The organism is Nocardiopsis gilva YIM 90087, assembly GCF_002263495.1.
GTDB classification, from domain to species: domain Bacteria; phylum Actinomycetota; class Actinomycetes; order Streptosporangiales; family Streptosporangiaceae; genus Nocardiopsis_C; species Nocardiopsis_C gilva.
On sequence record NZ_CP022753.1, the window covers coordinates 1,070,383 to 1,127,360 of the forward strand.

The following is a 56,978-nucleotide window of genomic DNA, read 5'->3' on the forward strand; positions in this document are numbered from 1 at the left end:
AGACCCAGATCCACCACCGCTCCGTCTCGGGCAGCTTCTCACCCATCGCGACCAGCACGACGAGGGCGACGAGCCACGCCGCGACGCCCAGGGCCGTGGGCACGCGGTAGTCGCTCTCCATGACGTCGGGGTCGGGCTGACGGGGTTTACGCACGGTTTCAGGCTAGTCGATCGGGGGGTCGCAGCCGTCGGAGCGAAACCCGGGTGTTTGTATATTCCTCTGAATAAGGGAGGATTTCCGGCGTCTCGAGCTGTAGGAAGCTTCAACTACGCTGACCTCGTAACTTTGCCCAAACAGGGCGAATTTCATGCCGTAACCCGAACAGGGCAGGTTCAACCGCGTGAACGCACCGTCCAGATCCACAGCACAGCAGTCACCCTCCGCGCACGGCGGAGGGTTCAAGGCACGCCTCGACGGCTACTTCGGGGTGTCGGTCCGGGGCTCGAACTTCGCCCGGGAGATCCGCGGCGGCATGGCGACCTTCTTCGCCATGGCCTACATCGTCGTCCTCAACCCGCTGATCATCGGCACCGCGCCGGACAAGAACGGCGACACCCTGGGCATCCCCCAGGTCGCGGCGGTGACGGCGCTGGTCGCGGGGATCGTCTGCGTCCTGATGGGCGTCGTCAGCCGCTATCCGTTCGCCATCGCGGCGGGCATGGGCCTCAACGCGGTCGTCGCCTATGTCCTGGCACCGGTGATGACGTGGGCCGACGTCATGGGCCTGCTGATCATCGAGGGCGTCGTCCTGCTGATCCTCGTCCTCACCGGGTTCCGGACCGCCGTCTTCGCGATCATCCCCGGCGATCTGAAGGCCGCCATCTCTGTCGGCGTGGGCCTGTTCCTCGCCCTGATCGGCTTCGTGAACGCCGGGTTCGTCCGCCCGGGCGAGGGCACACCGCTCCAGCTCGGCACCGGTGGCCTGGACGGCTGGCCGATCTTCGTCTTCGTCGTGGGGCTGCTGCTGACCATCGGGCTGATGGTGCGCCGGGTCAAGGGCGCGATGCTCATCGGCATCATCTTCGCGACCGTCCTGGGCATCGTGCTGGAGGTCGTCGGCAACATCGGCCCGCGCGTGGGGGAGGACGGCGAGGTCGTCAACGAGCTGGGCTGGTCGCTCACGGTGCCGTCGATCCCCACCTCCCTCGGCCACCTGGTCTCCGTCCCGGACCTGAGCCTGGTGGGCAAGTTCGACCTGCTCGGCAGCTGGTCCAGCGCGGGTGCGGTCACCGTGGTCATGCTGCTGTTCACCCTGCTGCTGGCCGACTTCTTCGACACGATGGGCACCATGGTCGGCGTCGCCAACCAGGCCGGGCTGACCGACGAGGACGGCAACATGGCCCACACGCGCGAGGTCCTCGTCGTCGACGCGATGGGCACGATCCTCGGCGGCGTCGGCTCGGCGTCGGTGAACACGGTCTACGCGGAATCGGCGGCCGGTGTGGGTGAGGGCGCTCGGACGGGCATCGCCCCGATCGTCACCGGCACGCTGTTCTTCGTCGCCATGTTCTTCACCCCGCTCGTCGGGCTCGTTCCCTTCGAGGCGGCCACTCCGGTGCTGGTCGTGGTGGGCTTCATGATGATGACTCAGGTCACCCGGATCGACTTCAGCGACCTGGGCATCGGCATCCCGGCCTTCCTGGCGATCGTGATCATGCCCTACACCTACTCGATCGCCAACGGCATCGGGGCCGCGTTCATCGGCTACGCGTTCATCCGCCTGATCCAGGGCCGCCGCCGGGAGCTGAGCCCGCTGCTGTGGGTCGTGGTCGTCATCTTCCTGGTCCACTTCGCCGAGTCACCGTTCAAGGCGCTCCTTGGCGTTTAGGTATTCGCGGCGTGGTTCGCGCGCGGAACCTCAATGGCCGGAACCGGCCTATTCGAGCTCCCCTCTTGGCTGCGTTGCGATCAGGGATACACACTCTTCGGAGGCATTCGTTCACGCGTCGTCATCGCTGAGTGGGTGCTGATCGTCCAGCGGCGGAGCCGCTGGTTTCGTCCGAGAGGAGAAGAGGCGCCATGTCGAACCCCTACGCTTTCCCGCCAGGCTCCAACATGGATTACATCGTCAAGGGCGAGGACGACGCCGTACCGCAGTCAAAGCTGAAGGCAGTGCGCGACTACGCCGCGCAGCAGGAGAAGGCGATCTGGGACGCTCATCCTAACGGCATCGACGGCAATGACAGTCGGAGCCTCGGTCGTGTCTATGCCTTTGGGGCCATCAAGGAGGCGCTGGACAAGGCCCTGTAAGGGCAGGCACACCGCACGGTCGCCGTCCTGGTGCCGCGGTCGCGGTTCGACGGATTGACGAGAGAACGAGGCCCCCGCCGATGGGGGCCTCGTTTGTGCCTGGGGTGCTCAAGGCGGGAGCGGGGAACGCGACGTGCTCGCCGCCAGGGGGAAATAGCGCGTAGTGCGATATCGTTAGCAAAGGTAATGAGTGAGGCTAATGAATCGATCACTTCTCTCCCAGCAGACCAGGACCGACGCGGGACTGGCGGCGGTACTCCGCGTGGCCGTGGGCAGGCTGGCCCGGAGGCTGCGGGCGCAGCGGCCCGACGCGAGCCTGTCGCTCGGGCAGACCGCCGTGCTGTTCACCCTCGCCCGGCACGGGCAGATGACCCCCGGTGCGCTGGCCGAGCACGAGAAGGTGCAGCCGCCGTCGATGACGCGGATCATCGCGGCGCTGGAGGCGCGCTCGCTGGTACGCCGGACACCCCATCCGGACGATCGTCGACAGCAGCTGGTGGACCTCACCGACGCGGGTCGGGAAATGGTGCGGGAGGACCAGCGCAGCCGCGAGATGTGGCTGGCGCGGCGCCTGGCCGAGCTGTCCCCGGAGGAGAAGGACACGCTGCGCGCCGCCGCCCGGATCCTGGAGCAGCTGAGCCAGGCGTGACCGGTGGGGCCGAGCGAGCCGATCCGGGGCCCGAGACGATCCCGGAGACGGCCGGTACCGCCGGGTCCGATGTCGCCACGCACGATCGGGCCGAAGGCGATGGCGAGAGCGCGGGGGACGACGACCGGTTACCCGGTTCCCCGGAGACCGGTTCCGGCTCCCGCTCGGGCTCCGGGATGTTCCGCTCGCTGGCCAACCGCAACTACCGGCTGTTCATCTCCGGCCAGGTCGTCTCCAACACCGGCACCTGGATGCAGCGCATCGCGCAGGACTGGCTGGTGCTGGCGCTCAGCGACGGCAGCGGTGTGGCGCTCGGCATCACCACCGCACTGCAGTTCCTGCCCATGATGCTGCTGGGCCTGTGGGGCGGAACGCTCGTCGACCGCATGTCCAAGCGCCACCTGCTCATCGCGACGCAGGCCGCCATGGGCCTGCTGGCCCTCGGGCTCGGCACCCTCACCGTCGCGGGCCACGCGGAAGTGTGGCATGTCTACCTCTTCGCCCTCGCCCTCGGCACGGTCACCGTCCTGGACAACCCCGGACGCCAGACGTTCGTCGAGGAGATGGTCGGCCGCCGCGACCTGCCCAACGCCGTCGCTCTGAACAGCGCGAGCTTCCAGCTGGGACGGGTCGCCGGACCCGCCATCGCCGGGCTGATGATCGCCGCCGTCGGCAGCGGCGTGGTCTTCCTCGTCAACGCGGTGTCGTTCGCCGGGGTCATCCTCGGTCTGGCGCTGATGCGCCCCGCAGAGCTGCACGTCACCGAATCGGTCCCGCGCGCCAAGGGGCAGACCCGCGAGGGGCTCGCCTACATCCTCGGCCGCCCCGACCTGCTCCTGCTCCTGGTCATGACCGCGTTCGTCCAGCTCTTCGGCGCCAATGTGCAGAACCAGATCGCGCTGATCACCAAGAACGAGTTCGAGACCGGGCCCGCCCCCTACGGGATCGCGGCCGCCGCGCTCGCCGTGGGCGCCCTGTCCGGGGCGCTGCTGGCGGCCCGCAGGGAACGGCCGCGGCTGCGCGTGATCCTAGCCGGGGCGGTCCTGTTCGGCGCACTCCAGGCGGTGGCCTCCCTGATGCCCGGCTACCTGGGATTCGTCGCCGTGCTCTTCCCCATGGGGCTCGCGTTCATGACGTGGACGACCTCCCTCAACGCCCACTTCCAACTGAGCGTCCCTCCGACGATGCGCGGCCGGGTGATGGCCATCTACATGCTCTTCTTCCTCGGGATGACGCCCGTGGGGGCGCCCATCGTGGGGTTCCTCGCCGACACGTTCGGCCCGCGGACCGGGCTGGCTATCGGCGGGACGGTGAGCATGGCCGTCGTCCTCCTCGTTGCCGCGATGTTGGCGCACCGCAACCGCGCGAAGGCCCCGCCAGTGGGAACAAACAGGGAACAAGGAGGGCAGTAGCGCTCGCACGCGGGCGGCGACGAACCGACGACGGAGGTGGCGGATGCGGCTCTTCCTCGCTATCGATCCCCCGGACGACCTGCTGGAGCGTGTGGAGGAGGCGGCCAGCGCGCTCCGGGCCGACGGCGACGGCCTGCGCTGGAGCCACCCCGAGGACTGGCACCTCACCCTCGTCTTCCTCGGCGAGGTCGACGACGGCCTCCGGACACTTCTGGAGAAGCGCTTCGCCGCCGAGATCCACCACCACCCGCCTCTCTCGCTCGCGGTACGCGGGGCGGGCACCTTCCCCGGCGACGAAACGCGGGCCCGCGTGCTGTGGGCGGGGTTCGAGGGGGACATCGGCGCGCTCGGCCGACTCGCCGCCGACCTGCGCCGCGTGGCCCGGAAGTCCGGGGTGCCGATCGAACGCCGCCCCTACGTGCCGCACCTCACTCTGGCGCGCAGCCGCATCCCCGCCGACGTCAGCGGCCACCGCTCCGTCCTGCGCTCCCTGGCCACTCCGTTCTGGACGGCGGACACCGTTCGGCTGCTCCAGAGCATCCCCGGAGGGTCTCCCCGGTACCGAACCGTCGCCACCTGGCCATTAGGCTGACAACAGGCCGATAACGGCCCCACACACCCCACGCAAGACGAGTAAGGCCGGACCATGAGCATGCTCACCAACAACCGCAAGCAGCGCTGGCTCCTGCCCGTGGTGCTCGCGGCGATCATGCTCATCGTTCTGATCGGCTCGTTCTTCGGCTGACCCCCGGGCCGTCCCTCCCATCCGTTGATCTCGGAGATATTGGGGTAAAAAACGGCTCTGAGACCCCAATATCCCCGAGATCAACGGGGGAGGCGGGCGGTCACGCCGTCGCCGCGACGCGCGCGACGGCACGGGCGACGAGGTCGGCGTTGTCCGCCGCCTCCGCGCCCTCTGGCGTGCGCAGCGTGTCCTCCAGGCCGATGCGGATGTCGTGCCCGGCCTCGATCGCGGCGTCGAGTACCGGCCAGGCGGTGTCGTCCTGCCCGTGCAGCAGGCGCGGAAGCTCGATTCCGGCGCGGTCGAGGATGCCGGCGATGGCCGACGCGTTCTCCAGCGCCGCCTGGGTCGTGGCCTGTGTGGGCTCGATGAGGACCGCGCTGAACTCCTCGGACAGTCCGCTGGCGGCCAGAATGCGGGCCGCCTCGACCGTCCACACCCCGGCCTCGACCCGTACCCGGCGGTCGAGTAGCAGCCGGGCGACCTCCACCGACCCGGGCTCGTGCAGATTGACGGTGGCCGAATCCGGCAATTGGCCCCAGCGCTGGACGACGTCGTAGCGGCGCCACGGATCGGGCTCGGCGGACAGCGCGGTGGTCACGCTGATCGGTACGCCGGGGACGGCCGCGCGCAGGCGCTCCAGCAACGGGGTGAGGACCTGGGGATCCAGTGCTTCAGCCCCCCGCTTGTCCCGCGGGTGGACGTGGATCTCGTCGGCGCCGCTGTCCACGGCCGCGCGGGCATCCTCGGCTACCTGGTCCATCGAGATCGGCAGGGCGGGATGCGCACCCGGACGGCGGTCACCGTTGAGGCAGGCGACGATTCGCATGGTCTTCCTCTCGCCTCGGGTGCTCGTCGTAAGCGGAGCATGCCCACAAGGCGTGGGTTGCAAGCCATGGTGCTTGCGGTGCGATGGGAAGATAGCGGACATGAGGAAACGCGCCGTGCTGGCCCTCCCGATCATGTGCGCGGTGCTTTCCGCGACGCCCGGCGCCGCTGACGTCACCCCCGCTCCGCCCGAATCCTCCCCCCAGGAGTCGGCCGGGAAGAACGTCCCCGAGGGCTCCGAGGTCCGCTTCCGCATCGACGACCCGCGGATCCGGGAATCCAGCGGCATGGCGGCGTCCCGGCGGCACGAGGGCGTGTTCTGGACCCACAACGACAGCGGCGACTACGGGCCCGAGATCTACGCGGTCGACGAGGACGGACGCGTGCTCGCCACGGTCACCCTGACCGGGGACGGTGTGGACGCGCGCGACTGGGAGGCCATCGCGATCGGGGAGGACGACGACGGCGAGCCCGCGATCTACGTCGGCGACATCGGCGACAACTTCAACGGCGGCTGGCCGAACGTGCGTGTTTACCGGCTCCCGGAACCCGCGCGGCTCACCGACCAGACCGTCGAGGCGACGACGTTCACCTTCACCTACGAGGACGGTGGCCGCGACGCCGAAGGCATGATGATCGACCCGCGCGACAACCGGCTCTACGTCGTCAGCAAGGAGATCGGCGGGGGCGTCTACGCGGCCCCGGACACCCTCGACCCGGCGGGCGCCAACACCCTCACCCGTATCGACTCCGCTCCGCTGTACCCCACCGACGCCGCCTTCGCCCCCGACGGCTCCCAGTACGCCATCCGCACCTACTGGGGCGCCACCATCTACGACGCCGCCGACGGGGTCGACGGCCGCATCATCGACCGCATCAGCCTCCCCAAGACGGACCAGGGCGAATCCCTGACCTACCTCCCGGACGGCAGCGGCCTGCTGGCGGGCTCGGAGGGCGCGTCCAGCCCGGTCTGGTACGTCCCGCTGACCGATCTCGCCTCCGCGGCCCCCTCGCCCTCCGATACCCCGGACTCGCCCTCGGCCGAGCAATCCCCCACCGAGGCGGACTCAGGCGGCGGCGCCGCCCTCCTCATCGGCTCGGGCGTCGTGGTTGCCGCACTGCTCATCGCGGGCATCGTCATCCTGGTCCGACGGATCTGAAGCGGGCGGGCGACCGTCCTCCGCCAGTTCCCCGTCGGCGGGGCCGGTGAGCGACGCGCGTGTCCGCGCGGCGATCACCCTTCCTGCATATAGATCTCCCGTGCCAGGAAGGCGTGGCGGGAGTGGTCGCTGAAGACGCCGTCGACGCCGGCCTGGAAGAACAGCTCGTACTCGGCGGCGAAGCCGCCGTAGGCCCCTGCGTCGTCGCCGGAGCGGAGGCCGGCCGGGAGGAAGTGGTTCTCGCTGCGGAAGGTGTAGGGGTGGACGAGGAGACCGGCCTCGTGGGCGTCGTCGACGAGGGTGGTGGGCTCGGTGAGGTCGCCGTTGTCGTCGCGGCCGATGATGGAGTTCTTGTTCGGGCCGATGGCGTGGGCGAAGGTGGCGACCTCGGCCAGGCCCTCGGGCGTGAGGTAGCGCTGCCAGTGCTCCTCGGTGCCCATAAGGAAGACCAGCGGCAGCTCGGTCTCGGCCAGCTTCTTCAGGCTGTCGGCCTCGAACGACTGCAGGAAGACCGGGACCTCGGGCTCCGGGCCGGTCAGGCCGTGCTCGCGCAGGGTCGCGATCAGCGGCGGCTCCAGGTCCAGGCCGATCGAGACGTGGTACTCGGGATGCTTGGTCTCCGGGTAGATCCCGATCGGGCGGCCCAGCTCGGCGGTGAGCCGCTTGGCCAGCGCGATGATCTCCTCCAGGGTGGGGATCTCGTACTCGCCGTCGTGCGAGGTGTTGTCGGGGCGGATGTCGGGGATGCGCTCGGTGGTGCGCAGCGTCTTCAGCTCGTCGAGGGTGAAGTCCTCGGTGAACCAGCCGGTGTGCTCCTCGCCGTCGATGACGCGGGTGGTGCGGCGGTCGGCGAACTCGGGGTGGTCGGCCACGTCGGTGGTCCCGCCGATCTCGGGCTCGTGCCGCGCGACCAGGCGGCCGTCCTTGGTCGCGACCAGGTCGATCTCGATGAAGTCGCCGCCGACGCGGGCCCCCAGCTCGTAGGAGCCCAGGGTGTGCTCGGGGCGGTGGCCCGACGCACCGCGGTGCGAAATGATCTTGATGCTGGGTTCCTGCTTGTTCCTGCGCACAGCCGAATCCATCCCCTGCGGGCCCGCTGGCCCGATCTACCCCGACATGACGATGACCGGCCCAGACAACACCGGACCGGTCATCATGTCTATACGTTTCTCGGCGGTCAGGCCAACTTGCCGACGACGTGGTCGATGCACTCGGTGAGCGCCTGCACGTCGGCCGGCTCGATCGCCGGGAACATCCCGATGCGCAGCTGGTTGCGGCCCAGCTTGCGGTACGGCTCGGTGTCCACGATGCCGTTGGCGCGCAGCGTCGCCGCCACCGCGGCGGCGTCCACGTCGTCGGTGAAGTCGATCGTGCCGACGACCTGCGAGCGCTGCGCCGGGTCGACCACGAAGGGGGTGGCGAACGACGCCTTCTCCGCCCAGTTGTAGAGGATCCCCGACGACTCGGCGGTGCGGCCCACGGCCCAGTCGAGGCCGCCCTGGCCGTTCAGCCACTCGATCTGCTCGGCGAGCAGCAGCAGGGTCCCCACGGCCGGTGTGTTGTAGGTCTGGTCCTTGCGGGAGTTGTCGATCGCGGTCGGCAGGGAGAAGAACTCCGGCACGTAGCGCCCGCTGTCGGCGATCTCGGTGACCCGCGCCAGGGCCCGGGGCGACATGATCGCGATCCACAGCCCGCCGTCGGCGGCGAAGCACTTCTGCGGCGCGAAGTAGTAGACGTCGGTCTCGGCGATGTCGACCGGCAGACCCCCGGCACCGCTGGTGGCGTCGACCAGCACCAGCGCGTCGTCGGCGGCGCCCGCCGGACGGCGGATCGGCGCGGCCACGCCGGTGGAGGTCTCGTTGTGGGTGAGCGCGTAGGCGTCCACCCCGTCCTCGGCGCGCGGCTCGCCGTGCGTCCCGGGGTCGGTGGCGATGACGGAGGGCTCCGCGAGCCACGGCGCGCCCTTGGTGACCTTGGCGAACTTCGAGGAGAACTCGCCGAACGACAGGTGCTGGGACTTCTCCCGGATCAGGCCGTGCGCGGCGATGTCCCAGAAGGCGGTGGTGCCGCCGTTGCCGACGACGACCTCGTAGCCGTCGGGCAGTGCGAACAGGTCCGCGAGACCGGAGCGGACGCGTCCGACGAGGGACTTCACTGCCTTCTTCCGATGGGAGGTGCCGAAGTAGGTCGACCCGGACGAAGCGAGGGCGTTCAGTTGCTCGGGACGGACCTTCGACGGGCCGCAGCCGAAACGTCCGTCTTTGGGCAGGAGGTTCGCGGGAATCTGTATTTCGGTCACGCGGACAGGGTACTTGGCGGGGTCGTCGCGACGCAGGTGAGGGGGTGGGGCTTCAGGGGCGGAGAAGGGGAGATTCCGGGCTGAAAATCCCTTTCGGTGGAGTTTGTCGTGCGGAAGGATAATTCCATCGCGGAAATGTGTGCGGAGAAGTGACGGCATATCGCGACATCACATTCGGGTGCCGTCCCGACGAGCGAGTGACGGCGCCGAGCGGGCGAGCCCGCGCCCGGCGTCGTGGGGTCGGGCGCTGGTCGTCCGCTGGTCCCGGCGCGGTGTCCGCGGGCGCGCCTAGATGCCCTCGGCCAGTGCCTCCTCGGCGCCGGGAACGGTCGCCATGTCCCGCTCCGCCGGACCGATATAGCTGGCGCTGGGCCGGATCAGTCGGCCGGTCTGCTTCTGCTCCAGGATGTGCGCCGCCCACCCGGCGGTGCGCGCGCTGGTGAACATCGACGTGAACAGCGTCGAGGGGATCTCGGCGAAGTCCAGCACGACGGCCGCCCAGTACTCCACGTTGGTGGCCAGCACCCGGTCGGGCTTGCGGGCGTGCAGCTCCTCCAGGGCGGCGTTCTCCAGGGCCGCGGCGACCTCGAAGCGGGGCGCGTCGAGCTCCTTGGCGGTACGCCGCAGCACCCGCGCCCTCGGGTCCTCCGCGCGGTAGACGCGGTGGCCGAAGCCCATGATTCGTTCGCCCCGGTCCAGTGCCTGGCGGACATAGGTGCGCGCGTCGCCGATGCGCTCGGTCTCGTCCAGCATGTGCAACACGCGCGCCGGGGCACCGCCGTGCAGCGGGCCGGACATCGCGCCGACGGCGCCGGACAGCGCGGCGGCCACGTCGGCTCCGGTGGAGGCGATGACGCGGGCGGTGAAGGTGGAGGCGTTCATGCCGTGCTCGGCGGCGGAGGTCCAGTAGGCGTCCACCGCCTTGACATGCTGGGGGTCCGGCTCGCCGCGCAGCTCGATCATGAACCGCTCGACAACGGACGTGCCCTGCTCGATGCTGCTTCGCGGGACGCGCGGTGCCTCCCCGCGCGCGGACTGCGCGATGAGGGACAGGGCGGTGGAAGCGGCGCGGGCGAGGTTGTCGCGCGCTTCGGCGTCGTCGATGTCGAGCAGTGGTTTGAGGCCCCAGCGCGGCGCCAGGGTCGCCAGGGTGCTCTGCACGTCGACGCGGACGTCGCCGGTGCGCACGGGGTCGTCGATGGGATCGGGGAAGGGAAGTCCGGGGCTGAAACTGTCGTCGACCAGCAATCCCCACACCCGCCCGAAGGTCACCCGTCCGACGAGGTTCTCGATGTCGACGCCGCGGTACCGGAGGGCGCCGCCTTCCTTGTCGGGCTCGGCGATTTCGGTCTCGAACGCCAGGACTCCTTCGAGCCCGGGTCTGAAGTCCGACATATCGGCTTCCTCCGTCTCCTCGGTCCAGCGGATAGAAGTCCATCCATTGAACCGGTAGGGGATTTTCCGATGGCGGGTGAGGTGGCGATTACGGGTCTCCTATGGGTGGCGCCTACCCCGCGGGTCATGTGAAGATGCTTCACTGTGAACCATTTTGACCCTGCTGAGCTGCGCGAATCCTATGGCCGTTCACCACTGCGCCTCTCGGACCTTGTCCCGCACCCCATGGAGCAGTTTCACACGTGGTTCACCCAGGTGCACGGATCCGGGGTGGTCGAGCCGAACGCGATGATCCTGTCGACCGTCGAGCCGTCGGGCGCTCCCCGGGGCCGCACGGTTCTGATGAAGGGCTACGACAGCTCGGGGCTCCGCTTCTTCACCAACTACCGCTCGCGCAAGGGCCGCGCTCTGGAGTCGGACCCGCGTGTCTCCGTGGTGTTCCCCTGGCACCCGATGTCCCTCCAGGTCATGATCATGGGCAGTGTCGAACGTCTCAGTGACGCGGAGAACGACCGCTATTTCCGGTCCCGCCCCCGCGGATCGCAGATCGGGGCGTGGGCCAGCGAGCAGCAGTCGTCCCCCGTCGAGGGGCGGGCGGAACTGGACGAACGCTACGAGCGGCTGCGGCACGCGTGGCCCGACGGCGTCGAGGTGCCCCGGCCCCCGTACTGGGGCGGATACCGCGTTCACCCTGGTGAGATGGAGTTTTGGCGGGGCAGTCCGGACCGGATGCACGATCGGTTCCGCTACCTGCTGGTCGAGGGGGAGTCGGCCGACGGGAGATGGGTGGTCGAGCGTCTCTCTCCCTAGCGGCGTCCCCGGCTCCTGAGCCGTGCGTCTGGCAATTGTCGGATCGCCGTGATATCAGGGGTTTCCGGCCGCGCCTTAGCCGTGGTGCGGGGCACACCTGCTGGAAACGGCGTGTCGCCTGCCACGCTATGATGTAACCATCGGTGGCCGCTCCCGCGGCCAGGGGCGCACGGGCTGGGCATCGACTCGGGGATCGGGTCAGCCGCCCACGGAATCCGCCGCCACTGGCCCGTGTTGAGAGTTCTACCGTTGTCAACTCTCAACGGGCCCATGATGGGAGGGAGAGCCTTGACCGCACACGGCCTTATCGACACCACGGAGATGTATCTCCGGACGATCTTCGAGCTCGAAGAAGAGGGCATTGTGCCGCTTCGGGCGCGGATCGCGGAGCGTCTCGCGCAGAGTGGCCCCACGGTCAGTCAGACGGTTGCCCGGATGGAGCGCGATGGCCTGCTTCGCGTCGAGAACGACCGCCACCTCGTGATGACCCACGAAGGCCGTCGGCTCGCGACGCACGTCATGCGCAAGCACCGGCTGGCCGAGCGCCTGTTGGTCGACGTCATCGGACTGCCCTGGGAAGAGGTCCACGTCGAGGCGTGCCGCTGGGAGCACGTGATCTCCGAGGCCGTGGAGGAGCGCTTGGTGCGGCTGCTCAACGCCCCCTCGGTCTGTCCGCACGGCAACCCCATCCCGGGGCTGGACGAGCTCGGCCTGGAGGACTATTCTCCCGAGCCCTTCACCGACGACTCGATCGTGCCGATGCTGGACGTCGCGAACGGCACGGAGACCAAGGTGACGGTGCGTCGGATCAGCGAGCAGCTGCAAAGCGACACCGATGTCATGCTGGATCTGAAGCGTGCCGGGGTACAACCCGGGAAGGAAGTGACGCTTCTGCTGAGCGATGACGGCGTGCGGGTGATTGGTGGGAGCGACAGGAATGGCGAGCGCAGCGAACTGGATCGGCACATCGCCGGCCACATTTTCGTCGCCAAGCCATAACTACGTCGCGGGGTGCCCCAGGGTGTCCCGCGATGCCGGAATGTCGCGTTGTTAAGCGGAGATCTCCATGCGGGGGCTATGCTCATGCCATGGCCGGGGCCGGTCGGTATGATCTCTCGTCCGCCCGTCCCGCAGGGGCGATGTGGATCGCGCAGGGCATCGTGAAGACGGTCCATGACGGCAAGGTGGCTGCTGTATGAAGCGGTGGGGGGAAGCCTTCTACGACGATGGCGCGCTCTCCGGTGCTGAGGTCTTCGAACAGGCGCAGATCGCTGTTTTCGTGGCCGACCGCTTCAGTCACCTCATGTACTGGAACACGTTCGCGCGCGAACTGCTCGGCTTCGCGGACGACCGCGATCTCCTCGGCATCTCCCTCCTCGACATGGGCGTGCACGAGGCCGACCACGAGCGTGCCGCCCAGCTCGCCCGCCGCGTGCTGAAGGGCGAGACGTGGGAGGGCACGTTCGCCGTCCTCCGCTCCGACTCCACCTGGATCCACCTGCGATCCCACGCGGTCCCGCTGCGGCACAGCTCCGGGTCGATCGAGGGCATCGTCCTCTTCGCCCACGAGGCCATGCGCTACGGCCGGGTGGAGGAGCAGTACGGCCTGCTCGACCGGGTGGGCAGCCGCCTGGCCAGCTCGCTCGAATTCGACACGACCGTGAAAGCGGTCGCCGAGATCCTCGTGCCCCAGTTCGCCGACCACTGCTTCGTCGACCTCTTCGACCACGACCGACTCGTCCGCCGCGTCTCGGTCCACGCCGAGGGCTGGACTCCGCCCCCAGGCACCTGGTTCGACGTCGGTGAAGAGGTCCGATATCCCGATCGGCACTTTGTCTACGAGGCGATGCGCACCCTGCAGACGCAGGTCGTCACCGATCGCATGCACCCCGTCGACGTCGCCGGCGAGCGCTCGACCCAGGTCGCCGAACAGGTGGGGGTGACATCGGCCATCGCGGCGCCTCTGCGCGCCCGCGGTGAAACCCTGGGCGTGCTCACCCTCGCCCTCTCCCGCCTGTCCCCCCGCGAGAAGACGAGCTACGGCGGCTTCGACCGCGACCTGGTCGGCGCCATCGCGTCGCGGGTCGCACTCGCCATCGACAACGCCCGGCTGTTCGAGGAGGAGCGCAGCACCGCGCTGGCGTTCCAGAACAGCCTGCTGCCCAGCTCCTTCCCGCCGTTCGACGGCCTGTCGATCGCGCACCGCTACGTCCCGGCCAAGCCCTTGGAGGCGCACGGCCACGGCATCCAGACCCAGGTCGGCGGCGACTTCTACGACGTCATCCCGCTGTCGGCGGGGCGGGTCGGCATGGTCGTCGGCGACGTCGAGGGCCGCGGTCCGCACGCCGCCGCGGTCATGGGCCAGCTGCGCGCCGCCCTGCGCGCGTTCGCCCAGGCCGACCGCGAACCCGCCGACATCCTGCGGGAGCTGGACGAATGGGTGCGCCGCCTCGGTCGCCCCGACGGCGACGGCGGTACCTGGGTGCCCAGTGTCAGCTGCCTCTACATGGTCTACGACGCGTGGTCGCGGTCGCTGTCGTACGCGAACGCGGGGCACCAGGCGCCGCTGCTCATCAGCGACGGGCAGGTGTCGGAGCTCGCCCTGGAGGTCACCGACACGCTGCTGGGCGTCAAGCACAAGGGCGTCCCCTTCGACGACGCCATCTACCACCAGGCCGACCTGACCCTGCCCCCCGGCGCCACGCTGCTGCTCTACACCGACGGGCTGGTCGACCGCCGTCCGCTGGGCGGCACGGTCAACCTGCACCGGTCGCTGGCCCAGTTGGTGGAGGGCGTGCGCGCGGTCGCGGACCGGGGCGTCGAGCAGATCGCGGAGACCGCCGTCACGGCGGTGCCGGGGGAGATCGACGACGACACCGCGCTGCTCGTCGTCCGCTCCCACCCCGAGGAACTGGCGATCCAGGAAGAGTGGTTCGCCGCGGAGCCGCCCACGGTCGGCGCGGCCCGCCACATGGCCTCCAGTACGTTCCGCAGCTGGGGGATGGACCGCGATCAGGCGGAGCTGGCCTGCCTGCTGGTGTCGGAGATCGTCACCAACGTCGTCATCCACGCGACGCCGGCGCCGGTGCACCGGGAGTTCACCACCGACGGCGTCAAGGATTCCGATCTCCCCTTCACTCCCGGCGGCGCGATGGGCCTCGACGACTTCGACGAGGACTGGTCGGATCTGCTGGAAGAGGTCCAGGAAGCTGACGCGTCGGCGACGGACGAGGACGACGAGCGCCGCCGCTTCCTGCTGCGCCTGCGCCGGGGAGCGTCGTCGGTGTGGGTCGAGGTGTTCGACCACGACCTGCGCCTGCCGCGGATCCGCAGCGCGGGCGCCGACGACGAGGGCGGCAGAGGCCTGTACCTCGTCGACCAACTGGCATCCAGATGGGGATCGCGCCCCACTCCGGACGGCAAGGCCGTGTGGTTCGAGATCCCGCTGAAGGGCGAATAACGCCAGGAGCTGGTCCGCGGCCCATGTCGGCCGGTTGATGGTCCGATGATCCTGTACTGGTCTCGTGCCTCAGCGCCAGGACCCAGCCCACGACAACAGGCACAGGAACACGCTGTGTTGGCCTAGGGGGCGGCCCCCGCTCCCCGTCGGCCTCAGCGCCAGGACCACGCCCACAGCAACAGACAAAGAAACACGCTGTGTTGGCCCAGGGGGACGACCCCCTTCGACCCCCGCTCCCCGTCGGCCTCAGCGCCAGGACCACGCCCACAGCAACAGACAAAGAAACACGAAGAACACGACGATCCCCCCGGTCGTCCAGGGGATGTGAACTCGGGGGCGGAGCTTGCGCACACCGAGGACGAGGAGGATGACCAGGAGACCGAGGACGATCAAGCCGTCCCACGCGCCGCTCGCCGCCGCTGCGACTGCCATGCGATGTGACCCTTTCACCGAGACCCGTCGGGGGGTGGCTACAGGCCGAGCGAGCGCCCCACGATCTCCTTCATGATCTCGCTGGTTCCTCCGAAGATCGACTGGATTCGGGCGTCTTGCCAGGCTTTCGCCACCGGGTACTCCATCATGTACCCATACCCGCCGTGCAACTGCAGGCACCGGTCCATCACCTTGTTGGCCAGCTCGGTGGTCCACCACTTGGCCTTGGCCGCGTCCTCGATCGACAGCTCACCACGATTGTGCAGGGCGATCGCGCGGTCGACGTAGGTGCGGGCGATGTCCACCTCGGTGGAGAGTTCGGCCAGGACGAAGCGGGTGTTCTGGAACTTGCTGATGGGGCGGCCGAACGCGGTCCGCTCCTTGCAGTAGGCGATCGTGGCCTGGAGCACGAACTCGGCTCCGGCCACTGCCGCCACGGCGATCGACAGGCGCTCCTGCGGCAGGTTGTTCATCAGGTGGATGAACCCCTGGTTCTCCTCGCCGATGAGGTTGGCGGCCGGGACGCGCACGTCGCTGAAGAACAGCTCGGCGGTGTCCTGCGCCTTCAGGCCGATCTTCTCCAGGTTGCGGCCCCGCTCGAAGCCGGGCATGCCGCGCTCGACGGCGATCAGCGAGGTGCCGTGCGCGCCGCCTTCCTCGCTCGTGCGGACCACCACGATCACCAGGTCGGAGTTGATCCCGTTGGTGATGAACGTCTTCTGGCCGTTGACGATGTAGTCGTCGCCGTCGCGGACCGCGGTCGTCTGGATACCCTGCAGGTCGCTCCCCGCCCCGGGTTCGGTCATCGCGATCGCGGTGATCAGTTCGCCACTGCAGAATCCGGGCAGCCAGCGCTGCTTCTGCTCCTCGGTGGTCAGCGCCACCATGTAGGGCGCCATCACGTCGTTCTGCAGGGTGAAGCCGAGGCCGCTGGCGTGCGCGCGGCAGATCTCCTCGCCGACGACGGCGTTGAACCGGTAGTCGTTGGTGCCGGAGCCGCCGTACTCCTCGGGAACACCGAGGCCGAGGATGCCGACCTTTCCGGCCTTCTCCCACACCTCGCGGGGGACGATGCCCTCCTTCTCCCACTCACTGTGGAAGGGGGTCACCTCGCGTTCGAGGAACTCCGCCACCGATTCGCGGAAGAGGTCGTGCTCGGTGTCGAAGAGTTCCCTCTGCATGGAGTCGCTCCTTCACTCGCGCCTGTGCGGCGAAATGGGGCATGGGACCGTTGGCTCCACGGTAACCGAATCATGTTCGGTTTTACAGGGGGTGGGTCGGCGTCGAGCTGCGGCGCGGCGCCGTCGCGAACGACCGAAACCACGCCAGGGCGCCCGGCGGGCCGCCTCCGCGCGGAGTACGCGGAGGGCAAACACGAGGTGTCGCTCCCGCCGCGCGCACGCCGGTGAAGCGTAAGGTCAGGCTGCGGATTCGATGCTGAACGGGGGATCAGCATGCAGGCGCACGCCGCGGATCTTCGGGAGCGCCGAGAGGACGGTCAACGGCCCGCCGTCCTCGTCATCATGGGGGCGCTGCTCCTGACAGTGCTCCTCGCCGCGCTGGACCAGACGATCGTCTCGACGGCGCTGCCGACGATCGTTTCCGACCTGGGCGGCCTCAACCACCTCTCCTGGGTGGTCACCGCCTACCTGCTCGCGGTCACCGCGAGCACACCGCTGTGGGGGAAGCTGGGCGACCAGTTCGGCCGCAAGTGGATCTTCCTCGGTTGCATCGCGATCTTCCTGGCGGGCTCGGCGCTGGCCGGGATCTCCGCGACCATGCTCCAACTCATCCTCTTCCGCGCGCTGCAGGGCATCGGCGGCGGGGGCCTGATGGTGCTGGCCTCGGCGATCATCGGCGACGTGGTGTCGCCCCGGGAGCGCGGCCGCTACCAGGGGCTCTTCGGTGCGGCCTTCGGGTTGTCGAGCGTCGCCGGGCCGCTGATCGGCGGACTGTTCGTCGACCACTTCTCCTGGCGCTGGGTGTTCTACGTCAACATCCCGCTCGGACTCCTCGCCTTCGGGGCTGTGCTGCTCGTCCTGCCCGCCAGCGCCTCCGCGCGCGAGCGGCACCGTATCGACTACGTGGGCACCGCCCTGGTCGCCGCGGCGGCCGTCTGCGTCACGCTGCTGGCCTCCTGGGGCGGCAGCACCTACGCCTGGACCTCCCCGGTCATCATCGGGCTGGGCGGGGCGGCCGTGGCCCTGGGGGTGCTGTGGTGGCAGAGCGCGAAGCGCGCGGTCGAGCCGGTGCTGCCGCTGCGCCTGTTCTCCTCCCCGGTGATCCGCGTCGGCATGGCGATCAGCTTCTGCGTCGGCTTCGCGATGATGGGCTCGATGGCCTTCCTTCCGCTGTTCCTGCAGGTCGTCCACGGCTACTCGCCGACAGCGTCGGGGCTGTCCCTGCTGCCGATGGTCCTGGGCATGCTGGTCACGTCGATCGGCAGCGGGATCCTGGTGACCAAGACGGGGCGGTACAAGGTCTTTCCCATCCTGGGCGGGGCCGTCATCACGGTCGCGCTGGCGCTGCTCTCCCTCCTCGGCCCGGACACGAGCTTCGTCGAGATGGGGGTCTACTTCCTGCTCCTCGGCCTGGGGTTGGGGCTGGCCATGCAGGTGATCGTGACCGCCATCCAGAACGCCGCCGAGTACCGCGACCTGGGGGTGGCCACGTCCTCCGCCACCTTCGCCCGCTCGATCGGCGGGGCGTTCGGCACCTCGGTCTTCGGAGCGGTGTTCTCCAGCCGGCTCGCCGGCAACCTGCGGGAGCGCGCGGCCGAGATCACCCTGCCGCCGGGCGTCACCTTCGAGTCGATCGAGGGGGATCCCCAGGTGGTGGACCGGCTTCCGCCCTCCGTCCAGGCGGGCTTCCTCACCGCCTACGCCGACGCGATCGACGTCGTCTTCCTCGCCGCAGTGCCCGTCGCCCTCCTCGCGTTCCTGCTCGCGCTGATACTGAAGGAGATCCCGCTGCGCACCACGGTGGCCTCCCCCGACCTGGACGAGGCGGTGGCACCGGTGTGGACGTGCCGGGCGCCGCTGGACCGGGTGGAGCGGGCGGTGTACCACGTCGCCGACGACCAGGGCGCACGCAAGATCTACGCCGACCTCGCACGCGTCGCCGGGCTGGACCTCTCACCCGGCAGCTGCTGGGTGCTGACCCACCTGGCGTGTACGGGGCCGATCACCCCCGAGGAGCTGGCGCGGCTGGCGCACTGCCCGCCGGACGTCACCGAGGAGGTCCACGACGAGCTGCGGCTGGCCGGGCTGCTGCGCGAGAACGGCCCCGCCTGGCAGCTGAACGCGCGCGGCAGGGACGCCGCCCGGCGGCTGTACGACGCGCAGCGGACGGTGCTGCGCGCGATGCTGGAGGAGTACGCGGCGCAGGAATACACCGAGCTGGTCGCCTTGCTGGAAGAACTAACGCGGGACACGCTGGGTGACGAGCATGATGCCGGACTCGTCCGCGACCCGGTGCCCCACCGGCCCCTGTGAGGCGGGGCGGCGCTTCGGGTGATCCGCTGAACAGTGCCCCGCCCCCTTGCCAGGGGAATGAAACCGAATATGGTTCGGTCAAGACGTACATCCGAGGTCCCTCCAGGAGGACACCGTGGCTGAGGCATTCATCGTCGGGGCCGTCCGTACACCAGTAGGCACCAAGAAAGGGGCGCTCGCGGGCGTCCACCCGGCCGACATGGGGGCTCATGTCCTCAAGGAGCTCGTGAACCGCACCGGGGTCGACCCGGCGGCCGTCGAGGACGTGATCATGGGCTGCGTCAGCCAGGTCGGGCCGCAGGCGCTCGACCTCGCGCGCACCGCCTGGCTCTCGGCCGGGCTGCCGGAGACGACCGCGGGTGTGACCATCGACCGTCAGTGCGGCTCCTCCCAGCAGGCCGTTCACTTCGCCGCGCAGGGCGTCATGTCCGGTACCCAGGATCTGGTGGTGGCGTCCGGCGTCGAGAACATGGGCATGGTGCCGATGGGCGCCAACGTGCAGTTCGCCCTCGACAACGGGCTGCAGCTCTTCGGCGAGGGCTGGCTGAAACGCTACGGGATGCAGGAGATCTCGCAGTTCCGCGGTGCCCAGCTGATGTGTGAGAAGTGGGGCTACAAGCGCGAGGACCTGGAGCGGTTCGCGCTGGAGAGCCACCAGCGGGCCGCCGCCGCCCGCGATGCCGGGCACTTCGACGGCGAGATCGCCCCGATCGGCGGGCTGGCTCAGGACGAGGGTGTGCGCCCTGACACCACCCTGGAGAAGATGGCCGAGCTGAAGGCGCTGCGCGATGGCTGGGAGCTGACCGCGGCCGTCGCCAGCCAGATCTCGATCGGCGCGGGCGCCCTGCTGATCGCCTCGGAGCGCGCGGTGGAGCAGCACGGGCTGACTCCGATGGCCCGCATCGTCCAGCTCGCCCTTCAGGGCGACGACCCCGTCTACATGCTCACCGCGCCGATTCCGGCCACCAGGGTCGCCTTGGACAAGGCCGGGCTGGGCATCGACGACATCGACGTCACCGAGATCAACGAGGCGTTCGCCCCCGTGCCGCTGGCCTGGACGCAGGAGCTGGGTGCCGACCCGGCCCGCGTCAACCCCAACGGCGGCGCGATCGCCCTGGGGCATCCGCTGGGCGCCACCGGGTCGATCCTGATGACCAAGCTCGTCCACGAGCTGCGCCGCACCGGCGGTCGCTACGGCCTGCAGACCATGTGCGAAGGCGGCGGCCAGGCCAACGTCACCATCGTCGAGCGGGTCTGAGAAGCCCCGGCGGGCCCAGGGCGGGCCGGGGCCCGCCCACGCCCTTTCCGTTGATCTCGGGAGTATCGCCCGAATAATCGCCGACATTCGGTCGATAACCCCGAGATCAACGGGGGAGCGGGTTAGGCCGGTCCCGCTCCGTCGGCGACGCCGTTCTCCAGGCCCAGCCACGCCGCCATCCGCGCCAGCTCGGCCCCCAGCTCCTCGGCGGTCTCCGGCGGAGCGCCGTCCTCCAGCGTCGTGCGCCGCACCTGGAGCATCCCGGCCTTGCGGTCGGCCTTGAGGTCGACCCGCGCGACCAGGCGGTCACCGAGCAGGAACGGCAGCACGTAGTACCCGTGCACGCGCTTGGGCGCGGGGACGTAGATCTCCAACCGGTAGCGGAAGCCGAACAGCGCCTCGGTGCGGTCGCGCTCCCAGACCAGCGAGTCGAACGGGCTGAGCAGGGCGCGGGCGTCGACGCGACGCGGCACGCGGGCGCCGCGGTGCAGGTAGGCGGGGCGCTGCCAGCCCTCGACGCTGACCGGCACCAGCTCGCCGGCGTCGACGAGGTCGTTCAGCGCGGCCCGGGCCGGGGCGGACTTGAGCCGGAAGTAGTCGCGCAGGCACTGCTCGGTGGCGACGCCGTGCGCGCGGGCCGCGATGGCCATCAGCTCGCGCCGGGCCTCGTCCGGGTCGGGGTCGGGTGCGTTCCACACCTCGGCCGGGAGCACCCGTTCGGGCAGGTCGTAGCGGCGCTCGAACTGCTTGGTGCGGCCGTGGGCGGTGACGTCACCGCACCAGAAGAGGTACTCCAGCGCCTGCTTGACCAGCGACCAGTTCCATCCCCAGTGCTCTTTGGCGCGCGGGGCGTCGTGCTCCAGGGCCGCCTCGACCTCCCGCGAGGTCGCCGGACCGATCCGCTCCACCTCGGCGCGCACCGACTTCACCAGCTCCGGGTGGCTTTCGGCGACCCTGCGCATGGCGCCCCACGCCTCGTCGCGGGCGCGCCGCATCCGCCAGCGCAACAGCCGGTGGGTGGAGGGCGGGATGAGACTGGCCTCGTGCGCCCAGTACTCCACGAGCCGCCCGCCGCGCCGTGTGCTCGCGCGATCCAGCAGCCCGCGGTCATAGTCGCCGATCCGCGCGAACACGGGCAGGTACTGGCTCCGGGACAGCACGTTCACACTGTCGATCTGAATGACCCCGACCCGGTCGATCACCCGCTGCAGATGCCGCGCCGTCGCGGCCCCCGACGGCCGCCGATCGGCGAACCCCTGCGCCGCCAACGCGATCCGACGAGCCTGAGCGAGGGACAGGACGGAGTCACGCCGGGGGTGCGGCGCGGGGGGAGATTCGTACATGCGTGCTAACGTACCGGCGTTGATCGCCGCGTGCCACTCCCGTCCCGATACCGGTGATCACCGTGGCAGGAGCCCCGGCAGTGACAGCGGTGATCACGGCGACTGCCGGGGCAGGCCGCACGAACCGGGGACTCTCGCCGTGATCACCGGTGCGATAGGGCGGCAGAGGACCGCTCACCCCATCTTGCGGTGGACGTCCTCCTTTTCCGAGGGGCCGGGCGTGGCGGGGGCGATCAGGGGGCCGGGGACGGAGGGGTCGATGACGCCCTCCTCCATCCACGTGTACTGGTCGTCCAGGACACGGCGGGCGAGCTTGCCGTCGATGGTGTCGGTGTTGAACCACAGGTCGTTGAAGAGCCGGTCGATGCGCAGGCGCGACTGGTGGCAGAAGGTGTCGGCCAGCTCGTGGGCGCCCTGTCGGCGCTCGGGGTGTTCTTGGCCGTCGCTGTGGGCGCGCAGGACGACCGCGGACATGGCGAACAGCTCCGCGCCGATGTCGACGACGCGGGAGAGGAAGCCCTCCTTGGTCTGCATCCCGCCCTGCCAGCGCGACATGCCGTAGAAGGTGGAGCGGGCGAGCTTGCGCGCGTGGCGCTCGACGAACCGCAGGTGCCCGGCGAGCGGCCCGAACTCGGTGTAGGAGGACGGGTTCTGTCCCTGGCCGACGATCAGCGTGGGGAACCAGGTGGCGTAGAAGCCGCTGGCGCGGGCGAACGCCTTGGCCTTGGCAGCGTTGTCGGCGTCCGGGTCGATGATGTCCCCCGCCACGGCCAGGTGGGCGTCGACCGCCTCGCGGGCGATGAACAGGTGCATGATCTCCGTGGACCCTTCGAAGATCCGGTTGATCCGCAGGTCGCGGAGGATCTGCTCGGCGGGGATGCCGCGTTCGCCGCGCGCGGCCAGCGAATCGGCGGTCTCGAAGCCGCGCCCGCCCCGGACCTGCACCAGTTCGTCGGCGACCTTGTAGGCCATCTCCGAGGCCCACAGCTTGGCGATGGCGGCTTCCAGCCGGATGTCGTTGCGCTCGTCGTCGGCGAGCTGCGAGGCCAGGTCGACCATGGCCTCCATGGCATACGTCGTGGCCGCGATGAAGGAGATCTTCTTGGCGACCTCCTCGTGCTCGCCGACCGGCCGCCCCCACTGGACGCGCTCGCGCGCCCACTCGCGGGCGATCTTGGTGGACCACTTGCCCGCCGCGACGCACATCGCCGGCAGGGACAGCCGCCCGGTGTTGAGCGTGGTCAGCGCGACCTTCAGGCCCTGACCCTCCCCGCCGATCCGGTTGGCCGCGGGCACGCGCACCTGGTGGAACCGGGTCACGCCGTTCTCCAGGCCCTTCAGGCCCATGAACCGGTTGCGGTTCTCCACGGTGATGCCCTCGGAGTCGCCCTCCACGACGAACGCCGTGATACCGCCGCGGTGTCCCTCGCTCTTCGGGACGCGGGCCATGACCACGAGCAGGTCGGCGACCACGCCGTTGGTGGTCCAGAGCTTGACGCCGTCGAGGAGGTAGGCCTCGCCGCCCTCGGTGGGGGTGGCGGTGGCGCGCAGCCGGGCCGGGTCGCTTCCGACGTCGGGTTCGGTGAGCAGGAACGCGCTGATGTCGCTGGCGGCGCAGCGCGGCAGGAACCGCTGCTTCTGCTCCTCGGTGCCGAACATCTTGATCGGCTGCGGCACACCGATCGACTGGTGCGCCGACAGCAGGGCGCCGATCGCGGGGGAGACCGATCCGGCGAGGGTGAGGGCGCGGTTGTAGTACACCTGGCTCAGCCCGAGCCCGCCGTAAGCCTGGGGAATCTTCATGCCGAGCGCGCCCAGCTCCTTCAGGCCGCGCATGACCTCGTCGGGGATGCACTCCTCGCGCTCGATGCGCTGGGCGTCGATGGTCTCGCAGTACTTGCGCAGCCGGGCGAGGAACTCCTCGCCGGTGCGCTCCGCGGCGGCGTCCGGCCGCGGGTAGGGGTGGACGAGGTCGAGGCGGAGTCGGCCGAGGTACAGCTCCTTGCCGAAACTCGGGCGGCGCCACTCCTTTTCTCGCGCAGCCTCGGCGACCGCGCGGGACTGCCGTTCGTCCACACGCTCGGAGCCGACATCAGGATTCACCGCGGTCATACGGGGATCACCTCATCACGGGGGAGCCACGCGCAACGGTCCGTCAAACCGTCGGGCGGTGCTGCGGCACGGTGCGCGGTGGAGCCGGGTACGTGTGCGTCTGTCTGCGTCGTCCAACGTGCAATACACGTGGCGTATGTCACTTGATTACCCGCCAGTAGCCCGGCTGAAGCATCCTTCGCGGCGTTCTCGCATCCGAATCGGGGCGGTCTCGTGCCGCTCCCGCCCCCGCCGGGCCGCGTACCCGGGATCCCGCCCCCGGGACCGGGGCCACGGCTCACGCCGCCGTGTCGTCGTGCCGGAGCGGAAGCACCACCGTGACCGCGGTGCCCGCTCCGGGCGCCGAGGTGATGTCGACGTCCCCGTGGTGCGCGGCCGCGATGGCGTGCACGATCGACAGCCCCAGCCCGCTGCCGCCGCCCGGCTCGCGCGTGCCCCGGTAGAAGCGGTCGAAGGCGCGCCGCAGGTCTTCCTCGCTCATCCCGGGGCCCTCGTCGCTCACCCGCAGTACGGCGACGCCTTCGGCGTCCCTGCTCTCCAGCCAGACGGCGGCCTGGGTCCCCGCGGGCGTGTGCTCGCGGACGTTGCCCAGCAGATTCGCCACGACCTGGCGGATGCGCGCCTCGTCCACATCGCACCACAGCTCCTCGGGGGCCTCCAGCGAGATCGCGCGGTCGGGCTCCAGCGTGCGGCCGTCCTCGACCATGTCGCGGACCGCCGAGGCGAGGTCGGCGCGGCCCAGCTGCAGGGAACCGACCCGGTCCAGCCGGGCCAGTTCCAGCAGCTCGGCGACCAGCCGACTCATCCGCTCCGCCTCGTCCTCGATGCGGCGCATGGCATCGGGCAGCTCTCCGGTGGGGATCGCCCCCTGCCGGTAGAGCTCGGAGTAGCCGAGGATCGTCGTCAGCGGAGTGCGCAGCTCGTGCGAGGCGTCGGCGGCGAACGCGCGGACGCGCTGCTCGGAAGCGCGCTGGGCGTCGAAGGCGTGTTCTAGGCGGCGCAGCATCGTGTTGATCGCCCCCGCGAGCCGCCCGGCCTCGCTGAAGGACTCCGATCCCGGCATGCGGGCGGACAGGTCGGAGCCGGTGCTGATGCGGTCGGCGGTCGTCGCCATCCGGCTGAGCGGTTCGAGGCCGCGGATGATCAGCCAGCGTCCGGCCATCGTGAGGGCGGTCAGCAGCAGGAGGACGGTGATCAGCTGGGTGAGGACCAGCTGCCAGGAGTACTCCTCGCGGTCGTTGGTGGGCACGCCGGTGACCAGGATCGAGCCGGTCCGCATCCGCGCGGTCGCCCGGTGCGGGGGGACGGACGCGTCGCCCCCCTCCAGCTGGAAGATCTCGCCGTCGCGGGCGCGGGCGGTGAGCTCCTCCAGGGGGAGCGCCGCGATGCGGTCGAGGACGACGTCCTCGCGCATGGCGTCGCCGAACACCTGCTGGACGTCGCCGGTACGGGGGTCGAGCAGCACCACGATGTAGGGGGAGGAGCTGGGTGCGTCCACGCCCACCGGGGGGATGTCGTTGTCCAGCCGCACCATGGCGCGTTCGGCGGCGAGCACGAGCTGGGCGTCGAGTCGCTCGGTGATGAACGTCCGCAGGGTCAGGAAGCCGACGACGCAGGTGAGGAGGAGACCGGCGCCGGTGACGCTGAGCAGCCCGATGAGGAGTCGCGCGCGCAGCGATCGGCCGGGCACTCCGTGCAGCATCTGGTGGTCCGTGCTCCTGCTCGTTCGGGATCGGTGGCCGGTGGTGGCTGGTGGTCAGCGGCCGGTGGTCCGTCGTGTCTGGTCTAGCTGTCCGTGCCGTCCTGACGGTCCTGCGGCGGCGCGCCGGTTCCGCTCCCCGTGTCGGGTTCGGGCGTCGGCCGCCCGTCCGATGACTCGTCCTTCCCCTTCCCCGGTCCCTCGTGTCCGGAGGAGGCGTACACCTCCGCCTTGGGCACGCGGATCGAGTACCCGACACCGCGCTTGGTGTGGATGAGGGCCGGACCCAGGGGGTCGAGCTTGCGCCGCAGGTAGCTCACGTACGTCTCGACGATCTGGGACTGGCCCGCGTAGTCCCAGCCCCATACGTTCTCCAGCAGCTGCGCGCGGGTCAGGATCCGCCCGGCGTGGTTCATCATGTAGGCGAGCAGGCGGAACTCCGTGGGGGACAGCTCGACGGGCACGCCGGCCCGGCGAACGCCCCACGTCCGCTCGTTGAGTTCGAGGTCGGCCACGCGCAACACGCCGTGTTCGTCGCGGGTCGCCTCGGTCACGGCGGTTTCCTCGCGCCGGGTACGCCGCAGCATCGCGTGGATCCGGGCGATGAGGGCCTCGACGGAGAAAGGCTTGGTGACATAGTCGTCACCCCCGAGGGACAGTCCGGTCACGGTGTCCGAGGGGGTGTCGCGGGCTGTCAGGTAGATCACCGGGACGTTGTCGCCGGCGTGGCGCAGCCGCTGGCAGATCTCGAAGCCGCTGATGTCGGGAAGCATCACGTCGAGCAGGATGAGGTCGGGGTGGCGCTCGCGCGCCAGGGTGAGACCGTCGCCGCCCGTCCCGGCGGTGCTCACGCTGAAGTTGTGGAAGCGCAGTGCGGCTTGTACGAGTTCGCGGATGTTGGGCTCGTCGTCGATCACGAGCACGTGGGGGTGTGTCGTGGCCTCGATCATGTGTCACCTCGGAGATGGGGCCCATGCCCCAGCGGATTCAGTCCCCATGATGCCGTAGAGCGGGGGCGCCCTTGGTGGGACACATGCGTCACGCTGGGCAATCACCCGATTTCATGGGGCGAATCCGCGGGATCTTGTGAACCGGGAGGGCGCGCCGGACATCAAATCTGACGTGGCGGACCACGGTTCGTACGCGTGCCGGGGTACGTGCGGAGAGGTCTCGGTGTGGAGGACGGCCACACCGAGACCTCGTTCCACTGCTACGGCACCGTCCAGCGGTTCCACTCCACGCCCCGCCGTCGGACGCCTTCGCGCGGGCGCGAGGGGCGCTAGCCTGGCGGTGTGCGAATTGCTACGTGGAACGTGAACAGTATCCGGGCGCGAGCCGAGCGGGTCGCCGCCTGGATCGAGCGCAGCGATGTCGACGTCGTCGCCATCCAGGAAACGAAGTGCCGCGACGACCAGTTCCCGGCGACCATCTTCGCCGACCTCGGCTACGAAGTCGCCCACCACGGGCTGTCGCAGTGGAACGGCGTCGCGATCGCCTCCCGGGTCGGGCTGGACGACGTACGGATCGGTTTCCCCGAGCAGCCGGGGTGGGGCGACCCCGCCGCTCCGGAGGCCCGCGCCATCGGCGCCACCTGCAACGGCGTCCAGGTCTGGAGCCTGTACGTGCCGAACGGGCGCGAGATCGACGACCCGCACTACACCTACAAGCTGGACTGGCTGGAGAAGCTGCGCGCGTACGGCACGACGCGGTTGGCCGAGAAGCCCGACGCGCAGATCGCACTCTGCGGTGACTTCAATGTGGCCCCGCAGGACGACGACGTGTGGGACATGGCCGAGTTCGAGGGCAAGACGCACGTGACCAAGGCCGAGCGCGAGGCGTTCACGGCGCTCGTCGACGCTGGATTCGCCGAGGTCGTCCGCCCGTACGCCCCCGGGCCGGGCGTCTACACCTTCTGGGATTACCAGGCGCTGTCGTTCCCCAAGAAGAAGGGCATGCGCATCGACTTCGCCCTCCTGTCCCCGGCGCTGGCCGGACGGGTGTCCGGCGCGAAGATCGACCGTGAGGAGCGCAAGGGCAAGGGGGCGTCCGACCACGCCCCGGTGATCGTCGACCTCGACGGCCCGTCCGAAGCTTAGTACCAGGACACAGGACAGAAGAGCGCATGAGCGGCGTTCCGCCGTCCGCGACGGTCCCGCCGCCTCACCGCAGGTGAAACCGGCCCACGGCGCAGCGCCGTGGGCCGCCTTCTTGGGCGTCTTCGCCAGGGATCGGCCGCCATCCTCCGACCCCCACGGCGTGGAACCGGTGCGGCCGGCGGCCGGTAACGTACCTCCCGTGACTGGAGCAGCAGCGCCGCGCATCGCGGTATTCGGCAGCATCAACATGGACCTCGTCGCCTACGTGGACGTGGCCCCGTCCAGCGGGGAGACCGTCAGCGGGACGGCGTTCCGCGAGGTCCCCGGCGGCAAGGGGGCCAACCAGGCCGTCGCGGCGGCGCGGGCGGGGGGCGACGTGTCCTTCCTCGGAGCCGTGGGCGACGATGCGTTCGGCACGCAGCTCCGCAGCAACCTGGTGGAGACCGGGGTCGACGTGTCCGGGCTCCGAACGGAGGAGGGGTCGTCCGGCATCGCGCACATCGTTGTCGAGGACAGCGGGGACAACCGCATCATCGTCGTCCCCGCCGCCAACGGAACGGTGACCTCCTTGCGCGCGGGTGACGAGCGGCAGATCGAGGGTGCGGCCGCGCTGCTGCTGCAGCTGGAGCTCCCGATGGACGGGGTGATCGCGGCGGCCCGCGCCGGACGCGGGCTGGGCGTGCCCACCGTCCTCACCCCGGCCCCGGCGCGCGAGCTGCCGGACGAGCTGCTCGACGCCGTCGACCTCATCGTGCCCAACCAGCACGAGGCCGCCGCCATCACCGGCGAGACCGAGCCGCGCCGTGCACTCGATGCGCTCCTCCAGCGCGTCCCGGAGGCGATCATCACCCTGGGTGAAGACGGTTCGATCCACGGTCGCCGCGGCGCGGAGCCCGTCACGGTCCCGGCCGACAAGGTGACGCCCGTGGACACGACGGCCGCCGGCGACACGTTCTGCGGCGCGTTCGCCGTGGCCCGTGCCGAGGGGCGTGCTCCCGCCGACGCACTGCGGTTCGCCTCGGCCGCTTCCGCGCTGTCGGTGCAGCGGCAGGGCGCGGGGACGTCGATGCCCACCCGCGCGGAGATCGACTCCTTCATCGCGGGCTGAGGCGGCGCTGGTCTTCCCGCCCGGTCGGCCAACGCGCACCTGACGCAGGCGGCCGGGAAACTCTCACACCGCGAAGTAATTGAAAAGAGTCCTTGGTCCACGATTGCGTGTTGTGTTCATCACACGCCGACGGCGGAAAGCCAGGCTCAGGCGGTGATTGCGGCGATTCGTCGTTGATGGGGGGATGTGGGGGGTTCGAAGTTTCCCTACAGTTCTGCCGAGGTGTGCCCCCTGAGGAGCAGCTAGCTCAGGGCCGCCAGCCGGAACTCCTGGCATCGCCCGCAGAGCGGTGGGTGCCAGGTGCCCTCCCATCGAGAGATCTGCGAACCCAATGAGCGGTGATCATCCAGGGCCGAACGGTCCGCCCAGCCCGTCTCGAAGCGCACGGCGTCGACAGGAGCGCCGGCGCAAGCGCAGGCTGATGCTGGCCTCGGCCGGCCTCGCCGCCGTCGGCCTGGTCGGTGGCGGTGCGGCGCTCTACAGCGCGGGTTCGTCCGCGGAGCCCGAGGTCCAGGTGGATGATCCGCCCGCGCCGAGTCGGCAGCCGTCGGCGTCCGCGCAGGGCGGCGGAGGCGGCCGAGGCGGCGGCCCGATCGAGGCCTCGGCGAAGGCGAGTGCGCGTGCCGACGGGGGGTCCGCTGGCACTGAAGGACGTTCAGCCTCCGGTTCCGCCGGTCGCGCCCGGGAGACCCCCTCTGATTCGCGTCCGGGACAGGGGACGTCCGGAGAGAGCAGCTCGTCGACCGACGCGGACGGTCCGGAGCCGTCGAAGCCGAAGAAGCCCGAGAAGTCGAAGGATCGGTCCGAGAACCCACCAAAACGCGATCCCGCCCCCGGCCCCGGCCCCGGCCCCGAGCCTCAACCGGATCCGAGTCCCGGCCCACCGGACCCCGACCCCGAACCGGCCCCAGAGCCGTCGGGTGGAGACGATGGCGGATAGTAATGGTGCTCTCCGGGACAACACGCACCGAAGTGCGGTATACCGGAACCACCGGTGTGTCGGTCGAGAGGACGTGAACCGCGCGACGCGCGTCCGTTCCCCTGTCAGGTGATCCCGCGGGTGAGGAGACGCCGACGGCTTGCCAGAGCGCGTCCCGTCGGCCGTGGCCGAACGCTGGAGACTGTCCGATAGACGACCTGCCGCGTCCGAGGAAGCGACGAACCTCGGAGCGCCAGGCGCCTTCCCCCATCGAGAAGTCTGCGATCGATGTCTATGAGCGGTGACCCCCAACTCTCGCGGCGCGCGCTGAGGCGCGAGCGGCGACAGCAGCGGCGGAGGAACGGCATGCGGCTGGCCGGTGCCGGCCTGTTCGCAGTGGTCCTGGTCTTCGCGGGTGCGGCGCTGGCCGCCTTCGACTTCTCCGGCGCTCCCGAGGGGCCGAAGGGTGATGATGCTCCACGGGATGCCTCGATCTCGGAGCTCCAGGGAAATGACGGGGACAGCTCCCCCACCAAGCCCTCAGCCGACCCCAGCCCCGTCACGGCCGACAGCACGACCAAGGAAGAGGGCGAGACGGAGGACGAAGACGACGCCGAGGAGACGCCGGAGTCGGAGTCCGACACTGAGTCGGAGACGTCCGGTCAGGACTCGGCCACGTCGGAACCCCAGCGCCCCGCGGTCCCCCAGTCCGGGGGATCGGCCGACGACCCCGCACAGCCATCGAACCCCGACACCCCTGTCGACCCCGCCCCTGAGTCCGACTCCGGTTCAGGCTCGGGAAGCGAGCCTGAACCTGAATCCGAACCGAAGGACGAGAGCGGTGGCAAAGACGATTCCTGTACGGCCTGGTGGCTCATCTGCTAGGCGGGGTGCCGCTGCTTCCCCCGGAAGACGGCGTCGAACTCTGCTCGCACTCGGAGGCAGCGCTCGTCCAGTTCCCGCTTGTTGTCCGCGGAGATGAAGGCCAGCCCTAGCGACAGCGCGTCGAGCAGGGAGCGGGTCGCCGGATACTCCGCACCCTGGGTGGCGTTGATCGTGACGTCGAGGACTCCGGGCAGGGCCATCAGCTCCTCCTCGACGGGGCGATCGCGGCACTGCGTCGGCTCGTCGAGGTTGAAGAAGATGACCGCTCCCCACTGCGGCAGCGAGTAGCTGCCGCCGGACGCCGAGAGCGGTTGCTCCGCCAAGAGGTGGGCGATGTATTCGCACTCGCGGTGGATGTGCGACGTGCCGGTGAGCTTGAAGGTCTTCAGCGGCTGGCCGGCCCCGTGGGCTCGCGCACCGAAGTCGATCATGCGGGGGCCGACATCGGGGTTGTACATGACCTCCATGTGCCCGGCGCCGACGCGTACCCCGAGCGCGTCGAGCACCGCCGTGGCGTAGTCGCAGATGATGCCAGCGGGGGCTTCGTCCGGCGCCAGCCATTTGATCCGCTCGTAGACGAAGTCACCGTTGGCGGAGACGCGCTTGTCGTAGCAGCTGACGCCCAGGACCTCGTGCACTCCGTCATGGGAGAAGGTGTCGACCACATACTCCGTCTGCGGATGCGGGTACAGCTCCTGCACCAGGGCGTTCGGGCGGTCGCCGAAGAAGCCCGGCGCGGTCGTGATCGACCGCACCGCGTCCACGAGTTCGGCGGACGTCGAGACCATGCGAACGTCGACCGATCCCGCGCCCATCGACGGCTTCACCACGACGGGGGCGTCGGCGACGAAGCGCGCGGCGTCATCGGTGTTCAGGCTCTCTGCGACCGGAATCGCGACCGTCTCCAGGCTGGGCACACCGCTGGCGGACAGCGCGGAGAACATGAACTCCTTGTCCCACCGCGGACGAGAGTCGCCAGGGCTGTTCGCCGGGCAGCCGGGCAAGTGTTCCCGAAGGTACTCACACAGGCCGATGCCGGACTCAGAACCCGCCACGACGTAGCCGACCGCGTTGTCCCGGCAATACGCCAGAACACGATCGGCAGAACCGTCGAAGTCGCCCTCGAAGCTGAGCGCGCCGGGGGTCGCCTCCGTACGCAGCCCTCCGATCCTGGCGCGTTCCGTGTCCAGGAGGATCACGGGGATCCCCGCGTCGGCCAGCAGCGGTGCGTACAGCGCACCGGAACTGACCGGGTCGACCACAAGAACAGATTTATACCGCTGCTCCGACGCGCTGATCGTCACTGGACGTACTCCTTATTCCTGCGAACACCGACGCCACAGCGAGTACGGCGCCGATCACGATGACCACGACCCAGAACAGAAACCGGTCGTGCAGAACTCCCCATGCGCCGATCCCGGGGCCCAATGCGATACCAGCCGACTGGGCGGCGGAAAGGTAGCCCTGATAGCGGGCATTTTCTCGGGGGCGGGCGATGCGTGCCACGGACGCGTTCGCCAGGGGCGCGAACACTGCTTCGCCGAGGGAGAAGACAACGAACGCGCCGATGCAGATGACCCAACTGCTGGCGATCCCGCAGACGGCCAGGCCGACCGCGGTGGCAAACACCCCCAGCGCATAGGCGTGGCTCCATTTGAATTTCGCCGTCACCGTACTCAGCGGGAGCTCGGTGAGGACGATGATGATCGGGTTGATCAGCAACAGGAGCGCATAGAGCCGGTCGCCATTGTCCAGGCGCTGTACCGACAGCGGAATCCCACTCTGGTGCTGTGCGTAGATGGCGATCGTGACACCGAAAACGGCGATGACGGTCCACAGCCTCGCGCGCCTCATCGTGGAGTACATCTCGGTGGGCTGGGCGTCCGCGCCTGCTGCCGCACCGCCGTCGCCCTCGTGAGCCGCGCGCGCGGCCTCGCCCAGCCTGCTCCGTGAGACAAAAAGAACCACGAACGCCGCCAGGGATCCCGCGGCAGAGAGGATGAACAGCAGCCTGAAATCGACGAGCCCGAGAACCCCGGCGATGGCCGGTGCGACGATCGACCCGACATTGAGGAAGATCCGGTAGAAGGCGAAGGCGGTCACGGTCGCCCCCTCATACCCCGAATCCGTGATCAGAGTGGCCGAGGGCCCGACAAAGGACTGCGACACCGCGACACTCACGGCGGCCACGAGAATGGACACGACGATGTCGTCACTGAACAGGGCGAGGATGACGAGCAGCGGCACATTGAGCAGCGATCCGAACACAAGAACCGGCGCTGATCCCACCTTCTCGGCGATCCGCCCCCCGACCACGGCCCCGAGGACACCCGCCACCCCCACGACGAGGAGTGCGATAGTGATGGTATTGGCGCGCACATCGAACGACTGAAAGAAAATCGCCGAAAACAGCGCCAGGAACCCGACGGACCGGTTCAGCAGCGTCGCTATCGAGACGATCCAGATCTGCGCTGGAAAGTGCCGAACGGTATCGAGATTAAGCTTCAACGGTCGCCTTCATCGGGTCGCTGTATGTCGTCGTCACCGCGGCTTTCCCGCCTTCGGGGATGATGAAGTAGATGCAACCGTCCTCCCCAGCGGTCGACTGGTGGATTGTGTGAGCCGGGAGCTCGATCCGGGCCCCGCTCCCGACCTCGCCGGACGTGATCGTCCGCTCGTTGCCCTCGGCGGCCACGTACTCCAGCACCATCGATCCGTCGAGGACGACGAGCGTCTCGTGGACCGCGTGACTGTGCCATGCGTGCACCTTGGCCGGCTGGTCCCGCTGCAGCTCGATCCCACCCTGTTCCGGAAGGTATCGCGCTGCGACGTCGGCAACGCCCAGGCTGCTTTCTTCCAGGATCAACGGAGTGCTCATGACAGGTCGCTCCCCTCGCTGTTGAACGAGACCGGGCATCGACCCAGCGCGATGGTGTCGCTCCCGTCGTCCAGGTAGTACTGGCGCCACTCGTTGTTGGACGGATCCCCGTAGTCCCCCAGCATCTTTGTCAGGGGCGCCCGGTCATACTCTCCGATTCGATCACGGATGATTTTTCGAGCGTTGTCGCCTGTCTTTGTGTTCGGCTGGATATCGTCGAAGACGAAGCGGGGTTGGAAGGTGATGGCCACGCGCTCGAAACTGCGGCTCCGCCGATCGGTATGCAGTTCGGTGTTGACCACCACGAACATGGGGGTACCGTTGAAGCAGAATTCGAATCGGGCATCTTCGGTGTCCACGGCGTGCTCCGCTGGCCACGGCCGCGTGTCGCGCTCGGAGGTGGCACGGAGTAGGTTCCAGAATTCCCGATAGTAACTCTCGTGGGAACGCTCGTCTGCTTCCCAAGACTCGAAGAAGACAACGAGCGATGTTCGCTTGCCGAGCTCCTCGCAGACGTTGGTGAATGAGCGAAGGATGTCGGCAAGCTGGTCGGCGTGATTTCCGCTCCGGACGAAGCCGTAACGCAGCGTCTTCCGCGCGACAGCGTCGACACCAAATATGCAAGGGAACTTATCCGTCGGATCGAGCATTCGATTCTCGAACGAGATGATCGATGCTGTCTCCCACGAGTCCCGCGGGAACGGTGACGAGCCCGGCGGAACGAGCAGGACATCGAGACGCGCAGGCGCCGGTTCGAGACACACAGGCATAGGAATAAGTACCCCCGGTTCTTTCCCATTGCCAATGATGGGTGACGCAACAATGTATCCACTGGATGACGTGGATTATCGCAACGCTGATGCGAAGTAGTGCAGCCAAGTGGTCGCAGATAGCGACACCAGGTGCGTTTTCAAGGAATCGACATACGTTACGAGGATCGGAATGCGTTCCCGGCGGCCGCTGCTGGCTGTGGGGGCATTATCCGAGCTTTCGGTATAATTGACTCTTCCTTGATTCCCCGCTGGGCGAGCGTCATTTGTATCCGATCCGAACCTCGGATTGGCACGATCAGCAACATAGGATGAACCCATGGCGGAGGTCAAGTCTTTAGTTGGCTGCTTTGTGGAAGCGCATAAGGCAAGCCATCGGCAAAAAGGAACTTGACCATGTGAAGATCGCCCCAGTTCATGATGGGGGTGCAGGTAAAATATGAACTACAACGAAGGGTTGCCTCAAGTTGTGTGAGGCATGCGTCACATTCATTTCTCGGTGGCCATATCTGGCCAATCTTCATGTGCCGGACTCTCGGTGTTTTCCAGCATTCTGGCTTCGCAGAGTTTTTGCTTGATTGCAGAGGGTGGCTATTGTCGGGAGTGGTTGGCGCTGATGGCGGATATGTGGGATGTGCTGAGCGCATCTCTTATCGCCCGGGGTGAGCCCGAGCAAGCCCGATGAATGCCAGCGACCGGAACTATCGCGGAACGACAGTGAGGGGTAGCCCCTGAAACCAGGGCCACCCCTCCGGACGTCTATGCCCGTTGCCGAACACGCGTTTCACCCGTGCACCGGCGCGGCAGCGACTACATCTGCTCCGGCGCGTGGACACCGAGCACGTCGAGACCCTGGACCAGGGTGCGCAGGGTGGCCGCCGTCAGGGCCAGGCGGGAGGCGCGCAGCTCGGCGTCCTCGGCCTTGAGGACCGGGCACTGGTCGTAGAACGAGGTGAAGGCCTGCGCCAGGTCGAACAGGTAAGCGCACAGCCGGTGCGGCTCCAGGGTCTCGCCGACCAGTTGGACCGTGGGGGCGAAGCCGAGGAGAGCGAGCGCCAGATCACGCTCGGCCGACTCGGTCACCTTGATCGTGCCCGCAGCGGCGTCCTCGGGCGTCACCCCGCCCTTGCGGAAGATCGAGCGGATACGCGCCTGTGCGTACTGCAGGTACGGGCCGGTGTTGCCGGTCAGCGCGAGCATGCGGTCGAAGTCGAAGACGTACTCAGTGTCGTGCGACACCGAGAGGTCGGCGTACTTCACCGCGCCGATGCCGACCTCGCGCGCGATCTGGGCGCGCGTCTCGTCGTCCAGGTCGGGACGGTTCTCGGCGACGACCTGCGTGGCGCGCTCGACCGCCTCGTCGAGCAGCTCCATGAGGCGGATCGACTTGCCGCTGCGCGTGCGCAGGATCTTGTGGTCCGAACCGAGCACGTTGCCGATCTGCACGTGGGTCGTCTCGACTGTGTCCGGGACCCAGCCCGCCTTGCGGGCGGTGTCCCACACCATCCGGAAGTGCAGGTTCTGCGGGGCTCCGACCACATACAGGATGCGGTCGGCCTTCAGCTCCTCGACGCGGTACTTGACGGTGGCGAGGTCGGTGGTGGCGTAGCCGTAGCCGCCGTCGCTCTTGCGGATGATGAGCGGTACGGGGTTGCCCTCGCGGCCGGTGTAGCCGTCGAGGAACACGCACAGCGCGCCCTCGCTGACCTCGGCCAGGCCCTGGCGCTCCAGCTCATCGCAGATCTCGGGGAGCATGTCGTTGTAGGTGCTCTCCCCGGCGAGGTCGTCGTCGGTGAGGGTGACGCCGAGCGCGGAGTAGACCTTGTTGAAGTAGACCTTCGAGAGGTCGACGAGCTCCTGCCACAGACGCAGCGTCTCGGTGTCGCCGCCCTGGAGCAGCACCACGCGCTTGCGGGCGCGGGTGGCGAACTCCTCGGAGGTGTCGAACTGGGCCTTGGCCGCCTGGTAGAAGGCGTTCGGGTCGGTCTTGAGGAGGTCGGCCTCGGCGGAGTGCTCACCGGCGTCGAGCAGGTGCTCGATCAGCATGCCGAAGGGCGTGCCCCAGTCGCCGATGTGGTTCTGCCGGATGACGTTGTGCCCCAGGAACTCCAGGGTGCGGGCCAGCGCGTCGCCCACGACGGTGGTGCGCAGGTGGCCGACGTGCATCTCCTTGGCGACGTTCGGCGCGGAGTAGTCGATCGGGATGTTCTGCGGCTGCGGCTGCGCGACACCGAGGCGGGGGTCGCTCAGCAGCCCCTGGGTCTGACCGGCGATCCAGTCGTCGCGCAGGATCAGGTTGATGAAGCCGGGCCCACTGATCTCGACCTCTCGGCAAACATCATCGACGTCCAGACGCTCCTCGATAGCGGATGCGACATCGCGCGGCTTTCGGCCCAGTCGCTTGGCGAGCGCCAGCGCGACGTTGGCCTGGTAGTCGGCGAACTGTGAGGGACGGATGACGGGGTCGGTCTCAGCGAACTCAGTACCGAAGGCGGCGCCGAGTGCGGATTGGACCCGTTGCGAGAGAACTTCCTGCGGGTCGGCCATTCCTCAAGCCTACCGACATCCCATATCCCCCACCGACATGTTCCGATCCGCCGAGATCACGTCCGCCCTAAGGCACCCGAGGCCACCCTCCCCAGGTCACGCGGGCTCGGTGCGCGGATCCGCGGGAGGACGGTGTGGCCGGGCGGCGGTGTCGCTGGCGTCATCGGTGTGTCCTCTGGCGAAGGCGGGGAAAGATCGCCGTGGGCGATTACCGAGGGCGAGGATCCAGTGACACGAGCACGTAGGACGGGCAAGTGCGCACGGTTCGGCAAAGCGCTGGCACGCAATCTGCGGGATGTTCTCACCGACGACCACAGAGCCATGTACTTCCCGGTGGTCTGGTCGCTGGTCGTCATCGGCGTTGTCGTGGTGGCGCTCCGGTACTTCTTCCAGGTGGGCATCGCCGAGGGGGCCGTTCCCTCCTCCGGCGAGAGGGCTGAGCGGCAGTCCTTGGCACTGCTGGGCCAGGGCACCGGGGCGATACCGGACCTGTCGACGCCGTGGATGACCTGGTCGGTCGCGGCCGCGTTCATGGTCGCCGCATCCATCGGGCTCTTCGGGTGGGGGATGCGCCAGGTCGTCTCCCTCAGCCGAGTGAGCACGCGTCCCGAATACGGGCGGCAGGTGATTCCCCTCGCGGTGTGCGCGGCGGTTCTCGCGTTCGCCGTTTTCCGGGCGCTGTACGCCGCCGCCGAGAGCATCGGACCTGCCAGCGCGGACCTTGCGGTTCCCGCGGTCGGACGCAACATGATGTGGGTGCTCGTCCCGGGCGTGGCCGCCGCGGTTCCCTGGATCACGCTCACGTGGATGCTGCACGCGAAGTGCCGCCTGTTCGATCCCGATGACGAGTCGATGGCCGTGCCTCCGACGGGTGGCACCCCGCGGTCCGGCGGAACCGGGAGATTGGAAGAGACCGCTCGCGCCGCCGTGGAAGCGGTGGAGAAGAAGGAAGGAGTCTGCGGCGAGAACCTGGCTCTCCCCATCGGCCGGCTCAACGACCTCTGGCACCGCATCCGGTTCTGCGTGACGGGCCTCCTGATCCTCGCCACCGCCGCGCTTGTCAGCACTGGCGCGCTGCGCAGCGTCTACCTGGCGGAGCACGGAGGCAACGACGCCAAGGCACTCGTCTTCCCGGCAGAAAACGTGCTCGTCCTCGGAGCGGCGCTCACCGGGGTCGTTGTCGCGGTCGCCGCCCCGCTCGTGCATGTGTGGTACTCCACGGCCAGGAGACTGCTTAACGCCGGAGTCCCCATCGTCTCGGCCAACGACGTCGCCTCCAATGACTGGATCGAGCGCCGCCAGCGGCTGGCCCACTACCTCGGCCTGAACACGCCCGAGATCCGCTGCCCCCTCAACTACCTCAGCCTGGCGATCCCGCTGGGCGTGGCCGTGCTGTCGGTGCTGGTTCCCCGACTCGTGACGTGATTCGGACAGGTCGGCACGGTCACCAGCACTCCACCAAGAGTGTCGAGCAGGTCGGACGCCGGTCGGAGGGTCCGGACGGGCTCGGCGATCCGACTTTCGTAGGGGTGACGTGGACGCTCCGCCCGCCATTAGACCGCTGCGGATCCCCTCCCGTGGGGGATGTGGACGCGGGGGAGGTACGGGAGAGTCGAGGCCGTCCCGACCCCTTCGACCCTCCCCCACGGTGATGCCCATGGACAGGCTGCTGGATCGCCTCGGCGACATACACGCCCGCGTACGCCAGGTCGCGTTTCTGCACTACTACACCTGGTTCGTCCGGATCATGCTGGCGCTGGCGTTCCTGCCCTCGGGGGTCAAGAAAATCGTCAACCAACGCTTCGCGGGCGACGGTCTCGGCGAGGTCACCGTCATGTTCGACTCCCTGTACGAGAACTTCGGAGCCCTGTACGTCTCCATCGGGATCTGCCAGCTGACCGCGGCGCTCCTGCTCCTCGTGCCGCGCACCGCCGCCCTCGGGGCGCTGATGTACCTGCCGATCAGCATCGGCATCGTCATCATCACCACCTCGCTGGACTTCGGTGTGGGAACCCCGACGGTCACCAGCCTCATGCTCCTGGGCACGGTCTACCTGCTGTGCTGGGACTGGCACCGGGTGGTGGGGATCGTGTCGCGGCCCGGTCTGCCCGGACGGGCGGATCCATCCCGCAGGGCAGAACAGGAGGCGCGGTCATGACCGGTGCGGCCCCGATGCTCATCTACGACGGCAACTGCGGCTTCTGCACGCGCAGCGTCCGGCTCACCGAACGGTTGCCGGTGCATGTGACACTGACGCCCTGGCAGGAGACCGACCTCGCCGGGCTGGGCGTTGGCGAGGAGCGGGCCGAGCGCGAAGTGCTCTGGGTGGCGTCCTCCGGCCGAGTCGCGGGCGGTGCCGACGCCTTCGCCGAGCTCCTCACACACTCTCGCGGCGCGTGGCCGCTGGCGGGGCGCATGATGAAGCTGCCCGTGATCCGGACGTTCGCGGCGGGTGCGTATCGACTGGTCGCGGCGAATCGGTACCGACTGGCGGGCGCCACCCCGGCCTGCCAGCTGCCACCGAACCAGCGACCGGGGCGGCGAGCCTCGTCAGGGCGTCAGTGCTGAGGCGAGGGCGACGGGCGAATCAGACCGTCTGCCCCGTCGCGGCCAGCGCGATCTCGCGGATGCAGACGGTGTGCGGCTGACGGTAGGCATAGAGGATTGCGTCGGCGACGGTGGTGGCGCTGAGGCCGCCCTCCAGGGCCGCCTCGGCCGCCTGGTAGTTCGCGCGCACCTCCGGGTCGGTGATGTGCGAGCTGAGCTCCGTGTCCACGAAGCCCGGGGAGATCACGATGACCCGGACATTGCTGGGCGCGGCCTCCGCACGGATGGCCTCGGACGCGGCGTGGACGGCGTGCTTGGTGCCGCTGTACACGGCGCTGCCGGGGAAGGACTTGCGTCCGGCAATGGAGCTGACGTTGACGATCGTGCCGTGCTGGCGTTCCGTCATCCCCGGTAGAACGGCGTGGACGCCGTTGAGAAGGCCGCGGATGTTGATGTCGATCATGCGGTCCCACTCGTCGGGGTCCTGGGCGGCCGCAGGGTTGTTGAGCATCACGCCGGCGTTGTTGACCAGCACGTCGGCGGGACCGTAGGTGTCTTCGGCCTCCTTGACCGCGGCCGTGACAGCGGAGCGATCGGTGACGTCCACGGCCCGGCACATCGCGTTGGGAAGCTCCAGCTGCTGCATTCGCTCCATCCGCCGTGCGAGTAAGAGAAGCGGATGCCCGGAACCGGAAAACGCCCGCGCGGTTGCCGCGCCGATTCCGGAACTTGCCCCCGTGATTACTGTCAGTGATTTCCCCATGTACGACATGCTATGAACTGCGTATCAGGATTCACAAGGGCGGTTTTCGGAAAGACTTTAAAGTCATCTTGAGATAGCCAATACGCAGAGTGCCATGTCCCGGTGATCGTGCCTGGCTCTTTTGGGCTCGCACATTCACCCGCACTGATCTCGATCGTCTTCAGGCGTGGATCACCCGTGCCGCCACGGCGACCACGGCTGAGCAGGTGAACGGTTAGCTCCACCCGGTGTCCCGGCCTTCTCGTGGCCGCGTCACAAGGGTGGCTGTGGCCGTCATCGACGACCCCGAGAACTGTCGCCGCCCCTCTGGTCGGACTGGCTGAGGGGCGGCGCGGCGTTCTCATGCCGACGGGGCGCTGCCCCCGTCAGCCGAGGTCGTAGGCGAACGTGTAGCGGGTGGACGGCGTGCCCTGGTGGACGGTGAAGTGGCCCCTGCCGGTCAGGCCGGTGAGTTCGTCCGTTGCTGATCCGTGGACGACGTCGAAGGTGCAGTGCACGCTGCCGTCGGCGTCGAAGGAGCCGCGTTCTTCGAGGATGAACGTGCCCTTGCGTCCGTCGACGGTGCCCTGGAGGAGTTCGAAGCCGGTGAATGCCCCGGTGTTCTCGGTGGCGTAGGTGATGGTGTAACCGCAGGTGGTCTCGGCCGCCTCGATGCCACCGGAGAAGGTGTTGACGACGGAGGCGAGGGCGAGCTTCGGGCCGTCCGCGGCCCTGCCGACGGTGTTCTCTTCCCAGTTCGCGAAGGTGAATTCGCCGCTGGTGTGCTGCGCGTGCTGCATGAGGTGCCCTCCTGATCGACCGCGCGGTGGTTCCGCGCTGCGTGGCGTGGGGAAACAATCTGGAGGCTGTACGTGACACCCCCTGTCAGGTACAGCGGGATCATGGCTCCATGCGCGCTGACCGTCTGATCTCCCTGCTCCTGCTGCTCCAGAACCGCGGGCACATGACCGCTCCCGAGCTGGCCGAGGCGTTGGAGGTCTCGGTCCGCACGATCTACCGCGACATCGAGGCCCTGAGTACCTCGGGCGTCCCCGTTTACGCCGATCGCGGCCCGCTTGGTGGGTATCGCCTGATGGACGGTTACCGCACGCGACTCACCGGATTCACGGGTGCTGAAGCCGGTTCGCTTTTCCTCGCCGGGATGCCCGGCCCCGCGGCAGATCTGGGACTCGGCGCCGAACTGACCACGGCGCAGCTGAAGCTGCGGGCCGCCCTCCCCGCTGAGCTGCGCGAGCGGACGCGGCGCATTCAGGAACGCTTTCACCTCGACGCGCCGGCGTGGTTCCGGGACGCCGGCCCCGTGCCGTTCCTCGCGCAGGCGGCCGAAGCGGTGTGGGAGCAGCGCGTCCTGCGTGTCCACTACCGCCGCTGGCGCGGTGAGGTGAACCGCGACCTATGTCCGCTCGGCATCGTTTTGAAGGGCGGCATCTGGTACCTGGTGGCAATGAGGGGTGCTGAGGCGGATCCGGAGACGGATACCGGCGCTGGGGTTCGTGCGGTCCGGACGTACCGGGTCTCCCGGTTGCTCGCGCTTGAGACCACGGAGGAGTCGTTCGAGCGGCCTGCGGGATTCGACCTGTCCGCCTACTGGGCGGACGCGTCCCAACGGCTGGAAGCCATGCGTTACCAGGGGGTCGCCCAGCTGCGCCTGTCCCCACGCGCGCTTCGTCTGCTGCCCGTGCAGTTCGGTGTGGTCGGGCAGCGGGCGGTGGAAACTGCCGGTCAGCCCGATGACGACGGCTGGGTACGCGTGGAGCTGCCCGTCGAGAGTCAGCCGGTCGCGGTCAGCGACCTGCTGCGCCTGGGTGCCGAAGCCGAGGTGCTCGGCCCGCCGGAGCTTCGCGAGGCGATGACGCGGGCGGTGGGCGTGCTGGCGCGTCGCTATGCGGTGTCGTAGGTCGTCCCGGAAGCTTCCGGGACGACCGGCTCTTGTCAGGCTAACGTTGTTAGCTTAAGCTGTGGCTAACTAAGTTAGCTTCGGGGGTCGGCATGTTCCGCATCATCCTGGGTTCGTCGCTTTTCCTGCTGTTCATCGCGATGGTGGGCCTCTACGTCTCGACTCGGCTTCGCCCGTACCGCATCCGCACCGAGGTGGCGATCTCGGCCTCTCCCGAACGTGTCTGGGAGGTGCTCACCGACTTCGACGCCTATCCGGATTGGAATCCGTTCATCGTGAACGCGGATGGCGCGCCCAGTGCGGGGGAGCGGCTGAGGGTGGAACTCTCGACCGACGGGCAGGCGATGGTCTTCGAACCGATCGTGCTGGCCGCCGAACCGGAGCGGGAACTGCGGTGGATCGGGCGGTTCGGTGTCCCCGGTGTCCCCGGTGTCGTCGATGGCGAGCACTACTTCCTGATCGAAGAGATGGGCGATCGGCGCACCCGCCTCGTCCAGGGGGAGACGTTCACCGGTGTCCTCGTGCCGATCGTCCGACGAGCGCTGGACGTGAAGGACGGCTTCACCGCGATGAATTCGGCGTTGAAGCACCGCGTTGAGACGATGCACCGATGAGTGAACACCCCGCGCCCGCGCCCCTCACAGCGCGGGCGACGCAGATCGTCGAGGAGGCGCGCGCCCTCCTTGAAGAGGAGGGCCGTGACGCGCTGACGTTGCGCGCCCTCGCGGCGAGGCTGGGGATCCGGGCGCCGTCGCTGTACAAGCACATCCCGGACAAGGCCGCGCTCGAAGTGGCGCTCATCGAGCAGGGCCTGGCCGGGCTGGGCACCGCGCTGCGCGCCGCCATGGAGGATCCCGACCCCTTCGCCGCCGTCCTCCGGACGTACCGCCGCTATGCGCTGACCAACCCCAACCTCTACCGCCTGGCGACCGCCGGCCCCCTGCCCCGCGAACGCCTCGCCCGCGACCTCGAAGACTGGTCGGGGGAGCCGTTCTTCTCCCTCACCGGCGATCCGGAGCGCGCGCAGGCGCTGTGGGCGTACGCGCACGGGATGGTCATCCTGGAGATCGATGGACGTTTTCCCCCGGGCTCTGACCTCGATCGCACGTGGCAGGAAGGGAGCGCGGTGTTCCGCGGAGGCGACGGCGGCCCCTGAGCGGCCTTACGGCGTCGACCGGTCGGCCGGACTCCTCGTGTGGTGATGACGGCGGGCGTGGCGCCAGGAGTAGAGGGCCGCAGCCGACAGGAGCAGGAGAGTGACCCCGGTTCCGATGTGCCAGGGGACGCGCCACCAGGTGGCGGTTTCGGTGGTCGGTGCGGGGTCCGGAGCCGCGGTTTCGCCCTCGGCTGTGAGGGACCAGACCAGGAACGCGTCACCCACGGGGACCAGACCGCCGAGGTAGAAGCGTCGGCCTCCCGACTCGACGGCCATGCCGGTGGCCTCGGCGAGGCCGGTCAGAGCGGCGGCCGTCGGCTGGTCGCCGAAGAGGACCGCGTCGCCCAGGGCGACCGTGCTCGCTGACGCCGACAGGCCGAAGATCAGGGGGCCGGAGTCCACATCCCCGGGGGAGTCGTCGCCGCGCGGGTACTCACGCACGCCGGGCAGCATGCCGATGTCCGAGGCGAAGTGCGACCGGAAGGTGCGGTAGTCCTCGGCCGCCCACTCTGGGTCGATCTCGGCAAGGAATCGCAGCAGAAGGGTCTGGGAGCTGCCCCGCGCGCCCTGGAGGGGCTGGCCGGTCACGGCATCGACCTGGTGGGGGATCAGTCCGGTCTTCGGGTCGAGCCGGGCGTTGACGGCCCGCTTCCACGCGGTGATGGTGTCGGCATGCGCGTCCGACGCATGGATGCGGTCGTCGAGCTGGAGCGCCGCCACCGCCACCACGCTGTCGACCGGCCACGCCTGCCCGGGGTAGGCGGTGAGATACGGCGTCCCGGCGTCGAGCGCCGTGTCGAACGCGTCGCCGAGTTCCGTTGCGGCCGCGCGCAGTGCCCGGGTGTCGTCCGGAGCTTCTTCCGGGCCACCTGACAACTCGACGATCCGACCGCGCAGCCACGTGGTCCATCCTGTGTAGAACACCCCGTAGGCGGGTTCGGCATCGGCCGGAAACGGCCCGGAGCCCGCCGGGGACTCCAGCCGGGACAGGGCCCATCGGGCTTCCCGGAGCGCCTCGTCCCGGTGATCGGGGTCGAGGGCTCCAACGTTGATCCAGCTCAGCCCATACAGGACGTGGGTGAAGAAGTAGCCCTCGGGAAACAGCGCCTGCATCTCCTCGCCACCGCCGGACCTCAGCTCTGAGCGGAGGAAGTTGAGTCGCGGAAGAGCGTCCTTGGCGACCTCGGGGCCGCTGCGTGAAAGAGGAGACGGCGTATACGCACGGGCCGTCGAGATACCGACGACGACCGTGGCGGCGACCGCCACAAGCACAGCCACGACGGTGGCCGCAGCCGCGACCGCGGCCTTCCGTCGAGGCCTTGGTCGGGCGGGGTGAAGAGGAGGCATCGGCCGTTGGCCCTTTCCCAGCGGGGGACAAACCTCGGGAAATCGTAGGCTGCCGCTGGGTTTGCCCCACTACACCGGGCTGGAAGCCGCACCACCGGCCGACGGGGAGGCCACCGGTTCGAAAGCGAAGGAGCGGATGAAGCAGTCCCGCGGCTGGTTGACGGCGAAGAGGACGCAGTCGAGCAGCGAGCGGGAGGTGAGCTGGGAGTCCGGCCCCCGGTCGGCCTTCTCCCACTCCTCGCCGAGCGGGTCGATGTTGCGGAAGTCCGGCGGGTACAGGGAGATGACCCGCACACCGAGCGGTCGGAGGCGCTGGGACATGATCTCGGCGAAGTTCGCCTGGGCGCCCTTGGCGGCGTAGAAGGCCGGGTTGCCGACGCCCACGTCACCACGGGGCGAGGCCACGGACGAGATCAGGTTGACGATGTCGGGCCGCTCCGAGGCGCGCAGCAGGGGAAGGAAGTGCTTGGTCATCAGGACCGTTCCGGAACCGCCCGAGGTGATCGCGGCCGTGATGTCGTCGTCGACAGCGTCCAGGTCGGTCGCGTCGAGCCACCGCGCGCCGTTGTTGAGCACGATGTGCACCCGGTCAGTCCGCTCGCCCACCTGCCGTGCGAACTCGCGGATCGACTCGGGATCACCGAGGTCACAGGCGAACGCGTGCACGCGGCCATGACCGAGCGCCCGAATCTCGTCCCGCGTCGCCTCCGCCGCCGTGAGGCTGCGGTCCGACAGGAAGACCTCGGCGCCCAACTCGGCGAAACGGATCGCCAGCGTCCGCCCGAAGTCGCGCGCGGCGCCGGTAACGACCACACGAGTGTTCTGCATTTGGGTTCCTTTTTCCTCGATTCGCGGTCGAACCCGCTCACCGTAGAACCTCAACCGCACTGCAGCTCAAGTAGCGCAGAGGGGGCTATTGCCGTCGGCTTATGACCTAACAGCAGGCCGAATACCCGACATGGGTGCGTGTGCTCGTGGCGGTGCGGGCGGCGAGTTCGGTCCGTGCGCCGGGGTAGGGCGCGGGCACGGTTCTTCTAACTGACCACGGGTGTGAACAGCTTGATGGGCGAAGCGGCTGGGCGTGCCGTGCACCGAACGCCTGACGCCTGGCACGTGCGCGTCGTGCTGCGGTGATGGTGATCAGGAGGATGCACCGATGAAGGCGGCGGTAGCCGGGACAGCGCACCTGCCCTTCCGTGTCTCGTCAGTCGAGCTCGTCGTCCTTCACGGCTTGAAGGAAGGCCGACCATTCGGGGATGGCGAAGGCGAGGTGTCCTCTGGGGCTCTTCGAGTCACGTACGGCCACGCCATGGCCGAACTCCGTGACCTCGACGCAGTTTGATGAGGTTCCGCTGTAACTGCTCTTGACCCATAAAAGGTGCGGGACCTGCAGCGTGTACGCCCCATCCGCATTCCCTGCGAGCCAGGGACTCCCGGGTGTGCGGCCGTCCCCTAGTCGACAGAGATCTGCGCCCAACCCAGCGCTCGGCGACCGCGTTCCGGTCCACCCTTTCCTATGTCAGGCGGGTCGGTGGGATCGCCGGTAGGCCTCCAGCACCGCCGAGAGGAGGCCGGGGAAGAGCACTTCCAGGTCGTCTTCGCGCAGTCGGCTCATGCGTGCCGTTCCCTCGTAGTGCTGGCGGATGACGCCCGCCTCCCGCAGCACCCGGAAGTGGTGCGTGGACGTCGACTTGCTCACCGGCAGGTTGAAGGCGATGCAGGCCATCTCGGTGTGGCCGTCGGTCAACTCGCACACGATGCGCAGTCGGATGGGATCGGCCAGCGCATGCAGCACGGCCTCCAGCTGGATGTCCTCCCGGTCCGGGTGTGCCAACCGGCGCCCGGACCCGGCGGTCCGCTCGGGGGTGGGCATGGCGACCTCCGTGCGTTGAGACTCACCGCACAAAGTACGAGTGACGTCGTACTTTGACAAACATCGTAGTACGTCGATTATCGTACTAACGCCTGGCCGGTCGCGGTCAGCCGTTCCCCTGCAGTGAGGAGACCATCGGTGAGTGCTCTGTTCACACCCGTGACCCTGCGGTCGCTGGAGATTCCCAACCGCGTCTGGATGTCCCCGATGTGCATGTACTCCGCGGCCCCCGAAGGCCCGGAGACCGGCGCCCCAACGGACTTCCACCTCGCCCACCTAGCCGCCCGCGCCGCTGGCGGCGCGGGGCTGGTGATGGCCGAGGCCACGGGCGTGCGCCCCGACGGTCGCATCAGCCCGTGGGACCTGGGCCTGTGGAACGACCGCCAACAGCAGGCGTTCGCCCGCGTCACCTCGGCGATCCGCGAGTACGGGGCGGTGCCGGCCATCCAGCTCGCGCACGCCGGGCGCAAGGCCTCGACCGACAAGCCCTGGCTGGGCGACCGGTACCTGCCCGAGCCCGAGGGCGGCTGGCGGACCGTCGGTCCCACCGCAGAGCCCTTCCCCGGCCTCCCGGCGCCCCGCGCGCTGACAGCGGCGGAGATCGGCGAACTCGTCCGCGACTTCGCCGACTCGGCCCGGCGCGCACTCGCCGCCGGCTTCGAGGTCGTGGAGGTGCACGGCGCCCACGGCTACCTGATCAACTCGTTCCTCTCCCCGGCGACCAACGACCGCACCGACGCCTACGGCGGCAGCTTCGAGAACCGTCTGCGCTTCCCGCTGGAGGTCGTCGATGCCGTGCGCGAGGTGTGGCCCGACCACCTTCCGGTCTTCTTCCGGACCTCTGCCACGGACTGGCTGACGGAGAACCCCGCCGACGCCCGCCAGGGCTGGACGGGGGACGACACCGTCCGGCTCGCCAAGGAACTCCAGGCGCGCGGCGTCGACCTGCTCGACGTGTCCACCGGCGGCATGGTCCCGGATGCCGAGATCCCGGTGGAGCCCGGCTACCAGGTCCCCTTCGCCGCCCAGGTCCGCGACGCGACGGGGCTGGCCACCGGCGCCGTGGGCCTGATCACCGAGGCGCGGCAGGCGGAACAGATCGTCGCCTCCGGCCAGGCCGACGCCGTCCTGCTCGGCCGCGAACTGCTCCGTGACCCCTACTGGCCCCAGCACGCCGCCACCGAGCTCGGCGCCGACCCGCGCTGGCCGGAGCAGTACGGTTACGCCGTTCGGCGCCGCAGGTGAGGTGATCGCACGGTGGGTGTCGTCACCCCCCGTGCCTAGGGAGAGGCCGGCCGTCGGCTATTCCTCGCTGTGGCTCAGCCGGTGCAGCCAGCTCTGCGGGCGGGGAGCGGTATGGAGACGGCGGCGGACCTGGTCGACGATGTGGCCCCCCGCCAGGTCGTTGGCGAGGAGGCAGGCGCGTTCGATGCCACGGGAACTGCTGGCGCCGTGGGCGATGACGACCGTTCCGTTGAGGCCGAGGAGGACCGCGCCGCCGTAGGTGTCGCTGTCGAAGCGGTCGCTCAGGTCGCGGAGGGCGCTGCGCTGGAGGAGCGTTCCGGCTTTGGCCAGGCGACTGGAGGTGAGGGCCTCGTGGATGGTGTCGAAGGCGAAGCTCACCGCCCCCTCCACCGACTTCAGGGCGACGTTGCCGGTGAATCCGTCCGTGACCACCACGTCGACCTCTCCCGCGAGGAGGTCGTGGCCCTCGATGTTGCCTCGGAAGTCGAGGCGGGGCGCGCCCGCGGTGGTGTCCGCGGCCGTGGCGTGGAGGAGTTCGGCGGCCTTGCGCGCGAGCTTGTTGCCCTTTCCCGGTTCCGAGCCGATGGTCAGTATCCCCACCCGCGGCTCGGCGACCCCGTAGGCGGTCTGCGCGTACGCCGCGCCCAGGTGGGCGAACTGCACCAGCATCTCCGGTTTGGCATCGGCGTTGGCCCCGGCGTCCAGCAGGATCGTGGGAACCGGACGGGTTGGAAGCGCCACGGCCAGTGCCGCGCGCAGCACGCCGGGTTGGCTGCGCAGCCGCACGGTGGAGGTCGCGACTACCCCGCCCGTCGACCCCGCCGACACGAGCACGGCGGCGTCCCCCTGCCGGATGAGTTTGCAGGCGACGGCAACACTCGACCGCGGTCGCCGCCAGCTCGCCAGCGCGCCCTCGTTCATGGCGAGCGTGTCCTCCGCGTGCACGACCGGGATCTCGCGGGCGGCACCCTGCTCGGCGAGCAGCGCCGTGATCTCCCGCGCCCGTCCGACCAGCACCAGCCGCAGCCCGTGCTCGCGGACCGCGTGCACCGCCCCCTGGACGACCGCGGCGGGCGCATGGTCGCCCCCCATGGCGTCGACCGCGATGACCGGCGTCTCGGAGCGTCTCGCCGGGGATCCGCCGCTCAAACAGGTTCCTCGCTCTCCTCTGGACAGCGCTCTCCGGGCTGTCCACACGGTCCGACCGGCCTACCGGCTGTGCTGGGGGTGGGGATGGCGAGGGTCCTGTGGCGACCTTCGGTTCCCAGGTCCCGACGTCTGCTCCCTTGTGTCGCCCTCCCCGGGGTCAGGCTACGGGAGACCTGGGAGTCTCCCGTAGACGGTACGAATAAACCCAGGTCAGCGATTTATCTTCGTAAAGTGGGTAAGTATCGGCCTAGTCGGGTATGTCCGTTTGCTGGCCCGGCCCTGCATCACCCTCCGGGTCTGGGCTTTAACCACATCGTTCACATTGTGGGTGGTCCGCTGGCGTGCGAACACGCCATGACCCCTGTGCCAGCGCCGCCCCGTGGACCCGCCTGGGCGGCCTGTCGGTTGTCATGAGAGGAGACGCGTGAGCTTGACGCACGACGCGGCACTGTCCCCGTCCGCCGGACGTCGGTTTCGTGCCTACACGACGAAACATCTGGACGAGCTGACGGCCCGTGCCGGCCTGAGCGCCGAGGAACGTCTGGCGGTGCGTGCGGTGGCCACAGTGCTGCCGTTCCGGGTCAACACCTACGTCATCGACGACCTGATCGACTGGGACGCCGCACCCGACGATCCGATCTACCGGTTGGTGTTCCCGCAGGCGGACATGCTCCCGAGCGAGGACGTCGCCAGGATCGCCGACCTGCTGCGTCGGGAGGCCCCCCGCAAGGAGCTCAACGAAGCCGCCAACGAGGTCCGCGCGCGACTCAACCCCCACCCCGCCGGGCAGATGGAGCTCAACGTCCCCAAGATCGGCAACGAGGACCCGATCCCCGGCGTGCAGCACAAGTACGCCGAGACGGTGCTCTTCTTTCCCAAGCAGGGGCAGACGTGCCACGCGTACTGCACCTACTGCTTCCGCTGGGCCCAGTTCGTCGGCGACGCCGACCTGAAGTTCGCGTCCAGCGACATCGACCAGCTGGTCGAGTACCTGCACCAGCACCCCGAGGTCACCAGCGTCCTGTTCACCGGCGGCGACCCGATGATCATGGGCGAGGGCGTCCTCTCCCGCTACATCGAACCGCTCCTCGGCATCGAGACCCTGGAGTCCATCCGGATCGGTACTAAGGCGCTGGGCTACTGGCCGCAGCGCTTCGTCACCGACCCCGACGCCGATGACACCCTCCGCCTGTTCGAGAAGGTCGTCGAGTCCGGCAAGAACCTCGCGTTCATGGCGCACTTCTCGCACCCCAACGAGCTGCTGCCCGACCTGGTGCACGAGGCGGTGCGCCGGATCCGCGACACGGGTGCGGTGATCCGTACGCAGGCCCCGCTGATCCGTACGATCAACGACGACCCAGCCACCTGGGAGACCATGTGGCGCACCCAGATCCGCATGGGCATGGTCCCCTACTACATGTTCGTCGAGCGTGACACCGGTCCCCAGGACTACTTCGCCGTCCCGCTGGGGGAGGCCTACGAGATCTTCCGCGCCGCCTACACCAAGGTCTCCGGCCTGGCCCGCACCGTGCGCGGCCCGTCCATGTCGGCCACGCCTGGCAAGGTCTGCGTGGACGGCGTCACCGAGATCGCCGGCGAGAAGGTCTTCGTGCTCCACTTCATCCAGGCGCGCGACCCGGAGCTCGTGGGCAAGCCGTTCTTCGCCAAATACGACGAGAACGCCAGCTGGCTGTTCGACCTGGAACCGGCGCTGGGGGCGACCCACTTCCCCTACGAGTCGGCGCCGCCGGCCGACGCGTCCGAGCTGGTGACCCCCACGCGGCTGTAGCGACCCTGGCGGTGTGTGGCGGCGGCGTAAGAACGGCTGAGCAAGGGGGCGCCCTCACCACGTGCCACCGGCCATGCCCGACCCGAGTGGTCTTCGGCCCCGGCCCCGGTCCTGTCGATGCGATGCGACGGGGCCGGGGCCTTCGCCGTTCAGCTCCCGTGCCGTGCTGCGCCGATAAAGTGGGCGGGTTATGGCATTCTCCAGGGGAACCGGTCGGTACGTTCGCGGGCTCACGGTCGGTATCGACATCGGTGGAAGCAAGGTCGCGGCGGGCGTCGTGAACCCGTCGGGCCGTGTCCTGGCCCGGCGGCGCACGGAGACGCCCGACAAGAGCAAGAGCCCCAAGGTCGTCGAGGACACCATCGTCTCCGTCATCGAGGAGCTGCGCCGCGAGTACCCCGTGCACGCCGTCGGCGTGGGGGCGGCGGGCTTCGTCGACGAGCAGCGCGCCAGCGTGCTCTTCGCCCCCCACCTCGCCTGGCGGAAGGAGCCGCTGCGCGAGGCACTGACGCAGCGGCTGGAACTCCCCGTCGTCGTGGAGAACGACGCCAACGCCTCGGCCTGGGCCGAAGTCCGCGTGGGTGCCGGACGCGGCGTCGACGACATCCTCGTGGTGAACCTCGGCACCGGTATCGGCGGCGCGATCATCCTTGACGGGAAGCTGCACCGCGGCCGCTACGGCATCGCCGGAGAGTTCGGGCACATGACGGTCGTCCCCGGCGGCCACCGGTGCGAGTGCGGCAACCGCGGCTGCTGGGAGCAGTACGCCAGCGGCAACGCGGTCACCCGCGACGCACGCGAACTGGCCGCGGCCGACTCCCCGGTGGCGCGCGGCCTGATCCAGGCGGTCGGCGGCGACCCCGCACTGATCACCGGCCCGCTCGTGAGCGACCTCGCCCGCGAGGGCGACCGCGCGAGCGTGGAACTCCTGGAGGACGCGGGCGGCTGGCTCGGCATCGGCCTGGCCAACCTCGCCGCGGCCTTCGATCCGGAGCTGTTCATCATCGGCGGTGGTGTCTCGGACTGTGGCGACCTGCTGCTCGGCCCCGCCCGCACGGCCTTCCGCCGCCAGCTCACCGGTCGCGGCTACCGCCCGGAGGCCCGCATCGTCCGCGCTGAACTGGGCAACGAGGCCGGACTGATCGGCGCCTCGCTGCTGGCCCGGGATGCGACCACCCGCCGCTTCCGCCGACGCGCCCGCCGCACCCGCTTCCGGGTGCGGTGACCTCCGCCCTCACTGCCGTTGATCTCGGCGAAGTGCGCCCAATACCCGCGGGTATTGGGCGCACTTCGCCGAGATCAACGGGGGCGTGGACGTGGGAGAAGTGTCTTCAGTCGCCGACGCGGTCGTTGCGCAACGACAGGAAGATGAGCGCGCCGAGGAAGAACGTGGTGATCCGGTCGGCGGCCGGGAGGCCGTTCCACGCGGCGCTCATCCACATGCCGAACCACTCTCCGCCCACCACCTGGAACCCGGTGAACCACAGCAGGATCCCGGCGGCCAGCCCGATGACGCCCCAGGTCTTGGCGGCGTCGAACGCCGAGTTCTCGCCCCGGAGCGCCCGCGCCGTGCGCCATGCGCCGATCGCGCAGGCCACGGCCACGAACAGCTCGACCGCGATAATGAGGACGTAGACCGCGTGGTGCAGCGCGGGGACGGTGATCGCGCGGTAGTCGATGGTGCTGACCTTGTCCAGGTCCTCGATGTGCGCGTCCATGGACAGCACGTGGGCGACGAAATCGAAGTTGACCCAGTAGTCGGTGACGTTTCCGAAGACGACGAGCAGGCAGAAGAGCGACACCGAGGCCAGGATGGCCGACTTGGCCGCTCGCAGGATGAACACGTACCGGGGGTTGGTCTCCATGAGGGGACCAGTACCCCGGATCGGTCATTGTCGGCTCACCCGGCGAGTTCGCGCTCCAGTGGGGTCCGGTAGGAGGGCGTGAAGCGCGCGTCGCCGAGCCAGTCCGTGAGCTGCTCGGCCGCCGCGCTGATGGCCGCGTGTGCCTCCTGACCGGGGTCGACGCCGGGTAGCAGCCGCCAGGCGATCTCCCCGTCGCTCCGTTGCGCCCACCCGCCGATGATGCGGCCCTTCCACCAGACGGTCGGGCCGATGTTGCCCATCCGGTCGAACAGCGCGGGCCGGTGGTCGGGGTCCAGGTAGAAGTCGCGGTGCCGCCACCCCATGGGCGTGGGATCCAGGCCGGGCAGGAGCATCGCCGCGGCCTCGGGTTCCGCCCGGGGCGGTTCGAGGTCCTCGGGCAGCACGTAGCCGACGCCCTCGTCGAGCTCGACCTCCACCGCGCCGACATCGGCCAGCGCCGCCCGCGTGGCGGTGACGGTCCACCCCGTCCACCACTTCAGGTCGTCGACGGTTCCCGGGCCGAAGGAGGCCAGCCAGCGGCGGGCCAGCTCCGCGCGGCCCTCGGTCTCCGGAAAGTCCTCGAATTCGGGGCCGGGCGTCCAGGCGTGCATGTTGCTGGTCCATCCTCCGCGGCGCGGACCGCGCATGATGCGTCCCTCGGCGGCCAGGATGAACAGGAGGAACGCGGCGACGGTGGAGCTGGACTCGTACTTCTTGCCGGGGGAGAGGGCGAACCGCTGCTCCAGCCCGGGGACGGCTTCCGCCAGCTCGGCGGTGGTCGCCGAGCCGCGCTCGCGCAGAACCCTGATGACGTCGTGGCCAACGCGTTCGAGCCACTGCTCATCGCCCACCTCCGATTCGCGGATGATGCGTAGCAGCCCCTTGGTGCGCTGTGCCGCCGCCGCGCGTCCGGAGGCCGCGATCACGGCGGGGGCCAGGTCGCGGCCGACAACGAACAGGGTCTGGCGCATGCAGGTCGTGCGGAGGAGCAGGTCGGGACGGTAGAGGGCGTCCTCGATCTCCTCCCGGGTGGCGCCGGGCAGCCGCGAGGCGACCGACAGGTAGACGGTCGCCGGATCGGTGGCGTGCAGGGCCACCAGCGCGTCGACCACCTCCGTGGTGTCGGTGGCCTTGGTGCCCGCCGCGAGAAGATGGCGCTCGGCGAGGCGGGCGCGGCGTTCGGCGGGGGTGACGCGGCGGCGGGCGCTGCTCATTCGGTCTTCTCCGTCGAGTCCTGCTGCCCGGGGGCGGGCAGGTCGGGGTTGGGGAGGAGGACGCGCCGGAGCATGTCCTCCACCTCGCCGCGGGTCGGCGCCGCCGTTCCGGCCAGGCCGCCCAGGGTGATGCCGGTGCTGGCGGCGGCTGCGGCTCGGGCGGTGAGTGGGTCGGTGTAGTTGGCCAGCGCGCGGGTGGTCAGCTCGGTGTAGCGGTCGACGATCGGCCGCAGCGCGGGGCGGTGCAGAGCGGCCAGGTACACCTCGAGCTCCACCGTCTGCTGGTCGCGCCACGGGCCGAAGCACTTCATCAGCGCGTCGGCGAGCAGCACCGCCAGCTGCTCGGCGCTGAGCTCGGGCCGGAGGGAGACCCATTCGTCCAGGTAGGCGCCGTAGCGCTCGACGGCACTCTGCAGAGCGGCGTGGAGCAGGTCGTCCTTGGTCGCGAAGTGGTAGGTGGTGGCTCCCAGCGGGACGCCGGCCTCCTCGGCGACCGCCCGATGCGTCAGCCCTTCGACTCCGCGGGCGGCGATGACGCGCTCGGTCGCGGCGATGATCTCCGCGATCCGCCGCTTGGGGTCACGGCGGCGCGGCGTCGATCCGGTGGCCGTGGCGTCGGGCCGGGGCATGCGGATCCTCCTGGGGGGAGATGGTGGGCACTATGGAACAGATGTACTGTACCACTCGTCGCCGGGCTGGGCAGAGCGATCGGTGGCGAGACAGGGGTCCACGGGCTGGAGGTGCCGCGTTGGAAAAGATTCTTTTACTTAGGTGTTTCCTGGCGGGCTGCGGCTGTCCGGCGCGCCTGTGCGGTGGGCGGCGTGATGTGCCGCCAGGGGCGAACTCGCTGCGATTCGGTGCTTGTCTGTTCTCCCCGAGAGCACATTATTGTACAGATGTACTGAAAGTGCGTCGTCGTGATGAGCCCTGATACGGACGGCCCGCACCGCGCCATTCCACCCACAGGGGATACAGCCATGAAGATCGCAGTCCTGGGAACCGGCGGCGGCGCCCGCTGCCATGCCGCCAAGCTCACCGAGCTGGGCCACGAGGTCACCGTCGGAACGCGCGACCCGAAGGCCACCATGGCCCGGACTGAGGCCGACATGATGGGCAACCCGCCCTACCCGGTGTGGCTCGCCGAGCACCCCGGCATCGAGGTCGCGACGTTCGCGGAGGCGGCTGCGGCCGGGGAGCTGATCATCAACGGCATCGACGGCCACAACGCGCTCCACGCCCTTTCGGGGGTCGGCGACCAGAACCTGGCGGGCAAGGTGCTCATCGACTACGCCATCCCCTACGTCTACAACCCCGACATCCCGCACAAGTGGGAGACCCCGTGGGGGTGGATGCCCCGGCTCGACCCCGTGGACACACCGACAGCCTCGGCGAGCAGATCCAGCGCGCGTTCCCCCGGACGAAGGTGGTCAAGGCGTTCTGTACCCAGGAGCAGGAGACCGTCGTCGATCCCAAGAGCGTCGGCGGAGGCGACCACACCATCTTCGTCGCGGGCGATTACGCGGAGGCCAAGACCGCCGTCACCGAGCTGCTGCGGTCGTATGGCTGGGACGACGTGCTCGACCTCGGTCCGCTGGTCAGCGCCCGGGGCATGGAGATGTACTCGGCCATGCACATGGCCATCGGCCTGGCCCTTGGCGGGCACTTCGGGGTGAAGATCGTCCGCTGAACCGCCTGGTCCCCCGTTGATCTCGGGGATGTCGACCGAATACTCGCCGGTATGAGGTCGATATCCCCGAGATCAACGGGGGATCTTGCGTTGTTTCAGGCCGTGAGGGTGAGTTCGAAGGAGTAGCGCGTCGCGCGGTAGACGTGCGACCCGACCTCGACCACCCGGCCGATGTCGTCGTAGGCGGTGCGGTCCATCGTGAGCAGCGGCGCACCGCGCGATTCACCGAGGATCCGGGCCTCGGCCGCCGTGGCGCCCCGGGCGCCGATGCTCTGCGAGGCCATCTTCAGCGTGATACCCGACGCGCGCAGCAGCTGGTAGAGGCCGGTCTCGGCGAGCTTCTCGCGGGTCAGCTCCACGCGGTCCAGCGTCAGGTAGTTGTGCATGAGTGCCAGCGGCTCGTCGCCCGCGTAGCGCAGGCGTTCCAGCAGGTAGACCTCGGTCCCGGGGGCGACCTCCAGATTCGCGGCGACCGCGTCCGGGGCGGGGCCCACACTCAGGTCGAGCACCTCGGTGCGCGGGCGCTGGCCGGCCTGGCTCAGGTCGTCATACAGGCTGGACAGCTCCACCGGACGGCGCACCCGGGGCGTGACCACCTGGGTTCCGACCCCGCGTTTGCGCACCAGCAGCCCACGGTCGACCAGGTACTCGATCGCCCGCCGCAGGGTGGGCCGCGACAGGCCGAGCCGTCCGGCGAGCACGACCTCGTTCTCCAGCCGGGTCCCGGCCGGCATCTCGCCAGCCTGGATGCGCCGCTCCAGTTCCTGGGCGACCTGGAAGTACAGCGGCACCGGGCTGCTGCGGTCGAGGGGGATCGACAGGGGCGACTCTGACACGCGACTCCGTTCTCTTGGTGCTCCTGAGGGGCGTGTAGGTGGGTCGAAGGATCTTTTACCTCGGCGCGGTCGGCCGCGGAAGCTCCCCTCCAGTCTACGTAGTCGACACGTTGCCTGGATATTACGACGTCCATATGTCTAGACAAACTCTTGACAAGATCTTCGCACCCAACGTACAAACTTTCTCAAGGGCTGTGACCCACAGAACAACACCCTGTTGCCTGGATCTACCTGAAAGAGGATGGGTATGCGGATCGGACTCGTCGGCACCGGTCGGATCGGCGCCTCACACGCCGCCGCCATCGCGGCGCGCCCCGAGGTCACCGAGCTCCTGCTCGCGGACGCCGACAGGGACCGCGCCCGCGACGTCGCCGGACGCGTCGGCGCCCACGTCGCCGGTGACATCGCCACGCTGCTCTCTCCAGGCGCCGTCGACGGCCTGGTCATCACCGCAGCGACGGCGGCGCACCCGGAGCTCATCCTCTCCGGGGTCCGCGCCGGGATCCCGGTCTTCTGTGAGAAGCCGGTGGCGCCCGACGTCCCCGGGACCGTGGAGGTGCTGCGCGAGGTCGAGAAGAGCGGCGTGCAGGTGCACATCGGGTTCATGCGCCGGTTCGACGCCGGGTACACCCGCGCCCGCCAAGCGCTGCGCGACGGCGAGCTCGGCGAGCTGCACCGCGTGCACGCCGTCACCTGCGACGCCGCGCCCCCGCCCGCCGCCTACATCCCGACCTCCGGCGGCATCTTCCGCGACTGCCACGTGCACGACTTCGACATCCTGCGCTGGGTCACCGGCCGCGAGGTCACCGACGTCTACGCCTACGGCGCCAACCGCGGCGCCTCCTACTTCGCCGAGGCCGGGGACGTGGACACCACGGCCGCGGTGCTCCGGATGGACGACGGAACCATGGTCACCCTGCAAGGGTCGCGCTACAACGGCGGCGGGTATGACGTCCGTATGGAGCTCGCCGGCTCCCGCGGCACCATCGCCGTCGGCCTGGACGAGCGCGCCCCCCTCCTCTCCGCCGAAGAGGGCGTCGACTTCCCGACCGGCCAGCCGTGG

General features: G+C 69.1%; 51 protein-coding genes and 2 pseudogenes (2 of these 53 only partly in view). 26 read left to right on the forward strand and 27 right to left on the reverse strand.

The features are described 5' to 3' along the window. Window positions 1–154 carry the 5' portion of a DUF2530 domain-containing protein gene (locus CDO52_RS05170; protein ID WP_083919997.1) on the reverse strand. Its footprint begins 152 nt before the window's first position, so only the first 154 of its 306 coding nucleotides appear in the window; it begins with the start codon at window positions 152–154; its stop codon lies beyond the left edge, outside the window. Between the two features lie 187 nt (window positions 155–341). Here CDO52_RS05170 and CDO52_RS05175 point away from each other — a divergent pair, with 187 nt between their 5' ends. The 5 genes from CDO52_RS05175 to thpR all read left to right on the forward strand — a co-directional run bounded on the left by CDO52_RS05175 (window position 342) and on the right by thpR (window position 4,904). Then, a complete protein-coding gene (locus CDO52_RS05175; protein ID WP_017620271.1) occupies window positions 342–1,829 on the forward strand; it encodes an NCS2 family permease in 1,488 nt (495 codons plus the stop codon). A gap of 191 nt (window positions 1,830–2,020) precedes the next feature. Then, window positions 2,021–2,251, forward strand: a complete 231-nt coding sequence (locus CDO52_RS05180) for a hypothetical protein (protein ID WP_017620270.1) — start codon at window positions 2,021–2,023, stop codon at window positions 2,249–2,251. 199 nt (window positions 2,252–2,450) lie between these two features. Next, the gene (locus tag CDO52_RS05185) at window positions 2,451–2,900 is read left to right on the forward strand and encodes a MarR family winged helix-turn-helix transcriptional regulator (protein ID WP_017620269.1); all 450 of its coding nucleotides are present in this window, start codon (window positions 2,451–2,453) and stop codon (window positions 2,898–2,900) included. Window positions 2,901–3,076: 176 nt separating this feature from the next. Next, the gene (locus CDO52_RS05190) at window positions 3,077–4,312 is read left to right on the forward strand and encodes an MFS transporter (RefSeq protein ID WP_026126090.1); all 1,236 of its coding nucleotides are present in this window, start codon (window positions 3,077–3,079) and stop codon (window positions 4,310–4,312) included. 43 nt (window positions 4,313–4,355) lie between these two features. After that, complete coding sequence (thpR, locus tag CDO52_RS05195; protein ID WP_017620267.1) at window positions 4,356–4,904, forward strand: RNA 2',3'-cyclic phosphodiesterase; 549 nt, start codon at window positions 4,356–4,358, stop codon at window positions 4,902–4,904. A 253-nt stretch (window positions 4,905–5,157) separates the two neighbouring features. Here thpR and CDO52_RS05200 read toward each other — a convergent pair whose 3' ends face one another. Next, a complete protein-coding gene (locus CDO52_RS05200) occupies window positions 5,158–5,883 on the reverse strand; it encodes a 3-keto-5-aminohexanoate cleavage protein (protein WP_017620265.1) in 726 nt (241 codons plus the stop codon). A 100-nt stretch (window positions 5,884–5,983) separates the two neighbouring features. Here CDO52_RS05200 and CDO52_RS05205 point away from each other — a divergent pair, with 100 nt between their 5' ends. Further along, on the forward strand, window positions 5,984–7,042 hold the full coding sequence (locus tag CDO52_RS05205; protein ID WP_026126089.1) for an SdiA-regulated/phytase-like domain-containing protein: 1,059 nt from the start codon (window positions 5,984–5,986) through the stop codon (window positions 7,040–7,042). 74 nt (window positions 7,043–7,116) lie between these two features. On the opposite strand, the gene CDO52_RS05210 is transcribed toward CDO52_RS05205, so the two are convergent. The 3 genes from CDO52_RS05210 to CDO52_RS05220 form a co-directional block, all read right to left on the reverse strand. After that, on the reverse strand, window positions 7,117–8,112 hold the full coding sequence (locus tag CDO52_RS05210; RefSeq protein ID WP_017620263.1) for a glycerophosphodiester phosphodiesterase: 996 nt from the start codon (window positions 8,110–8,112) through the stop codon (window positions 7,117–7,119). Between the two features lie 107 nt (window positions 8,113–8,219). Continuing rightward, entirely contained in the window at window positions 8,220–9,341 is a 1,122-nt protein-coding gene (gene serC, locus CDO52_RS05215) for a phosphoserine transaminase (protein WP_017620262.1), read from the reverse strand. A gap of 288 nt (window positions 9,342–9,629) precedes the next feature. Next, a complete protein-coding gene (locus tag CDO52_RS05220) occupies window positions 9,630–10,736 on the reverse strand; it encodes a citrate synthase 2 (protein ID WP_017620261.1) in 1,107 nt (368 codons plus the stop codon). Between the two features lie 144 nt (window positions 10,737–10,880). Here CDO52_RS05220 and pdxH point away from each other — a divergent pair, with 144 nt between their 5' ends. The 3 genes from pdxH (at window position 10,881) to CDO52_RS05235 (ending at window position 15,006) form a co-directional block, all read left to right on the forward strand. Next, the gene (gene pdxH / locus CDO52_RS05225) at window positions 10,881–11,546 is read left to right on the forward strand and encodes a pyridoxamine 5'-phosphate oxidase (RefSeq protein ID WP_026126088.1); all 666 of its coding nucleotides are present in this window, start codon (window positions 10,881–10,883) and stop codon (window positions 11,544–11,546) included. Between the two features lie 288 nt (window positions 11,547–11,834). Next, window positions 11,835–12,545, forward strand: a complete 711-nt coding sequence (locus CDO52_RS05230) for a metal-dependent transcriptional regulator (RefSeq protein ID WP_017620259.1) — start codon at window positions 11,835–11,837, stop codon at window positions 12,543–12,545. Between the two features lie 196 nt (window positions 12,546–12,741). After that, window positions 12,742–15,006 carry a SpoIIE family protein phosphatase gene (locus CDO52_RS05235; protein WP_017620258.1) on the forward strand — a complete coding sequence of 755 codons (2,265 nt, stop codon included), beginning with the start codon at window positions 12,742–12,744 and terminating at the stop codon, window positions 15,004–15,006. A 246-nt stretch (window positions 15,007–15,252) separates the two neighbouring features. Here the strand turns inward: CDO52_RS05235 and CDO52_RS05240 are convergent, their stop codons facing one another. After that, window positions 15,253–15,438 carry a hypothetical protein gene (locus CDO52_RS05240; protein WP_017620257.1) on the reverse strand — a complete coding sequence of 62 codons (186 nt, stop codon included), beginning with the start codon at window positions 15,436–15,438 and terminating at the stop codon, window positions 15,253–15,255. 38 nt (window positions 15,439–15,476) lie between these two features. Next, window positions 15,477–16,619: an acyl-CoA dehydrogenase family protein gene (locus CDO52_RS05245; RefSeq protein WP_017620256.1), complete on the reverse strand. Its 1,143-nt coding sequence runs from the start codon at window positions 16,617–16,619 to the stop codon at window positions 15,477–15,479. Window positions 16,620–16,892: 273 nt separating this feature from the next. Here CDO52_RS05245 and CDO52_RS05250 point away from each other — a divergent pair, with 273 nt between their 5' ends. Then, complete coding sequence (locus tag CDO52_RS05250; protein ID WP_017620255.1) at window positions 16,893–18,932, forward strand: MDR family MFS transporter; 2,040 nt, start codon at window positions 16,893–16,895, stop codon at window positions 18,930–18,932. A gap of 115 nt (window positions 18,933–19,047) precedes the next feature. After that, a complete protein-coding gene (locus CDO52_RS05255) occupies window positions 19,048–20,190 on the forward strand; it encodes an acetyl-CoA C-acetyltransferase (RefSeq protein WP_017620254.1) in 1,143 nt (380 codons plus the stop codon). 122 nt (window positions 20,191–20,312) lie between these two features. Here the strand turns inward: CDO52_RS05255 and CDO52_RS05260 are convergent, their stop codons facing one another. The 4 genes and pseudogenes from CDO52_RS05260 to CDO52_RS05275 all read right to left on the reverse strand — a co-directional run. Beyond that, on the reverse strand, window positions 20,313–21,533 hold the full coding sequence (locus CDO52_RS05260; protein WP_026126087.1) for a winged helix-turn-helix domain-containing protein: 1,221 nt from the start codon (window positions 21,531–21,533) through the stop codon (window positions 20,313–20,315). Between the two features lie 174 nt (window positions 21,534–21,707). Further along, window positions 21,708–23,645, reverse strand: coding sequence for an acyl-CoA dehydrogenase family protein (locus CDO52_RS05265; protein WP_017620252.1), 1,938 nt, complete (start codon window positions 23,643–23,645; stop codon window positions 21,708–21,710). A gap of 277 nt (window positions 23,646–23,922) precedes the next feature. Then, complete coding sequence (locus tag CDO52_RS05270; protein WP_017620251.1) at window positions 23,923–25,347, reverse strand: sensor histidine kinase; 1,425 nt, start codon at window positions 25,345–25,347, stop codon at window positions 23,923–23,925. A 230-nt stretch (window positions 25,348–25,577) separates the two neighbouring features. Beyond that, window positions 25,578–26,294, reverse strand: a pseudogene (locus tag CDO52_RS05275) (response regulator transcription factor); the annotation flags it as partial. A 342-nt stretch (window positions 26,295–26,636) separates the two neighbouring features. On the opposite strand from CDO52_RS05275, the gene CDO52_RS05280 reads away from it, so the two are divergent. From CDO52_RS05280 to CDO52_RS05290, 3 genes are all read left to right on the forward strand, one after another. Beyond that, complete coding sequence (locus CDO52_RS05280) at window positions 26,637–27,440, forward strand: exodeoxyribonuclease III (protein ID WP_083919995.1); 804 nt, start codon at window positions 26,637–26,639, stop codon at window positions 27,438–27,440. A gap of 199 nt (window positions 27,441–27,639) precedes the next feature. Beyond that, window positions 27,640–28,548 (forward strand): ribokinase, encoded by a 909-nt coding sequence (gene rbsK, locus CDO52_RS05285; RefSeq protein WP_017620248.1) that lies wholly within the window; start codon window positions 27,640–27,642, stop codon window positions 28,546–28,548. Window positions 28,549–29,761: 1,213 nt separating this feature from the next. After that, window positions 29,762–30,352 (forward strand): hypothetical protein, encoded by a 591-nt coding sequence (locus CDO52_RS05290; protein ID WP_152471767.1) that lies wholly within the window; start codon window positions 29,762–29,764, stop codon window positions 30,350–30,352. On the opposite strand, the gene CDO52_RS05295 is transcribed toward CDO52_RS05290, so the two are convergent. The 5 genes from CDO52_RS05295 to argS form a co-directional block, all read right to left on the reverse strand. After that, entirely contained in the window at window positions 30,349–31,656 is a 1,308-nt protein-coding gene (locus CDO52_RS05295) for an ATP-grasp domain-containing protein (RefSeq protein WP_152471766.1), read from the reverse strand. The two genes, CDO52_RS05290 and CDO52_RS05295, sit on opposite strands and share 4 nt — an antisense overlap. Continuing rightward, window positions 31,625–32,860, reverse strand: coding sequence for an MFS transporter (locus CDO52_RS05300; protein WP_017620246.1), 1,236 nt, complete (start codon window positions 32,858–32,860; stop codon window positions 31,625–31,627). Before CDO52_RS05300 ends, CDO52_RS05295 begins: the two co-directional genes overlap by 32 nt. Then, window positions 32,850–33,230 (reverse strand): hypothetical protein, encoded by a 381-nt coding sequence (locus CDO52_RS05305; RefSeq protein WP_017620245.1) that lies wholly within the window; start codon window positions 33,228–33,230, stop codon window positions 32,850–32,852. Before CDO52_RS05305 ends, CDO52_RS05300 begins: the two co-directional genes overlap by 11 nt. Then, window positions 33,227–33,880: a YqcI/YcgG family protein gene (locus CDO52_RS05310; protein ID WP_017620244.1), complete on the reverse strand. Its 654-nt coding sequence runs from the start codon at window positions 33,878–33,880 to the stop codon at window positions 33,227–33,229. The genes CDO52_RS05305 and CDO52_RS05310 overlap by 4 nt, the downstream gene beginning before the upstream one ends. A gap of 930 nt (window positions 33,881–34,810) precedes the next feature. After that, a complete protein-coding gene (argS, locus tag CDO52_RS05315; protein WP_017620243.1) occupies window positions 34,811–36,547 on the reverse strand; it encodes an arginine--tRNA ligase in 1,737 nt (578 codons plus the stop codon). Between the two features lie 228 nt (window positions 36,548–36,775). Between argS and CDO52_RS05320 the strand changes: the two genes are divergently transcribed. From CDO52_RS05320 to CDO52_RS05330, 3 genes are all read left to right on the forward strand, one after another. Next, window positions 36,776–37,972 carry a hypothetical protein gene (locus CDO52_RS05320; protein WP_152471765.1) on the forward strand — a complete coding sequence of 399 codons (1,197 nt, stop codon included), beginning with the start codon at window positions 36,776–36,778 and terminating at the stop codon, window positions 37,970–37,972. A gap of 232 nt (window positions 37,973–38,204) precedes the next feature. After that, on the forward strand, window positions 38,205–38,705 hold the full coding sequence (locus CDO52_RS05325; RefSeq protein ID WP_017620241.1) for a hypothetical protein: 501 nt from the start codon (window positions 38,205–38,207) through the stop codon (window positions 38,703–38,705). After that, window positions 38,702–39,115: a thiol-disulfide oxidoreductase DCC family protein gene (locus tag CDO52_RS05330; protein ID WP_094932227.1), complete on the forward strand. Its 414-nt coding sequence runs from the start codon at window positions 38,702–38,704 to the stop codon at window positions 39,113–39,115. The genes CDO52_RS05325 and CDO52_RS05330 overlap by 4 nt, the downstream gene beginning before the upstream one ends. 19 nt (window positions 39,116–39,134) lie before the next feature. On the opposite strand, the gene CDO52_RS05335 is transcribed toward CDO52_RS05330, so the two are convergent. Then, a complete protein-coding gene (locus CDO52_RS05335) occupies window positions 39,135–39,866 on the reverse strand; it encodes an SDR family oxidoreductase (RefSeq protein ID WP_332459803.1) in 732 nt (243 codons plus the stop codon). 356 nt (window positions 39,867–40,222) lie between these two features. Next, entirely contained in the window at window positions 40,223–40,636 is a 414-nt protein-coding gene (locus CDO52_RS05340; RefSeq protein WP_017620238.1) for a DUF3224 domain-containing protein, read from the reverse strand. A gap of 110 nt (window positions 40,637–40,746) precedes the next feature. Here CDO52_RS05340 and CDO52_RS05345 point away from each other — a divergent pair, with 110 nt between their 5' ends. The 3 genes from CDO52_RS05345 (at window position 40,747) to CDO52_RS05355 (ending at window position 42,910) form a co-directional block, all read left to right on the forward strand. After that, window positions 40,747–41,754: a helix-turn-helix transcriptional regulator gene (locus tag CDO52_RS05345; protein WP_017620237.1), complete on the forward strand. Its 1,008-nt coding sequence runs from the start codon at window positions 40,747–40,749 to the stop codon at window positions 41,752–41,754. Between the two features lie 92 nt (window positions 41,755–41,846). Further along, complete coding sequence (locus CDO52_RS05350) at window positions 41,847–42,368, forward strand: SRPBCC domain-containing protein (RefSeq protein ID WP_017620236.1); 522 nt, start codon at window positions 41,847–41,849, stop codon at window positions 42,366–42,368. After that, window positions 42,365–42,910: a TetR/AcrR family transcriptional regulator gene (locus CDO52_RS05355; protein ID WP_017620235.1), complete on the forward strand. Its 546-nt coding sequence runs from the start codon at window positions 42,365–42,367 to the stop codon at window positions 42,908–42,910. Before CDO52_RS05350 ends, CDO52_RS05355 begins: the two co-directional genes overlap by 4 nt. Before the next feature lie 6 nt (window positions 42,911–42,916). On the opposite strand, the gene CDO52_RS05360 is transcribed toward CDO52_RS05355, so the two are convergent. The 4 genes from CDO52_RS05360 to CDO52_RS05375 all read right to left on the reverse strand — a co-directional run bounded on the left by CDO52_RS05360 (window position 42,917) and on the right by CDO52_RS05375 (window position 46,130). Next, complete coding sequence (locus tag CDO52_RS05360; RefSeq protein WP_017620234.1) at window positions 42,917–44,182, reverse strand: hypothetical protein; 1,266 nt, start codon at window positions 44,180–44,182, stop codon at window positions 42,917–42,919. Window positions 44,183–44,326: 144 nt separating this feature from the next. After that, window positions 44,327–45,085 (reverse strand): SDR family oxidoreductase, encoded by a 759-nt coding sequence (locus CDO52_RS05365; protein WP_017620233.1) that lies wholly within the window; start codon window positions 45,083–45,085, stop codon window positions 44,327–44,329. A gap of 376 nt (window positions 45,086–45,461) precedes the next feature. Further along, window positions 45,462–45,734, reverse strand: coding sequence for a DUF397 domain-containing protein (locus CDO52_RS05370; protein ID WP_332459804.1), 273 nt, complete (start codon window positions 45,732–45,734; stop codon window positions 45,462–45,464). 42 nt (window positions 45,735–45,776) lie between these two features. Further along, the gene (locus tag CDO52_RS05375; protein WP_017620231.1) at window positions 45,777–46,130 is read right to left on the reverse strand and encodes an ArsR/SmtB family transcription factor; all 354 of its coding nucleotides are present in this window, start codon (window positions 46,128–46,130) and stop codon (window positions 45,777–45,779) included. Window positions 46,131–46,268: 138 nt separating this feature from the next. Between CDO52_RS05375 and CDO52_RS05380 the strand changes: the two genes are divergently transcribed. After that, window positions 46,269–47,375: an NADH:flavin oxidoreductase/NADH oxidase gene (locus CDO52_RS05380; RefSeq protein ID WP_017620230.1), complete on the forward strand. Its 1,107-nt coding sequence runs from the start codon at window positions 46,269–46,271 to the stop codon at window positions 47,373–47,375. A 57-nt stretch (window positions 47,376–47,432) separates the two neighbouring features. Here CDO52_RS05380 and plsX read toward each other — a convergent pair whose 3' ends face one another. Beyond that, entirely contained in the window at window positions 47,433–48,524 is a 1,092-nt protein-coding gene (gene plsX / locus CDO52_RS05385) for a phosphate acyltransferase PlsX (protein WP_017620229.1), read from the reverse strand. A gap of 424 nt (window positions 48,525–48,948) precedes the next feature. On the opposite strand from plsX, the gene CDO52_RS05390 reads away from it, so the two are divergent. Both CDO52_RS05390 and CDO52_RS05395 read left to right on the forward strand, forming a co-directional pair. Beyond that, on the forward strand, window positions 48,949–50,313 hold the full coding sequence (locus tag CDO52_RS05390) for a KamA family radical SAM protein (RefSeq protein ID WP_026126084.1): 1,365 nt from the start codon (window positions 48,949–48,951) through the stop codon (window positions 50,311–50,313). 190 nt (window positions 50,314–50,503) lie between these two features. After that, window positions 50,504–51,538, forward strand: coding sequence for an ROK family glucokinase (locus CDO52_RS05395; RefSeq protein ID WP_017620227.1), 1,035 nt, complete (start codon window positions 50,504–50,506; stop codon window positions 51,536–51,538). Window positions 51,539–51,644: 106 nt separating this feature from the next. On the opposite strand, the gene CDO52_RS05400 is transcribed toward CDO52_RS05395, so the two are convergent. Genes CDO52_RS05400 through CDO52_RS05410 form a run of 3 tightly spaced genes read right to left on the reverse strand, consistent with a single transcriptional unit; the run spans window position 51,645 to window position 54,021 of the window. Next, the gene (locus CDO52_RS05400; protein WP_017620226.1) at window positions 51,645–52,178 is read right to left on the reverse strand and encodes a DUF2165 family protein; all 534 of its coding nucleotides are present in this window, start codon (window positions 52,176–52,178) and stop codon (window positions 51,645–51,647) included. Window positions 52,179–52,213: 35 nt separating this feature from the next. Beyond that, the gene (locus CDO52_RS05405; protein ID WP_017620225.1) at window positions 52,214–53,392 is read right to left on the reverse strand and encodes a winged helix DNA-binding domain-containing protein; all 1,179 of its coding nucleotides are present in this window, start codon (window positions 53,390–53,392) and stop codon (window positions 52,214–52,216) included. Next, window positions 53,389–54,021, reverse strand: a complete 633-nt coding sequence (locus tag CDO52_RS05410) for a TetR/AcrR family transcriptional regulator (RefSeq protein ID WP_017620224.1) — start codon at window positions 54,019–54,021, stop codon at window positions 53,389–53,391. Before CDO52_RS05410 ends, CDO52_RS05405 begins: the two co-directional genes overlap by 4 nt. Before the next feature lie 348 nt (window positions 54,022–54,369). Between CDO52_RS05410 and CDO52_RS29395 the strand changes: the two are divergent. Beyond that, window positions 54,370–54,672: pseudogene (locus CDO52_RS29395) on the forward strand (NAD(P)-binding domain-containing protein); the annotation flags it as partial. Window positions 54,673–54,731: 59 nt separating this feature from the next. Next, window positions 54,732–55,079: an NADPH-dependent F420 reductase gene (locus CDO52_RS28565; RefSeq protein WP_017620222.1), complete on the forward strand. Its 348-nt coding sequence runs from the start codon at window positions 54,732–54,734 to the stop codon at window positions 55,077–55,079. A 95-nt stretch (window positions 55,080–55,174) separates the two neighbouring features. On the opposite strand, the gene CDO52_RS05420 is transcribed toward CDO52_RS28565, so the two are convergent. Then, window positions 55,175–55,915 (reverse strand): GntR family transcriptional regulator, encoded by a 741-nt coding sequence (locus tag CDO52_RS05420; protein ID WP_017620221.1) that lies wholly within the window; start codon window positions 55,913–55,915, stop codon window positions 55,175–55,177. Between the two features lie 247 nt (window positions 55,916–56,162). Here CDO52_RS05420 and CDO52_RS05425 point away from each other — a divergent pair, with 247 nt between their 5' ends. Further along, window positions 56,163–56,978, forward strand: the 5' portion of a protein-coding gene (locus tag CDO52_RS05425) for a Gfo/Idh/MocA family protein (RefSeq protein WP_017620220.1). It continues 195 nt past the right edge of the window; only the first 816 of its 1,011 coding nucleotides appear in the window; it begins with the start codon at window positions 56,163–56,165; its stop codon lies off the right edge, out of view.

What these genes read in the sequence shown, in the direction of transcription:
- CDO52_RS05345 (WP_017620237.1), top strand. Translation starts at nt 40,747, where the DNA reads ATGCGCGCTGACCGTCTGATCTCCCTGCTCCTGCTGCTCCAGAACCGC.
- CDO52_RS05325 (WP_017620241.1), top strand. Translation starts at nt 38,205, where the DNA reads ATGGACAGGCTGCTGGATCGCCTCGGCGACATACACGCCCGCGTACGC.
- CDO52_RS05270 (WP_017620251.1), bottom strand. Translation starts at nt 25,347, where the DNA reads ATGCTGCACGGAGTGCCCGGCCGATCGCTGCGCGCGCGACTCCTCATC.
- CDO52_RS05290 (WP_152471767.1), top strand. Translation starts at nt 29,762, where the DNA reads ATGAGCGGTGACCCCCAACTCTCGCGGCGCGCGCTGAGGCGCGAGCGG.
- CDO52_RS05375 (WP_017620231.1), bottom strand. Translation starts at nt 46,130, where the DNA reads ATGCCCACCCCCGAGCGGACCGCCGGGTCCGGGCGCCGGTTGGCACAC.
- CDO52_RS05265 (WP_017620252.1), bottom strand. Translation starts at nt 23,645, where the DNA reads ATGACCGCGGTGAATCCTGATGTCGGCTCCGAGCGTGTGGACGAACGG.
- CDO52_RS05200 (WP_017620265.1), bottom strand. Translation starts at nt 5,883, where the DNA reads ATGCGAATCGTCGCCTGCCTCAACGGTGACCGCCGTCCGGGTGCGCAT.
- CDO52_RS05220 (WP_017620261.1), bottom strand. Translation starts at nt 10,736, where the DNA reads ATGTCGGACTTCAGACCCGGGCTCGAAGGAGTCCTGGCGTTCGAGACC.
- thpR (WP_017620267.1), top strand. Translation starts at nt 4,356, where the DNA reads ATGCGGCTCTTCCTCGCTATCGATCCCCCGGACGACCTGCTGGAGCGT.
- CDO52_RS05190 (WP_026126090.1), top strand. Translation starts at nt 3,077, where the DNA reads ATGTTCCGCTCGCTGGCCAACCGCAACTACCGGCTGTTCATCTCCGGC.
- CDO52_RS05355 (WP_017620235.1), top strand. Translation starts at nt 42,365, where the DNA reads ATGAGTGAACACCCCGCGCCCGCGCCCCTCACAGCGCGGGCGACGCAG.
- CDO52_RS05395 (WP_017620227.1), top strand. Translation starts at nt 50,504, where the DNA reads ATGGCATTCTCCAGGGGAACCGGTCGGTACGTTCGCGGGCTCACGGTC.
- CDO52_RS05330 (WP_094932227.1), top strand. Translation starts at nt 38,702, where the DNA reads ATGACCGGTGCGGCCCCGATGCTCATCTACGACGGCAACTGCGGCTTC.
- CDO52_RS05400 (WP_017620226.1), bottom strand. Translation starts at nt 52,178, where the DNA reads ATGGAGACCAACCCCCGGTACGTGTTCATCCTGCGAGCGGCCAAGTCG.
- argS (WP_017620243.1), bottom strand. Translation starts at nt 36,547, where the DNA reads ATGGCCGACCCGCAGGAAGTTCTCTCGCAACGGGTCCAATCCGCACTC.
- CDO52_RS05410 (WP_017620224.1), bottom strand. Translation starts at nt 54,021, where the DNA reads ATGCCCCGGCCCGACGCCACGGCCACCGGATCGACGCCGCGCCGCCGT.
- CDO52_RS05405 (WP_017620225.1), bottom strand. Translation starts at nt 53,392, where the DNA reads ATGAGCAGCGCCCGCCGCCGCGTCACCCCCGCCGAACGCCGCGCCCGC.
- CDO52_RS05305 (WP_017620245.1), bottom strand. Translation starts at nt 33,230, where the DNA reads ATGAGCACTCCGTTGATCCTGGAAGAAAGCAGCCTGGGCGTTGCCGAC.
- CDO52_RS05245 (WP_017620256.1), bottom strand. Translation starts at nt 16,619, where the DNA reads ATGCAGAGGGAACTCTTCGACACCGAGCACGACCTCTTCCGCGAATCG.
- CDO52_RS05235 (WP_017620258.1), top strand. Translation starts at nt 12,742, where the DNA reads ATGAAGCGGTGGGGGGAAGCCTTCTACGACGATGGCGCGCTCTCCGGT.
- CDO52_RS05240 (WP_017620257.1), bottom strand. Translation starts at nt 15,438, where the DNA reads ATGGCAGTCGCAGCGGCGGCGAGCGGCGCGTGGGACGGCTTGATCGTC.
- CDO52_RS05180 (WP_017620270.1), top strand. Translation starts at nt 2,021, where the DNA reads ATGTCGAACCCCTACGCTTTCCCGCCAGGCTCCAACATGGATTACATC.
- CDO52_RS05205 (WP_026126089.1), top strand. Translation starts at nt 5,984, where the DNA reads ATGAGGAAACGCGCCGTGCTGGCCCTCCCGATCATGTGCGCGGTGCTT.
- CDO52_RS05185 (WP_017620269.1), top strand. Translation starts at nt 2,451, where the DNA reads ATGAATCGATCACTTCTCTCCCAGCAGACCAGGACCGACGCGGGACTG.
- CDO52_RS05365 (WP_017620233.1), bottom strand. Translation starts at nt 45,085, where the DNA reads ATGCAGAACACTCGTGTGGTCGTTACCGGCGCCGCGCGCGACTTCGGG.
- CDO52_RS05350 (WP_017620236.1), top strand. Translation starts at nt 41,847, where the DNA reads ATGTTCCGCATCATCCTGGGTTCGTCGCTTTTCCTGCTGTTCATCGCG.
- CDO52_RS05310 (WP_017620244.1), bottom strand. Translation starts at nt 33,880, where the DNA reads ATGCTCGATCCGACGGATAAGTTCCCTTGCATATTTGGTGTCGACGCT.
- CDO52_RS05340 (WP_017620238.1), bottom strand. Translation starts at nt 40,636, where the DNA reads ATGCAGCACGCGCAGCACACCAGCGGCGAATTCACCTTCGCGAACTGG.
- CDO52_RS05250 (WP_017620255.1), top strand. Translation starts at nt 16,893, where the DNA reads ATGCAGGCGCACGCCGCGGATCTTCGGGAGCGCCGAGAGGACGGTCAA.
- CDO52_RS05335 (WP_332459803.1), bottom strand. Translation starts at nt 39,866, where the DNA reads ATGTCGTACATGGGGAAATCACTGACAGTAATCACGGGGGCAAGTTCC.
- CDO52_RS05260 (WP_026126087.1), bottom strand. Translation starts at nt 21,533, where the DNA reads ATGTACGAATCTCCCCCCGCGCCGCACCCCCGGCGTGACTCCGTCCTG.